This window comes from Methylorubrum thiocyanatum (assembly GCA_014138645.1).
GTDB lineage: Bacteria > Pseudomonadota > Alphaproteobacteria > Rhizobiales > Beijerinckiaceae > Methylobacterium > Methylobacterium thiocyanatum.
This window is the reverse complement of the sequence record JACJIB010000003.1, coordinates 389455-442425: the sequence shown is the minus strand read 5'-3', so window position 1 is coordinate 442425 and position 52971 is coordinate 389455. Positions and strand designations below refer to the sequence as shown.

Annotated in this window: 65 protein-coding genes (2 of these 65 cut by a window edge); 31 read left to right on the top strand and 34 right to left on the bottom strand. The window is 70.1% G+C overall.

Going from position 1 to position 52971, the window contains the following annotated elements; translation table 11 throughout:
• The 4 genes in view from HNR51_RS09655 to fliL are tightly spaced (at most 58 nt apart) and all read right to left on the bottom strand, a layout consistent with a single transcriptional unit that may run on beyond the window.
• Nucleotides 1-32 carry the start of a MotE family protein gene (locus tag HNR51_RS09655; RefSeq protein WP_012455118.1) on the bottom strand. 766 nt of this gene lie to the left of the window's left edge, so 32 of the gene's 798 nt are visible here — the first part of the coding sequence; it begins with the start codon at nucleotides 30-32; its stop codon lies off the left edge, out of view.
• A complete protein-coding gene (locus tag HNR51_RS09650) occupies nucleotides 29-523 on the bottom strand; it encodes a DUF6468 domain-containing protein (RefSeq protein WP_182554795.1) in 495 nt (164 codons plus the stop codon). Before HNR51_RS09650 ends, HNR51_RS09655 begins: the two co-directional genes overlap by 4 nt.
• Nucleotides 524-537: 14 nt before the next feature.
• Nucleotides 538-1755, bottom strand: coding sequence for a flagellar motor switch protein FliM (fliM, locus tag HNR51_RS09645; RefSeq protein ID WP_012455116.1), 1218 nt, complete (start codon nucleotides 1753-1755; stop codon nucleotides 538-540).
• A 58-nt stretch (nucleotides 1756-1813) separates the two neighbouring features.
• A complete protein-coding gene (gene fliL / locus HNR51_RS09640; RefSeq protein ID WP_041372044.1) occupies nucleotides 1814-2332 on the bottom strand; it encodes a flagellar basal body-associated protein FliL in 519 nt (172 codons plus the stop codon).
• 273 nt (nucleotides 2333-2605) lie between these two features.
• On the opposite strand from fliL, the gene flgF reads away from it, so the two are divergent.
• From flgF to flgH, 4 genes are read left to right on the top strand one after another with little or no spacing between them, the layout of a single operon-like run.
• On the top strand, nucleotides 2606-3346 hold the full coding sequence (flgF, locus tag HNR51_RS09635) for a flagellar basal-body rod protein FlgF (RefSeq protein ID WP_012455114.1): 741 nt from the start codon (nucleotides 2606-2608) through the stop codon (nucleotides 3344-3346).
• A 26-nt stretch (nucleotides 3347-3372) separates the two neighbouring features.
• Nucleotides 3373-4164, top strand: a complete 792-nt coding sequence (gene flgG, locus HNR51_RS09630; RefSeq protein ID WP_012455113.1) for a flagellar basal-body rod protein FlgG — start codon at nucleotides 3373-3375, stop codon at nucleotides 4162-4164.
• Between the two features lie 14 nt (nucleotides 4165-4178).
• Nucleotides 4179-5225, top strand: coding sequence for a flagellar basal body P-ring formation chaperone FlgA (gene flgA / locus HNR51_RS09625; protein WP_182554794.1), 1047 nt, complete (start codon nucleotides 4179-4181; stop codon nucleotides 5223-5225).
• 48 nt (nucleotides 5226-5273) lie between these two features.
• Nucleotides 5274-6026, top strand: coding sequence for a flagellar basal body L-ring protein FlgH (flgH, locus tag HNR51_RS09620; protein WP_182554793.1), 753 nt, complete (start codon nucleotides 5274-5276; stop codon nucleotides 6024-6026).
• Nucleotides 6027-6066: 40 nt separating this feature from the next.
• On the opposite strand, the gene HNR51_RS09615 is transcribed toward flgH, so the two are convergent.
• The 5 genes from HNR51_RS09615 to HNR51_RS09595 all read right to left on the bottom strand — a co-directional run bounded on the left by HNR51_RS09615 (nucleotide 6067) and on the right by HNR51_RS09595 (nucleotide 9247).
• A complete protein-coding gene (locus tag HNR51_RS09615) occupies nucleotides 6067-6243 on the bottom strand; it encodes a hypothetical protein (protein ID WP_012455110.1) in 177 nt (58 codons plus the stop codon).
• A gap of 177 nt (nucleotides 6244-6420) precedes the next feature.
• The gene (locus tag HNR51_RS09610; protein ID WP_182554792.1) at nucleotides 6421-7122 is read right to left on the bottom strand and encodes a hypothetical protein; all 702 of its coding nucleotides are present in this window, start codon (nucleotides 7120-7122) and stop codon (nucleotides 6421-6423) included.
• 145 nt (nucleotides 7123-7267) lie between these two features.
• A complete protein-coding gene (locus HNR51_RS09605; RefSeq protein WP_182554791.1) occupies nucleotides 7268-7747 on the bottom strand; it encodes a hypothetical protein in 480 nt (159 codons plus the stop codon).
• A complete protein-coding gene (locus HNR51_RS09600; RefSeq protein WP_182554790.1) occupies nucleotides 7737-8096 on the bottom strand; it encodes a rod-binding protein in 360 nt (119 codons plus the stop codon). Before HNR51_RS09600 ends, HNR51_RS09605 begins: the two co-directional genes overlap by 11 nt.
• Before the next feature lie 26 nt (nucleotides 8097-8122).
• Nucleotides 8123-9247, bottom strand: a complete 1125-nt coding sequence (locus tag HNR51_RS09595; RefSeq protein ID WP_373325229.1) for a flagellar basal body P-ring protein FlgI — start codon at nucleotides 9245-9247, stop codon at nucleotides 8123-8125.
• Nucleotides 9248-9507: 260 nt separating this feature from the next.
• Here HNR51_RS09595 and HNR51_RS09590 point away from each other — a divergent pair, with 260 nt between their 5' ends.
• The gene (locus HNR51_RS09590; protein WP_141951904.1) at nucleotides 9508-9945 is read left to right on the top strand and encodes a flagellar assembly protein FliX; all 438 of its coding nucleotides are present in this window, start codon (nucleotides 9508-9510) and stop codon (nucleotides 9943-9945) included.
• A 59-nt stretch (nucleotides 9946-10004) separates the two neighbouring features.
• Here the strand turns inward: HNR51_RS09590 and HNR51_RS09585 are convergent, their stop codons facing one another.
• Complete coding sequence (locus HNR51_RS09585) at nucleotides 10005-10301, bottom strand: GCG_CRPN prefix-to-repeats domain-containing protein (RefSeq protein ID WP_017486294.1); 297 nt, start codon at nucleotides 10299-10301, stop codon at nucleotides 10005-10007.
• Nucleotides 10302-10628: 327 nt separating this feature from the next.
• Here HNR51_RS09585 and HNR51_RS09580 point away from each other — a divergent pair, with 327 nt between their 5' ends.
• From HNR51_RS09580 to dksA, 3 genes are all read left to right on the top strand, one after another.
• Entirely contained in the window at nucleotides 10629-12002 is a 1374-nt protein-coding gene (locus HNR51_RS09580; protein WP_182554789.1) for an MBOAT family O-acyltransferase, read from the top strand.
• Nucleotides 12003-12036: 34 nt separating this feature from the next.
• The gene (locus HNR51_RS09575; RefSeq protein WP_239681669.1) at nucleotides 12037-13023 is read left to right on the top strand and encodes a hypothetical protein; all 987 of its coding nucleotides are present in this window, start codon (nucleotides 12037-12039) and stop codon (nucleotides 13021-13023) included.
• Nucleotides 13024-13276: 253 nt separating this feature from the next.
• Nucleotides 13277-13696 (top strand): RNA polymerase-binding protein DksA, encoded by a 420-nt coding sequence (gene dksA, locus HNR51_RS09570; RefSeq protein ID WP_012455095.1) that lies wholly within the window; start codon nucleotides 13277-13279, stop codon nucleotides 13694-13696.
• Between the two features lie 402 nt (nucleotides 13697-14098).
• On the opposite strand, the gene HNR51_RS09565 is transcribed toward dksA, so the two are convergent.
• Nucleotides 14099-14317 (bottom strand): SlyX family protein, encoded by a 219-nt coding sequence (locus HNR51_RS09565; protein ID WP_182554787.1) that lies wholly within the window; start codon nucleotides 14315-14317, stop codon nucleotides 14099-14101.
• Nucleotides 14318-14780: 463 nt separating this feature from the next.
• On the opposite strand from HNR51_RS09565, the gene HNR51_RS09560 reads away from it, so the two are divergent.
• From HNR51_RS09560 to HNR51_RS09550, 3 genes are all read left to right on the top strand, one after another.
• Nucleotides 14781-15356, top strand: a complete 576-nt coding sequence (locus HNR51_RS09560) for a PilZ domain-containing protein (RefSeq protein ID WP_012455092.1) — start codon at nucleotides 14781-14783, stop codon at nucleotides 15354-15356.
• Between the two features lie 100 nt (nucleotides 15357-15456).
• A complete protein-coding gene (ilvA, locus tag HNR51_RS09555; protein ID WP_012455091.1) occupies nucleotides 15457-16995 on the top strand; it encodes a threonine ammonia-lyase, biosynthetic in 1539 nt (512 codons plus the stop codon).
• Between the two features lie 106 nt (nucleotides 16996-17101).
• The gene (locus tag HNR51_RS09550) at nucleotides 17102-17419 is read left to right on the top strand and encodes a hypothetical protein (RefSeq protein ID WP_012455090.1); all 318 of its coding nucleotides are present in this window, start codon (nucleotides 17102-17104) and stop codon (nucleotides 17417-17419) included.
• Nucleotides 17420-17444: 25 nt separating this feature from the next.
• On the opposite strand, the gene HNR51_RS09545 is transcribed toward HNR51_RS09550, so the two are convergent.
• Entirely contained in the window at nucleotides 17445-17717 is a 273-nt protein-coding gene (locus HNR51_RS09545; RefSeq protein ID WP_012455089.1) for a hypothetical protein, read from the bottom strand.
• A 177-nt stretch (nucleotides 17718-17894) separates the two neighbouring features.
• Nucleotides 17895-18119, bottom strand: coding sequence for a hypothetical protein (locus tag HNR51_RS09540; protein ID WP_182554786.1), 225 nt, complete (start codon nucleotides 18117-18119; stop codon nucleotides 17895-17897).
• A 324-nt stretch (nucleotides 18120-18443) separates the two neighbouring features.
• On the opposite strand from HNR51_RS09540, the gene HNR51_RS09535 reads away from it, so the two are divergent.
• The gene (locus HNR51_RS09535; RefSeq protein ID WP_182554785.1) at nucleotides 18444-18668 is read left to right on the top strand and encodes a hypothetical protein; all 225 of its coding nucleotides are present in this window, start codon (nucleotides 18444-18446) and stop codon (nucleotides 18666-18668) included.
• A gap of 150 nt (nucleotides 18669-18818) precedes the next feature.
• Nucleotides 18819-19211 (top strand): hypothetical protein, encoded by a 393-nt coding sequence (locus HNR51_RS09530; protein ID WP_182554784.1) that lies wholly within the window; start codon nucleotides 18819-18821, stop codon nucleotides 19209-19211.
• Nucleotide 19212: 1 nt separating this feature from the next.
• Here HNR51_RS09530 and HNR51_RS09525 read toward each other — a convergent pair whose 3' ends face one another.
• Nucleotides 19213-20529 (bottom strand): UDP-glucose dehydrogenase family protein, encoded by a 1317-nt coding sequence (locus HNR51_RS09525; protein WP_182554783.1) that lies wholly within the window; start codon nucleotides 20527-20529, stop codon nucleotides 19213-19215.
• 184 nt (nucleotides 20530-20713) lie between these two features.
• Nucleotides 20714-21727 (bottom strand): NAD-dependent epimerase/dehydratase family protein, encoded by a 1014-nt coding sequence (locus HNR51_RS09520; protein ID WP_152277466.1) that lies wholly within the window; start codon nucleotides 21725-21727, stop codon nucleotides 20714-20716.
• Nucleotides 21728-22179: 452 nt separating this feature from the next.
• On the opposite strand from HNR51_RS09520, the gene HNR51_RS09515 reads away from it, so the two are divergent.
• The gene (locus HNR51_RS09515; protein WP_012455083.1) at nucleotides 22180-22413 is read left to right on the top strand and encodes a hypothetical protein; all 234 of its coding nucleotides are present in this window, start codon (nucleotides 22180-22182) and stop codon (nucleotides 22411-22413) included.
• An 87-nt stretch (nucleotides 22414-22500) separates the two neighbouring features.
• Here HNR51_RS09515 and HNR51_RS09510 read toward each other — a convergent pair whose 3' ends face one another.
• Nucleotides 22501-23163: a hypothetical protein gene (locus HNR51_RS09510; RefSeq protein WP_182554782.1), complete on the bottom strand. Its 663-nt coding sequence runs from the start codon at nucleotides 23161-23163 to the stop codon at nucleotides 22501-22503.
• A gap of 474 nt (nucleotides 23164-23637) precedes the next feature.
• Entirely contained in the window at nucleotides 23638-24522 is an 885-nt protein-coding gene (gene uraD / locus HNR51_RS09505) for a 2-oxo-4-hydroxy-4-carboxy-5-ureidoimidazoline decarboxylase (protein WP_182554781.1), read from the bottom strand.
• A gap of 456 nt (nucleotides 24523-24978) precedes the next feature.
• Between uraD and HNR51_RS09500 the strand changes: the two genes are divergently transcribed.
• A complete protein-coding gene (locus HNR51_RS09500; RefSeq protein ID WP_012455080.1) occupies nucleotides 24979-25218 on the top strand; it encodes a hypothetical protein in 240 nt (79 codons plus the stop codon).
• A 45-nt stretch (nucleotides 25219-25263) separates the two neighbouring features.
• Here the strand turns inward: HNR51_RS09500 and HNR51_RS09495 are convergent, their stop codons facing one another.
• A complete protein-coding gene (locus tag HNR51_RS09495; protein ID WP_041371510.1) occupies nucleotides 25264-25794 on the bottom strand; it encodes a flavin reductase in 531 nt (176 codons plus the stop codon).
• 254 nt (nucleotides 25795-26048) lie between these two features.
• Between HNR51_RS09495 and HNR51_RS09490 the strand changes: the two genes are divergently transcribed.
• The 10 genes from HNR51_RS09490 (at nucleotide 26049) to ureG (ending at nucleotide 33809) form a co-directional block, all read left to right on the top strand.
• Nucleotides 26049-26942: an urease accessory protein UreD gene (locus HNR51_RS09490; protein WP_239681670.1), complete on the top strand. Its 894-nt coding sequence runs from the start codon at nucleotides 26049-26051 to the stop codon at nucleotides 26940-26942.
• Nucleotides 26943-27051: 109 nt separating this feature from the next.
• Nucleotides 27052-27672, top strand: a complete 621-nt coding sequence (locus HNR51_RS09485) for an urease subunit gamma (RefSeq protein ID WP_012455077.1) — start codon at nucleotides 27052-27054, stop codon at nucleotides 27670-27672.
• A gap of 41 nt (nucleotides 27673-27713) precedes the next feature.
• The gene (locus HNR51_RS09480) at nucleotides 27714-28229 is read left to right on the top strand and encodes an HD domain-containing protein (protein ID WP_182554987.1); all 516 of its coding nucleotides are present in this window, start codon (nucleotides 27714-27716) and stop codon (nucleotides 28227-28229) included.
• Between the two features lie 82 nt (nucleotides 28230-28311).
• On the top strand, nucleotides 28312-29214 hold the full coding sequence (locus HNR51_RS09475; RefSeq protein ID WP_182554779.1) for a DUF1003 domain-containing protein: 903 nt from the start codon (nucleotides 28312-28314) through the stop codon (nucleotides 29212-29214).
• Nucleotides 29215-29289: 75 nt separating this feature from the next.
• Nucleotides 29290-31002 carry an urease subunit alpha gene (gene ureC, locus HNR51_RS09470; RefSeq protein ID WP_182554778.1) on the top strand — a complete coding sequence of 571 codons (1713 nt, stop codon included), beginning with the start codon at nucleotides 29290-29292 and terminating at the stop codon, nucleotides 31000-31002.
• Nucleotides 31003-31033: 31 nt separating this feature from the next.
• Entirely contained in the window at nucleotides 31034-31492 is a 459-nt protein-coding gene (locus HNR51_RS09465; RefSeq protein WP_182554777.1) for a DUF29 domain-containing protein, read from the top strand.
• A 24-nt stretch (nucleotides 31493-31516) separates the two neighbouring features.
• Entirely contained in the window at nucleotides 31517-32023 is a 507-nt protein-coding gene (locus HNR51_RS09460; protein WP_182554776.1) for a DUF29 domain-containing protein, read from the top strand.
• Nucleotides 32020-32511 (top strand): urease accessory protein UreE, encoded by a 492-nt coding sequence (locus HNR51_RS09455; RefSeq protein WP_182554775.1) that lies wholly within the window; start codon nucleotides 32020-32022, stop codon nucleotides 32509-32511. Before HNR51_RS09460 ends, HNR51_RS09455 begins: the two co-directional genes overlap by 4 nt.
• Nucleotides 32504-33178 carry an urease accessory protein UreF gene (locus tag HNR51_RS09450; RefSeq protein WP_182554774.1) on the top strand — a complete coding sequence of 225 codons (675 nt, stop codon included), beginning with the start codon at nucleotides 32504-32506 and terminating at the stop codon, nucleotides 33176-33178. Before HNR51_RS09455 ends, HNR51_RS09450 begins: the two co-directional genes overlap by 8 nt.
• Nucleotides 33179-33194: 16 nt before the next feature.
• Complete coding sequence (ureG, locus tag HNR51_RS09445; protein WP_012455071.1) at nucleotides 33195-33809, top strand: urease accessory protein UreG; 615 nt, start codon at nucleotides 33195-33197, stop codon at nucleotides 33807-33809.
• A 27-nt stretch (nucleotides 33810-33836) separates the two neighbouring features.
• Here the strand turns inward: ureG and HNR51_RS09440 are convergent, their stop codons facing one another.
• The 6 genes from HNR51_RS09440 to HNR51_RS09415 all read right to left on the bottom strand — a co-directional run bounded on the left by HNR51_RS09440 (nucleotide 33837) and on the right by HNR51_RS09415 (nucleotide 40380).
• Entirely contained in the window at nucleotides 33837-34910 is a 1074-nt protein-coding gene (locus HNR51_RS09440; RefSeq protein WP_182554773.1) for a phytoene/squalene synthase family protein, read from the bottom strand.
• On the bottom strand, nucleotides 34891-36417 hold the full coding sequence (locus tag HNR51_RS09435; protein ID WP_182554772.1) for a phytoene desaturase: 1527 nt from the start codon (nucleotides 36415-36417) through the stop codon (nucleotides 34891-34893). The genes HNR51_RS09440 and HNR51_RS09435 overlap by 20 nt, the downstream gene beginning before the upstream one ends.
• Before the next feature lie 44 nt (nucleotides 36418-36461).
• On the bottom strand, nucleotides 36462-37391 hold the full coding sequence (gene bchO, locus HNR51_RS09430) for an alpha/beta fold hydrolase BchO (RefSeq protein WP_182554771.1): 930 nt from the start codon (nucleotides 37389-37391) through the stop codon (nucleotides 36462-36464).
• 81 nt (nucleotides 37392-37472) lie between these two features.
• Nucleotides 37473-39320 (bottom strand): magnesium chelatase subunit D, encoded by a 1848-nt coding sequence (locus tag HNR51_RS09425; RefSeq protein ID WP_182554770.1) that lies wholly within the window; start codon nucleotides 39318-39320, stop codon nucleotides 37473-37475.
• A gap of 8 nt (nucleotides 39321-39328) precedes the next feature.
• Nucleotides 39329-39838 (bottom strand): DUF192 domain-containing protein, encoded by a 510-nt coding sequence (locus tag HNR51_RS09420; protein ID WP_141951881.1) that lies wholly within the window; start codon nucleotides 39836-39838, stop codon nucleotides 39329-39331.
• Nucleotides 39835-40380, bottom strand: a complete 546-nt coding sequence (locus HNR51_RS09415) for a cold-shock protein (RefSeq protein ID WP_012455065.1) — start codon at nucleotides 40378-40380, stop codon at nucleotides 39835-39837. The genes HNR51_RS09420 and HNR51_RS09415 overlap by 4 nt, the downstream gene beginning before the upstream one ends.
• 419 nt (nucleotides 40381-40799) lie before the next feature.
• Between HNR51_RS09415 and HNR51_RS09410 the strand changes: the two genes are divergently transcribed.
• On the top strand, nucleotides 40800-41786 hold the full coding sequence (locus HNR51_RS09410; protein WP_182554769.1) for a heparan-alpha-glucosaminide N-acetyltransferase: 987 nt from the start codon (nucleotides 40800-40802) through the stop codon (nucleotides 41784-41786).
• A 2-nt stretch (nucleotides 41787-41788) separates the two neighbouring features.
• On the opposite strand, the gene efp is transcribed toward HNR51_RS09410, so the two are convergent.
• Nucleotides 41789-42355 carry an elongation factor P gene (gene efp, locus HNR51_RS09405; protein ID WP_012455063.1) on the bottom strand — a complete coding sequence of 189 codons (567 nt, stop codon included), beginning with the start codon at nucleotides 42353-42355 and terminating at the stop codon, nucleotides 41789-41791.
• A 123-nt stretch (nucleotides 42356-42478) separates the two neighbouring features.
• Between efp and epmA the strand changes: the two genes are divergently transcribed.
• From epmA to HNR51_RS09385, 4 genes are all read left to right on the top strand, one after another.
• Nucleotides 42479-43537 (top strand): EF-P lysine aminoacylase EpmA, encoded by a 1059-nt coding sequence (epmA, locus tag HNR51_RS09400; RefSeq protein ID WP_182554768.1) that lies wholly within the window; start codon nucleotides 42479-42481, stop codon nucleotides 43535-43537.
• Nucleotides 43534-44583: a lysine-2,3-aminomutase-like protein gene (locus HNR51_RS09395; RefSeq protein WP_182554767.1), complete on the top strand. Its 1050-nt coding sequence runs from the start codon at nucleotides 43534-43536 to the stop codon at nucleotides 44581-44583. Before epmA ends, HNR51_RS09395 begins: the two co-directional genes overlap by 4 nt.
• An 8-nt stretch (nucleotides 44584-44591) precedes the next feature.
• Nucleotides 44592-45215, top strand: coding sequence for a glutathione S-transferase family protein (locus HNR51_RS09390; protein ID WP_182554766.1), 624 nt, complete (start codon nucleotides 44592-44594; stop codon nucleotides 45213-45215).
• A 62-nt stretch (nucleotides 45216-45277) separates the two neighbouring features.
• Nucleotides 45278-46075 (top strand): YdcF family protein, encoded by a 798-nt coding sequence (locus HNR51_RS09385; RefSeq protein ID WP_182554986.1) that lies wholly within the window; start codon nucleotides 45278-45280, stop codon nucleotides 46073-46075.
• A 6-nt stretch (nucleotides 46076-46081) separates the two neighbouring features.
• On the opposite strand, the gene HNR51_RS09380 is transcribed toward HNR51_RS09385, so the two are convergent.
• Entirely contained in the window at nucleotides 46082-46345 is a 264-nt protein-coding gene (locus HNR51_RS09380) for a DUF3253 domain-containing protein (RefSeq protein WP_012455058.1), read from the bottom strand.
• Nucleotides 46335-47048, bottom strand: a complete 714-nt coding sequence (locus tag HNR51_RS09375; RefSeq protein ID WP_012455057.1) for a DUF599 domain-containing protein — start codon at nucleotides 47046-47048, stop codon at nucleotides 46335-46337. Before HNR51_RS09375 ends, HNR51_RS09380 begins: the two co-directional genes overlap by 11 nt.
• Before the next feature lie 366 nt (nucleotides 47049-47414).
• On the opposite strand from HNR51_RS09375, the gene HNR51_RS09370 reads away from it, so the two are divergent.
• Nucleotides 47415-48305: an alpha/beta hydrolase gene (locus HNR51_RS09370; protein ID WP_182554765.1), complete on the top strand. Its 891-nt coding sequence runs from the start codon at nucleotides 47415-47417 to the stop codon at nucleotides 48303-48305.
• Between the two features lie 122 nt (nucleotides 48306-48427).
• On the opposite strand, the gene HNR51_RS09365 is transcribed toward HNR51_RS09370, so the two are convergent.
• The 7 genes from HNR51_RS09365 to HNR51_RS09340 all read right to left on the bottom strand — a co-directional run.
• Entirely contained in the window at nucleotides 48428-48709 is a 282-nt protein-coding gene (locus HNR51_RS09365; protein ID WP_182554764.1) for an acylphosphatase, read from the bottom strand.
• Nucleotides 48710-48759: 50 nt separating this feature from the next.
• Nucleotides 48760-49602 (bottom strand): formate/nitrite transporter family protein, encoded by an 843-nt coding sequence (locus HNR51_RS09360; RefSeq protein WP_152277443.1) that lies wholly within the window; start codon nucleotides 49600-49602, stop codon nucleotides 48760-48762.
• Nucleotides 49603-49694: 92 nt separating this feature from the next.
• Nucleotides 49695-50126, bottom strand: coding sequence for a gamma-glutamylcyclotransferase family protein (locus HNR51_RS09355; protein WP_012455053.1), 432 nt, complete (start codon nucleotides 50124-50126; stop codon nucleotides 49695-49697).
• Between the two features lie 32 nt (nucleotides 50127-50158).
• On the bottom strand, nucleotides 50159-50293 hold the full coding sequence (locus tag HNR51_RS26685) for a hypothetical protein (protein WP_012455052.1): 135 nt from the start codon (nucleotides 50291-50293) through the stop codon (nucleotides 50159-50161).
• The gene (locus HNR51_RS09350; protein WP_012455051.1) at nucleotides 50290-50520 is read right to left on the bottom strand and encodes a hypothetical protein; all 231 of its coding nucleotides are present in this window, start codon (nucleotides 50518-50520) and stop codon (nucleotides 50290-50292) included. Before HNR51_RS09350 ends, HNR51_RS26685 begins: the two co-directional genes overlap by 4 nt.
• A 24-nt stretch (nucleotides 50521-50544) precedes the next feature.
• Nucleotides 50545-52548, bottom strand: coding sequence for an acetyl-CoA carboxylase biotin carboxylase subunit (locus tag HNR51_RS09345; RefSeq protein WP_182554763.1), 2004 nt, complete (start codon nucleotides 52546-52548; stop codon nucleotides 50545-50547).
• Between the two features lie 227 nt (nucleotides 52549-52775).
• Nucleotides 52776-52971: the 3' end of a hypothetical protein gene (locus tag HNR51_RS09340; protein WP_182554762.1), read on the bottom strand. Its footprint extends 287 nt past the window's final position; only the last 196 of its 483 coding nucleotides appear in the window; its start codon lies beyond the right edge, outside the window — the gene reads right to left on this strand; the stop codon is at nucleotides 52776-52778.

Here is a 52971-nt window from a genome sequence, read left to right as displayed (position 1 = left end):
AGTCGTGCGAGGCGGCGCGCGGGCAGGCTCATGCGGCCCTGGCCCGGAGGCGGTCGAGGGCGCGCTCGGACAGGGCCTGGGCGGCGGCGAGGGCCGCACCGACGCGCTCGCCGTTGCCGACGGTGGTCTCGACGGCCGCCGGGCGCGGAACGGCCGGCGCGGCCGCGGGACCGGCCGAGGGAGTCGCCGCATTCCGCGCCTGGCCGACGATGGCGGCGATGCGGTTGATGACGCTCTCACCCGCCTGCACATGCGCGGAGAGGTCGGCGCTGGTACGCTCGGCGGTGGCGAGGCGCTCGGCGAGCGTGCGGTCGCACTCGTCGAGGGTGGCGCGCAGGCCGGCGATGGCGCGCTCGGCGGTGGCGCTCGCCACCACGAGGTCGCCGATGGTGGAGCGCAGGGCCGCCTCGTCCGCCTTGAGCCGGTTGATGCGCGCCGACAGCTTCACCGACGAGGCGATGGTGGCGACCAGGAGGACGGCGACGAGGACGTCGGCGGCCATCGAGATGAAGAAGGTCATCATGGTCTTCCTGCCGCTCAGCCGTCGTTGCGGTTCTGCATCGAGATTTCGTAGGCCTGCAGCGTTGTGCGGGACTGCCGCAGCGGCCGCGCGACCTGCACCGCGATGGCGTCGTCGATCCGGCCGATCCGCCCCTGCGTCAGCGCCCAGTCGCCGCAGCGCACGGTGATGAGGTCGCTGGGCTTGCGGTCGAACATCAGCGTGTCGCCGACCTTGAGGTTGAGCACACGCTTCAGCGGCAGCGTCACCTCGTGCAGCACCGCCTCCATCTCCACGTCCGCCTGCCAGATCTCGGTGGCCAGATGGCTCTCCCAGACCTGATCGCGCCCGAGCCGTTCGCCCATGAAGCTCTGCATCAGCAGGTCGCGGATCGGCTCGACGGTGGCGTAGGGGAACAGGATCTGCATCCCGCCGCCGCGCCCGTCCATGTCGAGCTTGAGCGTGATCAGGATCGCGGCGTTGCCGGGCCGGGTGATGGTGGCGAAGCGCGGGTTGGTCTCGATCCGGTCGATCCCGAACCGCACCGGCGAGAGCGGCTGGAACGACATCTCCAGATCCGTGAGGATGATCTCCACGAGGCGGCGCACGAGGCTCATTTCGATCGTGGTGAAGGGCCGTCCGTCCAGCCGGCTCGACGAGCCGCCGCGCTTGCCCCCGAGCAGCAGGTCCATGGTCGAGTAGGCCAGCGTCTGCTCCACGGTGACGAGGCCCGATCCTTCCCAGGAATCGGCCTTGAACACGCCGAGCAGCGTCGGGAGCGGGATCGCGTTGAGGTAGTCGCCGAACCGGACCGAGGTGATGTTGTCGAGCGTCACCTCGACGTTGTCCTGGAAGAAGTTGCGCAAGGACGTCGACAGCAACCGGATCATCCGGTCGAAGACGATTTCCAGCATCGGCAGGCGTTCGTACTGAACGACGCCCGAATCGACGATGGCGCGCACGCCCCCCGCGCCCGAGGCGGAGAGTTCGCGCAGCGAGAAGCCGAGGACGCCGTCGATCTCGTCCTGGTTCAGGATGCGGTCGTTGCCGGCGAGTTCGGGGAGATTCTCGGTCTCCCCGTCCTCGATCATCGTCGCCCATTCGGCGGCGACGTCGCCCGCGCTCTTGGTCGTGCCCTGCTCGGCGAGCGCCGCGCCCCATTCCTCGGCGAGCGAGGCGTCGCCGCCGCCGTCGGCGCCCTGCTCGGCGAAGGCGGCCGCCCAATCGTCCTCCAGCTCGTCCTCGGGTCCGGTCATGCCTGTCGCGTGCTCGCGATTGTCGTGGAGCGTCGGGGTTTCGCAGGAAGGGCGCCGTTCACTGGACGATCACGTCCTTGAACAGCACCGCCTCGGCCTTGGCCGGATGCAGCGCGATGTTGACCCGCCGCAGCAATTCCTCGCGCAGGCGGTACAGGCCGGCGGATCCGGCCAAGTCGCTTGCCCGGATCTCGCGCAGGTAGGTCTGGAACGCGTCCTCGACCCGCGGCATCAGCGGCTTGACCGTCGATTCGACCTTGGCGTCCTTCAATTCCAGCGCGACGCGCAGCTTGAGCACGTTGGCCTTGGTCGCCCCCGGATCGGGGCTGAGGTTGACCATCATGTCACGCATGTCGAGGAATACGGCCTGCGCCTTCGGATCGACCTTCTCGCCCGCATGCTCGCCGTGAGCGTCGGCATGCGCCGCCCGGCTCTTCATGAACATGAAGCCGCCCCCGCCGCCGCCGAGCAGCAGAACCGCGGCGGCGATGATGATGAGCTTCTTCTTGGACTTCGGCGCTTCCGCGGAGCCTTCTTCGCCCTCGGCAGCGGGTGCCTTCTTCGGCTTCTTGGCCATGAGCAGCTCGTCGGCAATCCGGATCGGACCGATGGGGCGGGGCCGCGCGCGAGGCGCAATCCCCTTCCCTTCCTTCTCCGCCGACGTGGTTAACCCTCGGTTAAGCCGGCAGAACTTGCCGGGTCGGACTTGCCGCCGACCCGCGGCGGCCCGGCGCCCCCTCGCCGGCGAAATTACGGCAAGTAACTGCCTGTTAAGGTAAAAACGAAACGGCGGCGGTTGGCACGTCCCCTGCGGTGGTGAGCACGAACCCGTCGCCACCCGAGGCACACCATGCAGAACGCGCTCTTCGTCGGAGTCTCCGCCCAGGCCGCGCTCGCCCGCGAACTCGACGTCATCGCCAACAACATGGCCAACGTCTCGACCACGGGCTTCAAGGCGCGCTCCGCACGCTTCCAGGAATACCTGATGCCGGTGGCCTCGGCCGACAGCTTCCAGCGCTCGGACCGCCGCCTCTCCTACGTCATCGACCAGGGCACGCCGCTCGACCTCACGCAGGGGCCGGTGGAGCCCGACGGCAACCCGATGCACGTCGCGCTGCGCGGCGACGCCTTCCTCGCCGTCCAGACGCCGCAGGGGGTGCGCTATACCCGAAACGGCGCTTTTGAACTCAACGCGCAGGGCAACCTCGTCACCTCGGACGGATACGCGGTGCAGGGCGACGGCGGCCCGATCACCATCGGCCAGCAGGAGACGGGGCTCTCCATCGCCCCCGACGGCACGGTCTCGACCAATCTCGGCATCCGCGGGCGGCTGCGCCTCGTCACATTCGCCAACCCGCAGGCGCTGAAGTCGGAAGGCGCCAACCTGTTCTCGTCGGATGCGCCGGCCCGGGCGGCCGGCCCCGGCCAGCATCTGGAGCCCGGTGCCCTGGAGCGCTCCAACGTGAAGCCGGTCGTCGAGATGACCCGGCTGATGGACGTGAACCGCACCTACACGATGGTCTCGAGCGTGATCTCGCGCCTCGACGACCTGCGCGGCACGGCGATCCGCCGTCTCGCCGACGTCGCCTGATCTTCCGGCTCTAAGGACCGACGCCGATGCGCGCCCTCTACGCCGCCGCCACGGGCATGGCGGCCCAGGAACTCAACGTCCAGGTCATCTCGAACAACATCGCGAACCTGCGCACCACCGGCTACAAGCGCCAGCAGGTGCATTTCCAGGATCTGCTCTACCAGAACCTGCGCCGCTCCGGCTCCTCGACCTCGGACCAGAACACGATCCTGCCCGCCGGCCTTGCCCTGGGTTCGGGCGTGAAGACCACCTCGACGGCGCGGGCCATGTCGCAGGGGCCGCTGGCCCAGACGGACAAGGACTACGACGTCGCGATCCGCGGCGAGGGCCTGTTCCGCGTCCGCCTGCCCGACGGACGCAACGCCTACACCCGCGACGGCTCGTTCGACCTCGACGCGCAGGGCCAACTCGTGACCCGCGACGGCTACCTGCTCGATCCCGGCGTCACTGTGCCCAACACCGCGACCTCGGTGACGATCTCGGCCACCGGCGCGGTGCAGGCGACGCTGCCGGGCCAGACCGCGCCGCAGGCGCTCGGCCAGTTCCAGCTCGCCCGCTTCGTCAACAAGGTCGGCCTCGAATCGATCGGCGACAACCTCTTCGTCGAGACCGCGGCCTCCGGCCCGGCCATCACCGGCCTGCCGGGATCCGAGGGCTTCGGCAACCTGCAGCAGAACTGGCTCGAAGAGGCCAACGTCAACGCGGTCACCGAGATCTCGTCCCTGATCGCGGCGCAGCGCGCCTACGAGATGAACTCCAAGGTCGTCACCGCCGCCGACCAGATGCTCTCCACCACCTCGCAGATGTTCCGCGGCTGAGGATCGGACCCGTGATGCACGCCCTCAGGCCGATCCGCCCCGCCGCTCCGCTCGCCGTCACCCCGCTCTCCCGCGGCACGATCGGCCGGACGCTGTTCGCGCTCGCCGCCTTCATGGCGATGACCCTGTTCGCCCTGCCGCTGATGGCCGCCGGCACAACACTGCGCCTGCGCGGGGACGTGACCGCGCGCGGCGACACTCTCAGCCTCGGCGACCTCGTCGAGGGCGTGCCGGCCGAACTCGCCGCCCGCCCGCTGTTCCGCGCCCCGGCGCTCGGGTCGATCGGCACGATCCAGGCCCGCCGCATCATCGAGTCCGTCGCCGCCCTCGGCCTCACCGGCATCGAGACCGGCGGTCGGGTGCAGGTGACGGTGCAGCGCGCCGCCCGCCGGGTCGGACCGCCGGAGATCGAGGCCGCCCTGAAGCGGGCTCTGGAGACCGGCTACGGCCTCGACGCCAAGGCGCTGTCCGTGCGGCTCGACGGCGACGCGCCGGTGCTGCTCGCCCCGCTCGACCTCGACGGCCAGGCGGTGGCGGTCGATGTCACCTTCGATCCCCGCACGCGCCGGGTCGCCGGCCTGATCGTGCTGGGCGAGCGCCAAGCCTCGCTCCGGGTTGGCGGCGTCGCGGTCGAGACCCGCGAAGTGGCGGTGCTGACCCGCAGCCTCAACCGCGGCGAGGCGGTCGCCAGCGCCGACCTCACCCTGGAGCGCCGCCCGCGCGATGCCGTACCCGCCGACGTACAGGGCGCGCCGAGCCTCGTCGTCGGCCAAGTGGCGCAGCGGCCCTTGAGCGCCGGCTCGGTCCTGCGCTCAGGCGACGTGGCGCCGCCCGACCTCGTCGCCCGCGGCGACAGCGTCGCCATCGTGTTCGAGACGCCCGGCGTGTCGCTGTCGATGCGCGGCGTCGCCAACGAGAGCGGCCGGCTCGGCGCCAGCGTCTCGGTGACCAACGGCGCCTCGAAGAAGGTGCTCCAGGCCGTGGTGATCGGCCCCGGCCGGGTCTCGGTGAGCCCCGCGCCGCAGCCCCAGCCCGTGCTCCAGGCCAGCGCGGCCCCGTAAGGCCCGCCTCTCACCCTAACCCTTCCCGCCAGCGCCGGACCCCTTCCGATGACCGCTCGCCGTCCCCGCCTTTCCCGCCTCGCCGTGATCCTGGCGCTCGCGCCGCTCGGCGCCTGCAACACCGTGGATCGCCTCTCGCAGGTCGGCGCGACGCCGACGCTCTCGGCGATCGAGGACCCGACCGCCCAGCCCGGATACCGGCCGGTGCGCATGGCGATGCCGGACGTGGCGCCCGTCTCCTATGCGCCGAACTCCCTGTGGCGCACCGGATCGCGCGCCTTCTTCAAGGATCAGCGCGCCGCGCGCATCGGCGACCTGCTCACCGTCAAGGTCAACGTCACCGACCGGGCCAACCTCAACAACGAGACCAAGCGCTCGCGCACCAATGCGGAGGGGTTCGGCCTGCCCAACGCCTTCGGCCTGGAGAACAGTGCGGGCGTGGCGGCGGCCGGCATCAGCCCGGACAAGCTCATCAACGGCTCCTCCACCTCGTCGAGCGACGGGGCGGGCTCGGTGCAGCGCGCCGAGACGGTGACCACCAACGTCGCGGCCGTGGTCACGCAGGTGCTGCCCAACGGCAACCTCGTGGTCGAGGGCAAGCAGGAGATCCGGATCAACTTCGAGGTGCGCGAGCTGATCGTCGCCGGCGTGGTGCGGCCCGAGGACATCGAATCGGACAACACCATCGATTCGACCAAGATCGCCCAGGCCCGTATCGCCTATGGCGGCCGCGGCCAGATCACCGACGTGCAGCAGCCCCGCTACGGCCAGCAGCTCGTCGATATCCTGCTGCCGTTCTGATCGGACGGGGCAAGCGGGCCCCGCCACGCGGTCGGGCGCGTCAGTGCTCGGTGCCGGGCCGGTTCGGCCGCGGCGCGTCGCCGTGGGCCTGGGTGAAGGCGGAGCGGCGCGGATCGTTCTTCGACTGCGCCACCCGGCCGCGCTGCCAGATCGCGAAGCCCGCGACGAGGACAATGGTCACGATTGCCAGCAACGGAATGAGGACGTCGTTCGACATGGGCATTTCCTCCGAACATTGTGTTCGGAGGCAAGTGGCACGCAGGACGGAAGTTCCAGTCGGTCGGATCTTCGGTCGATTTCGCAAGATCATGCGGTCGAATCGGATAGGAACGTCCGTGACGGCATAAGATCGTAGTCTTTCGGGCCGCGCCAAGTGCGGATTATTTGCCGCCCGCTATCGGCCCGCCGCCAGGATTGAATCGTAGCGCTTCAGCACGTCCTTCCGCGGATCGGCGCTCGTGGCAATGCGCTCGCCGGACATCACCGCCATGTAATCCTCGGCCGCCGAGGTGAAGGCGCCGTCCTCGAGCACCATCGTGCCGGAGAGGCGCTGGATGTCGAGCATCCGGGTCGTGTACCGGCCATAGGCCCGATCCTGCTCGTCCTGGCTTCGGGCGCTCTTCTTCTCGTCGTTGTAGAGTTCGAGCGACTTCTGTGCGGCCCGCATGGATTTGAGGGAGGCGATGGCTTCGAACTCCTTCGCAAGCTCCGGATCCTCCTTGAGGACCTTCTCGACCTTCTTGCGATAGGGGCTGTCGGTGACGAGCGTCCCGGATTCGACCCGAAGCGCGATCGGATCGTCGAGGGGAATGCCCTCCCGCTTGAAGGCCGCGCCGAGCTTGGCGGCGAAGGCATCGGAGCGGACCTTGAGGTGCTCGTCGAAGGACCGGGCCGCGATCGCGGCGGCCTCCTGATCGGCCTTGAGCGTATCCGCCGCCGCCTTCGCCTTGTCGGAAAGATGCACGGTCGCGGCGGGATCGGCGGCCGACTTGCCGCCCTGAGATAAGCGATCCGAGATGCCCGCGTTCTTCGCGGGAAGAGCCCCGCGCTGAAACAGGGGGAGGCTCGGCTCGCGGTTCGTGGTGATCCTCGACATCGACGGTTCGCCTCGGTCGCCTGCAGCAAGGCGCCGAGAGGAGGCCGGGGTCGTCCGCCGCGTCGAGGCGCTACAACCACAAGATCGGATCGTCGTTACGAAACCATGAAGGGATGCGGTCCCGATCTCTTTGAACGCCGTCTCTTCAGAGGCTGCGCGAAAACACCAGCGGCCCGCCCTGCGCGCCACGGCCGTAGGGCGAAGGCGAGACCGAGGGGCGGCCGTAGACGGTCGGCGTGCGGGTCTTGGCGACCTCCTCGGCGAGCGTCTTCACCAGCCCTTCGGAGACGGCGCGGGCGGTGGCGAGCACCTGCTGGTTGGTCTCGACCGCGGCGGCGAAGCGGTGCTGGGCCGCCTTCAGCGCCTCCACCCCCTCCGGCGCGAATCGGGCGAGCGCGATGGCGTTGGCCTTGGCCGCCTCCAGGCCGTTCATGTAAGCGGAGGCGAGCTCGGATTTCGGCGCGGCTTCCGCCAGCGCCTGCGCGATCCGCCCGGCCCGCACGCCCTCGCTCTCGCGGGCGAGCACGCCTTCCAGCGCGTCCATGGTGGCGAGCAGATCCTTCACGAAGCCGAGCGCGGCCGCGCGGTCGGCGATGCGGAGGGGAAGGGTCCGATCAGCGGCCACCGCCCGCCTCCTGCATGCGCATCATCTCGGAATAGACCTGGTTGCTGATGCCGACGCCGCCGGTCTTCACGATGGCGTTGGCGTATTCCTTGGTCAGCATCGAGCGCCAGACGCCGCCGCCGGTGCCGTTCTCGCCCAGCGGCCCTTCCGTGCCCGCGCTCTGGGTCAGCCGCTCCAGGCTGTCCTCCAGGAACATCTTCTCGAAGTCGTCCGCCGTCTTGCGGGCTTTCGCCGAGGCGGTGGCCTTGGCCGTGTCCATGGTCTCGGCATCGGTCTTGGCGAGCGAGCCGATCAGGCTCTTGCCGACGCCGACGGCGGCGGAGGCGGCGAAGGTTGCGAGGGGCAGCATGGAGGCGGTCTCCGCTTGGGACGAAATCACATCAGCTCGATATCGGCCTGGAGCGCGCCGGCCGTCTTGATCGCCTGGAGGATCGAGATCAGGTCGCGCGGGCCTACGCCGAGCGCGTTCAGGCCATCGACGAGTTCGCGCAGGCTGACGCCCTCCTTGACCAAGGCGAGCTTGTTGCCGTCGCCGGTATCAACCTTCACGCCGGTGCGCGGCACGATCGCGGTCTGGCCGTTCGACAGCGGCGCGGGCTGGCTCACCATCGGCTGCTCGGTGATCGTCACCGTCAGGTTGCCCTGGGCGATGGCGACCGTGGAGACGCGCACGTCGCGGCCCATCACGATGATGCCGGAGCGCTCGTCGACCACGACCCGCGCGGTCTGGTCGGGCTCGACCTTGAGCTGCTCCACCTCGGTGATGAGGCGGATCATGTTGCCGCGGTACTTGGCCGGGATCTGGAGCGTGATCGTCGCCGGGTCGGTCGGCTCGGCAGTGTCGGCGCCCATGAAGTCGTTGATCGCCGAGGCGATGCGTTTGGCGGTGGTGAAGTCGGGGTTGCGCAGCGAGAGGCGAAGCGAGCGCGCCTCGTTGAGCTTGAACGCCATCTCGCGCTCGATCAGCGCGCCGTTGGAGATGCGCCCGTTGGTCGGCACGCCGCGGGTGATCTTGGCGGCTTCGCCCTCCGCCGCGAAGCCGGCGATCGCCACCGAGCCCTGCGCCAAGGCGTAGATCTCGCCGTCGGCGCCGAGGAGCGAGGTCGCCACCAGGGTGCCGCCCTGGAGCGACTTGGCGTCGCCCAGCGAGGAGACCGTCACGTCGATATGCGTGCCCTGGGTCGCGAAAGGGGGGAGATTGGCCGTCACCATCACCGCCGCGAGGTTCTGGGTGCGCATCGTCGCGCCGCGGGTGTTGATGCCGAGCCGCTCCAGCATCGCTTGCAGCGACTGCTTGGTGAAGGGGATGTTGTTGAGCGTGTCGCCGGTGCCGTTGAGGCCGACCACGATGCCGTAGCCGACGAGCTGGTTGGTGCGCACGCCCTCGACGGCGGCGAGATCCTTGACCCGCGACAGGGCGCTGGCCGGGGCCGGCGGCAGCAGCGCCGCCAGGCAGGCGAACACCGCGACCAGATGGCGGATGGGGTTCAAGCGAGGCAGGGGCATCGGAACTCGGCGACGGGTGACGGCGTCTTCACGCTGCACCGATCCTAGCCAGGGCCGTGCCAACGGCTAAGCATTTGATATAGATGCTGTTTGTCTCGCGAGGCGGGGTCTGGGCGGCGCGGCGGGCCGGCGCGTTTCCTGCCGCCCCGGCAGCTTCTGCCGGGCTGTTTACCCGCGCTTAACCGTAGCGGCCGATTCCTTCACCGTTCAGCGCGCGCCGTATCTCGGCGGGCGCGAAAAGGTCTCGAACCCTCATGCGCGTCGACCCACGCTTTGCCGCCGCCGCCGCAGGTGCGCTCAACGCGACCCGCCGCGCCGCCGCGCCGGGCGCCTTCGCTCCCACCGAAACGGGAGAGACGCCCCGCGCCGCGACCGCGGGCACGAGCCAGACCGGCATGCTGACCGGGCTCGACGCGCTCCTCACGCTGCAGGGGCAGGACGGGGCCGAGGCGCAGAAGGAGCGCCGTCGCCGCTCCGTACAGCGCGGGCACGATCTGCTCGACGGACTCGACCGGCTGAAAGCCGCGCTGATCGGCGGCCGGGTGGCGACGCGCGACCTTCAGGCCATCGCCGGCCGCCTCGCCGAGCGGAAGGCGGAGAGCGGCGACCCGCGCCTCGACGGGCTGGTGGCCGAGATCGAGCTGCGCGCAGCCGTGGAACTGGCCAAGCTCGAAGCGGTGCGAGGCGCTTGACCAATGAAAAAGGCCGGACCCCTGTCGAGGTCCGGCCCGAGCGATCATCCGTCGGTCGATTACCAGTAATAGGGCCGCGGGCGGTAATAGCCGTAGGGCCGGTAGAACGGCCGCGGGCGGTAATAGCCGGGAGGCGGACCGCCCCAGTAGCGCCGCGGTCCCCAGTTCGGGCGGCAGATGCCCCAGGGATTGGGATGGAAGCCCGGCCCGCAGCCGCCGGCGGTGCGCTCCACGAGCGCGTTGTCCGTTGCGGTCGCGAGGGGGGCGGGGCTGAAGGGAGCCGCCTGGGCCGATCCCGCCACACCGAGGCTGCCGGCGATCACCGCAGCCAATGCGAACGCCTTCGCGTGCGTCATCGTACGATTTCTCCGTTCGGGCCGAAGCATACGGCCGATGCTCGAAACTAGGTCCGTCTCGATGAACCGAAGCTGACTGGCTCAGGCCCCTGCGGTCCCGGGCGATCGTCGGGTTGAAGCTTGTGCACATCGGCGTGAGCCGCGCGTAAGCCGCGCGCCTGACCTTGCTCGGCGGCCCGATCTCCTCTCATCGCCGCAGGCGCATGAGCACGCCCGCGCCCGCCGACCCGCCGCGATTGACGGCCCCGCTCCGATCCCCGACAAGGCTGCCCGCGTGAGCGGGCGCGCGCCGGTCTCGCCGGACGCATAGGGATTCGCCGCGCCGCGATGCTGTTCAACTCCTTCGTCTTCCTGCTCGCCTTCCTGCCGGCCGCGCTGGTGCTGCACGCTGCCGCCGAGCGCTACCGGCCGGACTTGCGGCTGCCGCTCCTCGTCGGGCTGTCCTTCGTCTTCTACGCGTGGTGGGACTGGCGCTTCCTGCCGCTGCTCCTCGGCTCCATCGGCGTGAACTGGCTGATCGCGCGCGCCCTGCCGCGGGACCGAACCGGCTGGCTCTTCCCCGCGGCGCTCGCGGCCAATCTCGCGGTGCTGGGGCTCTTCAAGTATCTCGGCTTTCTCACCGACCTCGCCGACCTGATCCCGGGTCTCGATCTGCCGCGGATCGACCTCGCCCTGCCGCTCGGGATCTCGTTCTTCACCTTCCACCACATCATGTACCTGACGGACCTGAGGGCGGGACGTGCCCCGTCCTTCGGGCTGACCCGCTACGCCCTCTACATCGCCTTCTTCCCGCAGGTTCTCGCCGGCCCGCTCGTGCGCTGGAGCGAGATCATGCACCAGTTCGAGGAGCGGCCCTACGCGCGCCCCGACGCCGCCGAGCGGATCGGGCGCGGGGTGATGCTGCTCACCGTGGGGCTCGCCAAGAAGGTGTTCCTCGGCGATCCGCTCTCGGTCTACGTCAATCCGGTGTTCCAGGCGGCGGCCGCGGGCAAGGCGGTGACGGTCGCCGAGGCGTGGCAGGCGACGCTCGGTTTCACCTTCCAGATCTATTTCGACTTCTCCGGCTACACCGATATGGCGCTCGGCCTCGCGCTGCTGTTCGGCATCGTGCTGCCGCAGAACTTCGACGTGCCCTATCGCGCCACTTCCCTGCGCGACTTCTGGCGGCGCTGGCACATGACGCTGTCGCGCTTCCTGCGCGACTACCTCTACATCGCCATGGGCGGAAACCGCCGCGGGCTCGCCATCCAAGTGGGTGCGCTGTTCGCCACCATGACGCTCGGCGGCCTGTGGCACGGAGCCGGGCTGACCTTCGTCGCCTGGGGCGCCGCCCACGGGCTCGGCCTCGGTGCCGGCGTCCTGTGGCGCCGGGTGGGCGGGCGGATGCCGCACCTGCTCGGCTGGGCGCTGACCGCCGGGTTCGTGATCCTGACCTGGGTTCTGTTCCGCGCCGCCTCCTTCGATGCGGCGCTGACGATCTACAAGGGGCTGTTCGGGCTGGCGCCGACGGGCTCGGGCTTCAAGTGGCGGACGATTCTCATCGCCGCCGCGGTCGCGATGATCGGCCCGACCGCCTGGGCGGCGGTCCACCGCCTGCCCCCGAGCCGCTGGCTCGCGGCCGCCTTCGCCGTGCTGTTCGTCGTCGTGCTCCTCAAGATCGGGGACGATGCGAACTACGAGTTCATCTATTTCCAGTTCTGAGATGGCATCGAGTCCCACCAGGGCCGGAGAACGGATGTGGGCGGGGTTCGCGCGCCTGTTCGTCCGCATGGCGATCGGCCTGCTCGCCGGCTATCTCGCGCTGGCCTACCTCGTCGATCCCTACGACAGCGGCCGCTCGACGCTGTTCTCGGCCGGCGCCGTGCGCCCGCAGGGCCCGCGCACCGCCGCGGCCTCGCGCGGGCGCGACCCGGCCTTTACAGGCGCGATCTTCGGCAATTCCCACATCCAGCTCGTCGAGCCCGCGCGGCTGACGGCGGCGACCGGCATCCCCTTCGTCCAGCTCTCCGTGCCCGCGACCGGACCGGGCGAGCAGCTCGCCCTGCTGGCGTGGTTCCTGCGCCATCATCCGGAGCCGAAGGCCGTCGTCCTGTCGGTGGACGAGTTCTGGTGCACGAGCGATCCGGCTCTGCCGAACGAAAAGCCGTTCCCGTTCTGGCTCTACGGCGACGAAACGCTGGCCTATCTGCGCGGGCTGCTGCGCTTCTCCGTGGCCCAGGAAGTCGTCGGCCGGATCGGCTGGCTCCTCGGCCCGCGCCGCAAGCGCGCGGCGGCGGACGGCTGGTGGGATTACGAGCCGGATTACCTCCGGCTCGGCGATCTCGACGGCGAGCGCTTCCGCGCCGCGCGGGAGGCCCCGGTCCCCGACGCGGCCGCACCGGGACAGGCGGGTCCGGACTTCCCCGCTTCCGGACGCCTCGGCGACGCCCTGGCGGCGCTGCCGGCCGGGACCGCCGTCGTCATGGTCTTCCCGCCGGTCTACGCCGCCGGAATCCCGCGCCCCGGGACGCCGCGGGCCCGCGCCGAGGCGGCCTGTCGCGCGGCGATGGCCGCTGCGCTCGCGCGGCACGACCGCAGCGCCCTCGTCGATGGGCGGCGGGAGCGGCCGGCCCTGCACGACCCGGCGCTGTTCTTCGACCAGACCCATTACCGGCACGCCCTGGCGCGCCCGCTGACGGACGAGATCGCCGCTGCCATCGACCGGCTGCGGCGCGCGCCCTGAGGCGGATGCATCGAGCCCTGGGGACTCGCGCGAGGCGAGATCGAGGGGGGCGCTGTCGCATGTGCGTTCGCCGGTCCGCCCTCAACCTGATGTCGGATCGAGAGGGACTTGAGCGTGTCGTGTTTGCCGCAGCGCGGGAGCTTTTTGCGCGAGACGGTGCGAGGCGGCATCCGCGCGTTGTGGAGCTTGCCCGGCTCGATTATAGCCTCGCCCAAGATCGCCGCTGACCGGCAGGGAGCGCGAGGAAAAGACGATGGCGAAGGTCACGATCGAGGACGGCTACAGGCCCTCCGACGACGAGCCCTTCATGAATGAGCGGCAGCGCGAGTACTTCCGGCGCAAGCTGCTCACGTGGAAGAGCGAGATTCTGCGCGAGGCGCAGGATACGCTCACGGCGCTCCAGAGCGAGAACGAGAACCATCCGGATCTCGCCGACCGCGCCTCGTCCGAGACCGACCGGGCCATCGAACTGCGCGCCCGCGACCGCCAGCGCAAGCTGACGAGCAAGATCGACGCGGCCCTCGCCCGGCTGGAGGACGGGTCCTACGGCTTCTGCGAGGAGACCGGCGAGCCGATCTCGCTCAAGCGGCTCGACGCGCGACCGATCGCGACCCTGTCCCTGGAAGCCCAGGAGCGGCACGAGCGCCGCGAGCGGGTCTACCGCGACGACTGATCCGGCTCGCGCCGCTCAATGTGCCCCGGCCTCGATCCGGACGAAGCTGCGCACGGGCCCCAGGGCTGAATTGCCGCGGGCATCGACGGAGACACGACCCTGCACCGGGGCGGCGGTGCGGCCCGGGCCGGCATCGATTCCGGCCCTGACCCGGCCTGACAGGCGCAGTCAGGTCGTCGTGCCGGGAATGCGGAAGAAGTTCGCACCCTGGCTCGGGCACGGCTCCATCGGCGCCTCCGAGGGAAGCGGTGCGCGTTCGAACGCAGCCGCCGGCAGGATGCCAGCGGACAGGAGTAGCGCTGCGAGGCACGAGCCGAGAGGCCGCAATCGCTCCTGCCCCTTGAAAGCCGTCCTACGCATCAGACCCTCCGCCCCGTCGGCCCCATCATCCGCGATCCGCCGTCAATAATGCGGCGGCGGCGGCTCCGGCGCACCGCTGGCGGCTCGGAAGGCGCTCTCCTCGACCTGTTCCTGCAACCGCCCGAGCTGCCGGGTGAGTCGGTCGATCACCGTCCACTGCGCGGTGAGGGCTGCGTTCAGATCCTCGATCACCGCTTCCTGCTCCGTCAGCCGGATCTCGAGGCGCGCGATTCGCTCGCTGTCGGGCGGCCTGTCGCTCATGATGTCGCTCATGGACCGACCATGCCTGCAGCCGGTGGCCGCTGACAACCAGCCATTCCGCGAAGGCCCGCTGGTCCGATCCGTGCGTGTTATGGCGTCGATGCATGACGGCTCTGACGAGACCGCATGAATTGCAGATCCGATAGCTTTGATCGCCTTTCGGACCGCGGTTGCGCGCCAAGCGGCTTTACAGTCGCAAGGGTTCGCTCCGACCTCAGCATGCGGCGAGATCTGACATTTCGTCTGTTGCCGTCTCGATTGTGGGCAAAGTTTCTGGATCGACGCCGTGCCCGCGTTGTCATCGTGCGAGACTGCGTGAAACCAAGGTCAGGAAGCCGCGCATTCGCCGCTCTGCTTGCGTCGCAACGAATTGCCGGAAAAATCCTGGAAAAATCGAAGCGTTTCTTCCGTCTTCCCTTCAGGGCTGTGCCGGCAGTGTTGCGAAACGACGACACGTGAGACCATGACCGAGCGCCCCGCCTCTGACCTTCGCACGGTGTTCCTTCCGGCGCTCTGCTGGAGCCGTCGGCAGGCCGACTTCTACGCAGTGACGCAGGACCTCTCCCCCGACGGCATCACCTTCCGCTCGGCGTTCGAGCCGGCGGTCGACGAGTCGCTCACCTGCAGCATCCGCTATATCGGCCAGGTGGAAACCCGCGTCGTCAGCGTCGACGACAACCTTTTCGTTGTTCGCCTGATGACCTCGCGGCAGCGGGCGGCCGAGGTCGCCCGCACCATGCTGGCGCTGTCCCGCGAGCAGGGGCGCAGCTTCGAATCGGCCCGCGCGCATCCGCGGATCAACCCGGCGCGTAAGGACGTGCTCGTGACCCTTGAGGACGGACGGGTGCTGCCGGGCCGTCTCATCAACGTCTCGGCCTCCGGCGCGGCGCTCGCCCTCGACCATACGCTCGCCAGCGGGGCCCGCATCACCATCGGCGCCACGGCGGCGCAGGTGGTGCGCATCTTCCGCGACGGCATCGGCGCCGCCTTCGCCTTCCCCCTCGATCCGGCGCAGGTCCATGCCGAGATCCGGCTCTGAGCCGGGACGGTCCCTGACGGCCCCGCCCCTCGCATCCCGGCTGCGGAAGGTCTAAGTCCCCGGGTAAGCCCTGCCCGATGACGCGGCCGAAAGCCTGCCCGTGACCGACTACATCAAGAAGATCCTCTCCGCCCGCGTCTACGACGTGGCCATCGAGAGCCCGCTCGACCCCATGCCGCGTCTGACGAAGCGGCTCGGCCGACCCGTTCTGCTCAAGCGCGAGGACCTGCAGCCGGTCTTCTCGTTCAAGCTGCGCGGCGCCTACAACAAGATGGCCTCGCTGCCGCGCGAGCAGTTGGAGCGCGGCGTGATCTGCGCCTCGGCCGGCAACCATGCGCAGGGCGTGGCGCTCGGCGCGGCCCGGCTCGGGGTGCGGGCGGTCATCGTGATGCCGCGCACCACGCCGGCCATCAAGGTCGATGCCTGCCGGGCGCGGGGCGCCGAGGTGGTGCTGCACGGCGACGCCTTCGACGAGGCCCTGGCCGAGGCGCGCCGCCTGGAGGCGCAGTGGGGCCTGACCTTCCTGCACCCGTTCGACGATCCCGAGGTGATCGCGGGCCAGGGCACGATCGGCATGGAGATCCTGCACCAGCACACGGGGCCGATCGAGGCGATCTTCGTCCCCATCGGCGGCGGCGGCTTGGCGGCCGGCATCGCAACCTTCGTGAAGTATCTGCGCCCCGAGACCAAGGTCATCGGCGTCGAGCCGGACGACGCCGCCTCCATGGCCGAGGCGATCCGGGCCAGCGAGCGGGTGACCCTGCCCACCGTCGGCCTGTTCGCCGACGGCGTCGCCGTGCGGCAGGCGGGCGAGGAAACCTTCCGCCTCTGCCGCGAGCATCTCGACGCGGTCATCACCGTCGACACCGACGCGATGTGCGCGGCGGTCAAGGACATCTTCGACGACACCCGCGCGATCTCCGAGCCGTCGGGGGCGCTGAGTCTCGCCGGAGCCAAGGCCTGGGCGGCGCAGAACCCCGGCACGGGGCCGCTGGTGGCGATCTCGTCGGGCGCCAACCTCAATTTCGACCGCCTGCGCCACATCGCCGAGCGGGCGGAAATCGGCGAGGAGCGCGAGGTGCTGCTCGGCGTCACCATCCCCGAGCGGCCCGGCGCCTACCGCGCCTTCATCGCCGCCCTCGGTCCCCGCGCGATCACCGAATTCAATTATCGCTATGCCCAGGGCAGCGACGCGCGCATCTTCGTCGGCATCAACCTGCCGGGCGGCAAGCCCGAGAAGCGCGACCTGATCGCGGCCCTGGAAAGCGCCGGCTACCGCGTCGCCGACATGAGCGACAACGAGATGGCCAAGGTGCATGTCCGCTACATGGTGGGGGGGCGCGCCCAGGGTCTCGCCGACGAGCGGCTCTACCGCTTCCAATTCCCCGAGCGGCCGGGCGCGCTGATGAAGTTCTTGGAGGCGTTGGGCGACGGCTTCAACATCAGCCTGTTCCACTACCGCAACCACGGCGCCGATTATGGCCGGGTGCTTGCCGGGATCGAGGTGCCGGCGGCGGAGCGACCCCGGTTCGAGGCCGCCCTCGAAGCCCTCGCCTACCCCTACGTCGACGAGACCGACAACCCGGCCTACCGCCTCTTCCTCGACAATGGCCTGAGTCAGGAGGCGGTGCGCCGCTGAAGGCCGTCGTTCGCGACGCGTCAGGCCACCTTTGCGGTGTCGGCCGATCTGCCTATCATCGGATCGGCCGGCATCGCGTGCCGGCCGGAGAACGGAGCCACGGCCGATGCGCGCTGCCCCTTTCGCCCTGCTCGCACTCGTGACCCCGGCCCTGGCCGGTCCTCTGGAGGGTGACGGACCTGCTCGGCCGTCGCAGGCGATGGACGCCTCGATCCTCACGCAGCGCAGCGCCGAGGAATCCATGGCGCGTCAGGCCGCGTTCGACCAGCGGATCGCCGAGCGCAGCCATCGCGCCGCCCGCTCGATCTGCTCCGGCTGCGGCGCCGGCTCAGGCGCACGCGGGGCCTCCGTCACGCCGGGCCTGCGCAACCCTGGGCTCGACGAGGCGCGGCCCGCCGACCCGGCCGCGGCACCGCTCGACTGATCGGGCGGCGACCTTTCCGATCGCGTCAGGCCGGCACGGAAGCGGGCTGGCTGCGGAACAGGGCGGTGCAGCCGGCATCGCGGTGCATGCTCAGGATCGAGGCGCGGTCGATTTCAGGGTGCTCGGCCAGCACGCGCCGCACGTCCTCGACGACCCGCTCGTAGCGATGGGCGTCGAAGTTCTTCTCGAGAGGACTGACGGCGATATAGGCCTCGACCACAAGCACCCGTTCGGTGCGCTCCTTGGTGATATCGACGGCGATCCAGGCCGATTTGACCAAGCGGTTGGCGGCGAGCATGGGACGATCCTCCGATGCCGCCGCGTGATCCGGCGGCTTTCGTGGGGAAAGCATGAACCGCGCCGGGGAGCTTGCCAAGGGATTCACCGGCCGAGCCGGGCAAATCATCACCGATTCCCATCGAGGCCGGAGCGGCGCGCCTTCGAACGCCGCAGCGATTCCTCGCGATTCCCCGGGTCAGGTGTCGGAGACGATCCGCAGGGCGGGGTAGCCGTTGGGGCGGGACGGGGCCGCGAAGCCGGCCGCACCGTCCTCCGCTCCCGCCACGGCCGATTTCGAGCGCCCCTTCATCAGCGTCGGCCGCGCGATCCAGCGCACCACCTTGTTGCCGTCGTAGCGCCCGGCCCGCCGCTCGTCCCTGCGTAAGACCCAGCGCGGATGAACCGCCCCATTCCTGATCATGATCCGTTCCCCCTCGGGGCCCCGAGTCCGCCCTCGGCACGCGCCATCGCGTCGTCCAGCCTCACGTCGGATCGGGCGCCCACGGCCGAAGCAGGCAACGAATTCGGGACAATTGCATCCTCCAAATTAGGGATATCCGGCATGTTTTGCACTTAAGTAGTCTCGCGCATCCTTAAAGAAAATTTTCAATCCCTCGCCGTATCGAGGTTGCCGGGCGGCCGCGGCCGGTGGCGAGGAAGACGACGCAACACTCGGCGCAACATGCCTGCAAACAGCCGAGGCTAATCCGCCTCTTGCGAGACGTGAGACGTCGCGAGGGGAAAGATGTCGAAGATCGCTGCTGCCGCCGGACGGGCCGTCTCGATCCTGCTGGTCGTGTCCTGCGCCGCTCCCGGTCCCGCTGTGGCTGCGACCGTGTCGAAGGACCGCTCCGACATTCTGCGCGCCGCTCCCGGTCCGACGGGCGGCGCCGCGCCCTCGGCACGCGGGACGACGCGTGCGTCGTGCCCGCCGCGCTGGCCCTACATCGTCCTGACCTGCACGGCGTGAGGCGAGCGTGACCCTGTTCGTGATCCTGCTCGCCTGCAACCTGGCTCTCGGGCTGGTCTTCTCGTTGATCGCGGCGTCGGTGGAGTGAGGCCACCTCGCGGTGTATGCCGCCCGCTTGACCTCGGCCCCGGCTTGCGCACACGAGACTCCATGCTGACGCTTGTTCGCCTGATGGCGTGGACCGTGGCCATCGGCCTCGTCGTCGTGACGCTCTCGCCGCTGGAGGCGCGCCCGGTCGTGGCCTCGGCGAACCTGGAGCGGGCCGGCGCCTACGCTCTGTTCGGCTTCCTCCTCGCCCTCTCCTATCCCCGACGCTGGGTGCTGGCGCTTCTCGCCGCCGTCGTCCTCGCCGGAACCCTCGAAGCGGCGCAGGGCCTGACCGCGAGCCGGCACGGCCGGGTGGTCGATTTCCTGGTGAAGGGGGGCGCAGCCCTGATCGGCGGCCTCGCCGCGCAGACGCTGCACCTCCTGCTCGCCCGCCGCGCTAAATCGGCGGAGTCGAGCGGCGGAGTCGAGCGGCGGGTTCGACCGAACGGGGGCTAAGTCAGTCGCGGCTGGCCAGAGCCCCGACGCCGACATGGCGCAGGCCGTGGCGGCGGGCCTCGTCGGGCGCGTAGACGTTGCGCAGGTCGACGAGGACGGGGGCGGCCATCATCGCCTTCAGCCGCGCCAGATCCAGAGCCCGGAACGCGTTCCACTCCGTCACGATCACCAGCGCATCCGCCCCTTCGGCGCAGGCATAGGCATCCTCGGCATAGTCCACGCCCTGAAGAAGCGGCCGCGCCTGCTCCATCCCCTCCGGATCGTAGGCCACGATCCGGGCGCCGGCATCCTGCAAGCCGGCGATGATCGACAGCGACGGCGCGTCGCGCATGTCGTCGGTGTTCGGCTTGAACGTCAGGCCCAAGAGCGCCACCCGCTTGCCCCGCACCGACCCGCCGCAGGCCGCGATCACCTTGCGCGCCATCGCGCGCTTGCGCTGGTCGTTGACCGCCACCACCGTCTCGACGATCCGCACCGGCGTGCCGTAATCCTGCGCCGTCTTCACCAGCGCCAGCGTGTCCTTGGGAAAGCACGAGCCGCCATAGCCCGGACCCGCATGCAGGAACTTCGACCCGATGCGGTTGTCGAGCCCGATGCCGCGGGCGACCTCCTGCACATTGGCGCCGACCTGCTCGCACAGATCGGCGATCTCGTTGATGAAGGTGATCTTGGTGGCCAGAAACGCGTTGGCGGCGTACTTGGTCAGCTCCGCCGTGCGGCGGCCGGTGAACAGGATCGGCGCCTGGTTGAGGTAGAGCGGGCGGTAGACCTCCTGCATCACGGCCGCCGCGCGGGCGTCCTCGGCGCCGATGACGATGCGGTCGGGGCGCTTGAAGTCGCCGATGGCGGCGCCCTCGCGCAGGAATTCGGGATTGGAGGCGACGCCGATATCGAGGTCGGGGCGGGCCTCGCGCAGGATGCGCTCGACCTCGTCGCCGGTGCCGACGGGCACGGTCGATTTGGTGACGACGACGGCGTAGCCGGTCAGCGCCTCGGCGATCGCGCGGGCCGCGGCGTAGACGTAGGAGAGGTCGGCGAAGCCGTCGCCGCGGCGCGACGGCGTGCCGACGGCGATGAAGACGGCCTGAGCCCCTGCGACGGCGGGCTTGAGATCGGTGGAGAAGGCGAGGCGCTTCTGGCGGACGTTCTCGGCCACCAGCGCGTCGAGGCCGGGCTCGTAGATCGGCATGCGGCCCTCATTGAGGGCGGCGATCTTTTCGGGATCCTTGTCGATGCAGACGACCTCGTGGCCGAAATCGGCGAGGCAGGCGCCCGACACCAGGCCTACATAGCCCGACCCAATCATCGCGATGCGCATCGGCGATCCGTCTCCCCTGCCCTGGCGGCCCTCGATCCTCGGGAACCGCGGAGGAGGCCGGCCGTCACAAGGGTCGGCATATTTTCCGAAGTGGGCAATGCGCGCAGCGTGGCCGGCCCGGGCGCATCCGGGTGAGCGTTGCGCCCCGAAAGGCTGTGATCCGTCTTTGAACGGGGGCCGCGCTCTACGGTGTCCCGTAGTAGCCGAGGTACCACTTCACGAAGGCCGGAATGCCGATCTCCAGCGGCGTCTCGGGCAGGCGGCCGACGAGGTCGGCCAGCAGATCGGTGCTGGCATGGGTGCGGATCACGTCCCCGGGCGGGAGCGGCTTGAGCACACGCTCGGCCTTTCGCCCCAGAGCGGTTTCGAGGGCACCGATCATGGCGTCGAGCCGGACCGGGCGACCGCCACCGATATTGACGAGACGATAGGGCGCCACCGCGCTCAGGGTATCGGCCGGCGAGACCGGGCCGCCCGCGGATGGAAGCGGCGGCGGGCGCTCGGACAGGGCCAGGATCGCGTCGACGAGATCGTCGATGAAGGTGAAGTCGCGCTCCGCCGCGCCCTCGCCGAACACCTCGATCGGTTCGCCGGCCAGGATCTTCCGGGTGAACAGGAACAGCGCCATGTCCGGCCGGCCCCAGGGGCCGTAGACCGTGAAGAAGCGGAAGGCGGTCGTCGGCACACCGAACAGGTGGGCGTAGGAATGCGCCATCGCCTCGTTGGCGAGCTTCGAGGCGGCGTAGAGGGTGAGCGGGGAGACCGCGCGGTCGGTCTCGCGGAACGGCACACTCGTGTTGCCGCCATAAGCCGAACTGGTCGAGGCCGTCAGCAGGTGCCGCACCGGATGGGCGCGCACGGCCTCCAGCAGGTTGGCGAAGCCGACGAGGTTGGCTTCGACATAGGCGCCGGGGTCGATGAGGCTGTAGCGGACGCCGGCCTGGGCCGCGAGGTGGAAGACGAGGTCGGGTTTGACGCGCGCCATCACGTCGAGGAGCGCACCGGGCGTCTCCAGCCGCGCCTCCACAGCCTCGAAGCCGGGATGCCGGGCCAGATCCGCGTGCCGCGCCCGCTTCAGCGCGACGTCGTAATAGGGCGAGAGGGCATCGAAGCCTGTCACGCCGTGGCCCGCCGCCAGCAGGCGGCGGCTCAGCGCATGGCCGATGAACCCGGCCGAGCCCGTGACGAGAGCGTGCATGCGAGGCCTGGTCCATCGTTCGTGCGCGGATCAGGCCGGATACTCTCGACGCGCCCTCCTCGCAAGGAACGGCCTCGGAAGCGCGGCGGCGCTGCGGTGGGAACGTCCCGCCACCCATCCGATTATCGTTTTCACAGGGTTTTTCGGCCAAGTCGTCGCTGTCTGCGTCGGTGGCCGTCTGCCCGGTTCATGGATCAAGCCTGCTTCCAGCGCGCACCTGTCGCGCCGGCTCAGGGCTTGTTTCTTGGGGAATCAGGTATACTTACGCCAGACTATCAGCCGACCTATGCCTCGCGCCCGCCCGCGACGCCGGTCCCGCCTTCTGCCGGGGCCGAGCGTCTTCGCACGGAACGGGTGAGAGCGCGAGGCCGGCCGAGACATCCATCCAGGCCCAGGGCGCCGTGTCGCCCCTCGCTTGGGTCCAGCGAGTTCGAACACCGAGTGTCCGCCCGATGAACCAGCTTTTCCGCCTGCCGCAAGTCGGCGAGGCCGATGCGATTGCGGAGCCTTCCGCCGATCTCCGTGTCCCTTTCGCGCAATCCGGCACCTTCGTCTGCAAGTTCATCATCGGTGAGCCGAGCGACCAGGCCGTGTGTTGCGGGGCTCCGGTCGCCGACGGCAAGAGCTGGTGCGCCTATCACCGCCGTATCGTGTTCGAGCCGGCGCGTCCCGGCCGGGTTCGCTGAGAACGGCCGCCTCTCGGCTGGCTCGAGCGCCGTGTCCTTCACGGTGCCCGCTGCCCCCTCCCCTCTCGGGAGGGCGGTGACGGTGCGCTACTCCGCACCGAACGGATTGAGCGGCGACGGTGGATCGACCACCACGCCCGCCGGACCTCCCGTCCCGCGCCAGCGCATGACGAGACGACCGCCCTCGCGCATCCCGACGGTGCGATAGGCCGGATCGTACGACGGCAGGCCGAGATCGCTCGGTCTGTTGCCCGCCGTGCCGAACCGGCGCTGCTCGTAATAGGCCTCGGCCGGAGCATCGGGCGGGATGAAGCCGTAGACGGGGCGCAGGTTGCGCGCCACCGGACCTCTCACGAACCGCGGCGGCACCGAGATCCGCGCTGCGACCCGCCGGCTTGGCCGGTCAACCTCCCGCACCACTGCGACCCGTGCCGGCCGTGTCCGGCTCGCAACGGTCCGGATCTGGGCCCGGCGGAGCTTGGCCATGCGCCGTGGCGCCCGGGCTTCGGGGCGGCGTGCCACTGCCGGCTCGTCGATCTTGGCGGGCGTTGCCATCGGCTTCGGCGCGGCGGCGTTCGTTGCCGGCTTCTCCGCCTTGGCGGGCGGATCCGTCCACTGGCCTGCGGCCTTGGACTCGGCGGGGCGTGAGCCGGACGTGGCGCCCGGCGTATCCTGGGCAGCGGCGGGGAAGGCTGCCAGAATCGTGCCGATAAGGATGAGAACGGCGCGGGATCGGCTGCTCCGCGACATGGTGAATCCCTTCAGGATCGGAGAAGGAGAATGTCGGCCGTCAGCTCCGAAATCGGGTGCAAGGGCACCCGCCTGCGGAAGCTCGCTGCTACGGTAGTGCTGCCATGGCGTGGCGTCCATAGATCAATGTATCAAAACGCGAAGTTCTGACGCTGTTCCACCGTAAGTCTCAAGAACGACGCTTCCTCAACGATCGATACGGTCCGATCTTCGCTATCCGAAACGGCCGGAGCCGTGACGGATCCGGACTCTTCTTCGAACGGTCTCGCGATGAGCGACGGAGGCGCTGGGCGCGACGACATCGGACGGCTCGTACCCCGCTGCGAGATGGATTGGGCGCTGTTCACCCTCGGCGAACGCCGCTCCTCCCGCGCCCACGATCCGTTCGCGGCGCTGGTGCTGTGCCCCTCGGTAGCGAGACCGGGCGCCTGTGCGAGGCGCAGTCACGGCTCGTGCGGCATCCCTTCGGGTGACTCAGCTCCCGCGATAGGTCTGGTAGCTCCACGGGCTCGCAACGAGGGGGACGTGATAGTGCCCCTCCGGCTCGGCCACGCCGAAGCGGATCGGCACCATGTCGAGGAAGGCGGGCTCCGGCAGGGCGAGCCCGCCGCGGCGAAAATGCTCGCCGATGTGGAAACGCAGCTCGTAGGCCGCGATCGGCACCGGCCGTCCGCCGATCAGCGGCGCATCGGTGCGCCCGTCCGCATTGGTGACGGCACGGGCGACGATCACGGATTCATCCGGGCCGACGAGTTCGGCGAGTTCGACCGCCACGCCCGCCGCCGGACGGCCCGTGACGGTGTCGAGCACGTGGGTCGAGAGACGTCCGGTCACCCGCAATCCCCCCTCGCCCGCCACCAGGGCATCGAGGCGGATCGCGGCGATGCGGAAGACTTCCGTCTCCGCCGTCTGCCGCTCGCGCGCGGCATCGCTCGTTAGCCGGGCCTCGAACTGCCACAGCAGGGAGGCGCGGCCGTGCCGCTTGATACAGAGGATGAAGGGGAAGCCGAATTTCTTGACATAGGCGGCGTTCAGCGTCGCGAACCGTGCGTATTCGCCCTCGCTGAGCCGGTCGAGGCCGGCGGCGGCCTGTTCGGCGATCGAGGCGGCGGCGATGGTGCCGTCCCGGGCCGAGCGCCCGGCAAGTTCGGGGTGTCCCTGCAACAGGGCGAGCCGCCGCGCCTCGGGCGCCGCGACCACCGCTTCGCGCATCGCCTCGAAAAGCGCCTCGACGCTGCCGAACGGCCGACGGTCCGCGGCAGCCTCGGCGACCCAGGGCGCATGCTCGAAGATCGCGCCGAGCGACGCGACGAACGCCTCCGTGGGGGCGGTGTTGAGCGCGTCGAGGGTCAGAGGCATGGGCGGGTCTCCGCGTAGGCGAAAGCGGCGGCGCACCGGTGGCCAGGACGATTATGGACTGGCTTGGCCGCGCCGCATTCCCTTCTCCCTCGCCCTGTGCCGCGCCTCAAACAAGACCATGAGGCGGCCGGGGCTGCGGATGGACGTCCGAAGTCGGGCATGTATTCCCATCGAAAGCGGGACTCGTGACATCACGCACATGCTGGGAAAGGTTCGTGCCAGTTGCCGAAAGGGCGGGCAGAAATTTTTACATGTCCATAAATCATTGATATCGCTTGGCAATTCCTATTATTTCTTAGCGTGGTGTTCACGTGCCAGCCGAGGCTCCGAGTCTTATATGCTCGCATTCTATGCAAAGCATGATCATCCGAGAGGCGTACTGCACAAATTCTAGAAGCAAAACGCCGCGTTCGTGTCTAACTACCCAACGGAACCCACCTGTTCGGGAGACAAGACATGTCCACACGCCTCCTCTCGAGCGCAGTCCTGGCGCTCGCCCTCTCGGCTGGAGCCGCCGCGGCCGGTGATCAGGACCGGGCCGGACGCCGCGCCCCCGAGACCACCGGCAGCGTTCGCGGCGAGACCGAAGCTCCGTTCTTGTTCGGAGTTCCGCAGCAGAATCCGGGCGCCCTTCTGCCCAGGGGCCGCAGCAGCTTCAACGCCGACACCGCCCGCGCCCGACACTACGAGCGCTGAGGCGGATCGGGGCGCCACCGCCCGCTGGCGCCGGCCCCGCTCGCGTCACTCCGCGGCCGGGGCCTCGCGCCGCAGGACCCGGTAGCGCCGCCCGGCGTAGAGCAGGCCTTCGGCGCCGCCGATCCCGCCGAGCGCCTCGACCGCGCAGATCAGGACGTCGTGGGTGCCGACGGCGTGGCGATCGACGATGCGACAATCGAAGGCGACGAGGGCCCCCGGCAGAACCGGGGCTCCGGTCCGTAGCGTCGTCCAGTCCCGTCCGTCGAAGCGCTCGGCCTGCTTCACGCGGCCGGCAAAGTCGGCGGCGAGGCGATCCTGCGTGGCTCCCAGCGTGTTGATGCAGAGCACGCCGTTGCGCAGGAAGACGGGATAAGCGGAGGAATTCCGGTTGAGGCAGACCAGCAGCGTCGGCGGGCCGTCGCTGACGCTGCACACCGACGTGGCCGTGAGGCCCGCCCGGCCGCCCGTACCGTCCGTGGTGACGAGATGCACCGCGCTCGCGAGCTGAGCCATCGCCTCGCGGTAGGCCGAGGCGGACACGGGCTCGTGGTCGGGGGAAGGGGTGCCGGCGGTCATGGCGGGACTCGTGGCGGAGTTCATGGCGGTCGCCTCTCGGGGCCGATGAGGTCCCGACGGTTGAGCGGGACGGGGCAAGGCTCGGCTGAGCGCCCGCGAAAGCATGACGCGGTGGGCGTTCCGGCCGTTCCGGTCAAGTGTCGGAGTGGCCGACGGGTGCCCTCGGCGGCCTCATCCTGCGCCGCCGCTGCCCAAGATCGGTGCGGGATGGCATCGAAACGACCGGGATCGCGATCTTGCGGAGCGGGCCGCCCTTGTCCGAAGAAGCGCGGGCCCGATCCGCCGGAGGCCGCGCCATCCTCGCCGAATCGCCCCGATCTGTCCCGTCCCGCCAGCGCTCGCACGGTGTGGTGCGCCTGCGCGTCGCCCGGGCCGGGACCGCCGCGGACGCCCCGACACGGATCGTCGATCTTGCCGAGGGCGGGCCCCTGCGCCTTCGCTTCCCCCGCCAGGGCGCCGAGCGGATGCTGGAGGGCGTGCTGGTCAATACCGGTGGCGGCGTCGCCTGCGGCGACGTCTTCGAGGTGTCCGTCATGGTCGAGGCGGGCGCGGCCTGCCTGCTGACGACGACGGCGGCCGAGAAGATCTACCGGTCGGACGGCGCGAACGCGACGATCCTCAACCGGATCGAGGTCGGCCCGGCCGGGCGGCTCGACTGGCTGCCGCAGGAGACGATCCTGTTCGACCGCGCCCGGCTGGTGCGCCGCTTCGAGGCGGATCTCGCCCCCGACGCATCCCTGCTGGTGGCCGAGATCGCGGTGCTCGGCCGGGCCGCCCGCGGCGAGCGGCTGGAGCAGGCCCTGTTCGAAGATCGCTGGCGCATCCGCCGCGACGGCCGCCTCGTCTATGCCGACAGCCTGCGTCTCGACGGCGCGGTGAGCGATCTCATGGCCCGCGCGGCGACCGGCGGCGGCGCCCGCGCCCTCGCGACGCTCCTCGATCTCGCCCCCGGTGCCGAGGCGCGGCTCGACGAGGCCCGTACCCTTCTCGACGCGCTGCCCGCGGGGGTCGAGGCCGGCGCCAGCGCCTGGAACGGGCATCTCGCCGTGCGGATGCTGGCGCCCGCGATCGCGCCGCTGCGCGAGGGGGCCGCCCGCTTCCTCGCAGCCTGGCGGGACCGGCCGATGCCGCGGGTCTGGCAGAGCTGAGCCTTCTCGATCGGCCGGCTTGGCCGACCGACTTGGCGAACCGGCTTGACCTCGGCCCGAGCATGATCCTTGCTCGCGCCGATCCTACACCGACCCCAGGATACGTGCCTTGCTCCTCACGCCCCGCGAGAAAGACAAGCTCCTCATCGCCATGGCCGCGCAGGTCGCCCGCAACCGGCTGGCGCGGGGGGTGAAGCTCAACCATCCGGAGGCGGTCGCCCTCATCACCGATTTCGTGGTGGAGGGCGCCCGCGACGGGCGTTCCGTCGCCGAACTGATGCAGGCGGGCGCCACGGTGCTCGACGCCTCGCAGGTGATGGAAGGGGTGGCCGAGATGATCCACGACATCCAGGTCGAGGCGACCTTTCCCGACGGCACCAAGCTCGTCACCGTCCACCACCCGATCCGCGGCGCGCCCTCCGCGGACGTGCCCGGCACGGTGACGACGAAGCCCGGCGAGATCGTCTTCAACGAGGGGGCGCCGCGCACGGTGCTCGAAGTCGCCAATACCGGCGACCGGCCGATCCAGGTCGGCTCGCATTACCACTTCTTCGAGGTCAATCCGGGCCTCGTCTTCGACCGCGAGCGGGCCCGCGGCCAGCGCCTCGACATCGCGCCGGGCACGGCAGTGCGGTTCGAGCCGGGCTCGACCCGGGAGGTGACGCTGGTGCCGCTGTCGGGCACGCGCACGGTCTACGGGTTCCGCGGCGACGTGATGGGGGCGCTGTGACCGCGTCCCAACAGGGCCGGCGGGAGGATGTGGTCCTCGTGATGCGGGCGGCCGATTTCGCGTCGCGACGGCACGCGGCCCAGCACCGCAAGGGGAGCGCGCGCGAGCCCTACGTGAACCATCTCGCCGAAGTCGCCTCGCTCCTCGCCGAAGCGGCGCGCGAGCCCGACGCCGCCCTCGTCGCCGCCGGCTGGCTCCACGACACGCTCGAGGACACCCCGACCGATCACGCGGAGCTGGAGCGGCTGTTCGGCCCGGCCGTGGCCGATCTCGTCGCCGAGGTGACGGACGACAAGTCCCTCCCGAAGGCCGAGCGCAAGCGCCGGCAGGTCGAGACCGCCCCGCGGAAATCGGCGGGGGCGCGGGCGATCAAGATCGCCGACAAGACCAGCAATCTCCGCTCGCTCGCCGCCAGCCCGCCGGAGGGTTGGGAGCGGCAGCGCATCGCCGACTACGTCGCCTGGGCGGAAGAGGTCGTGGCCGGCTGCCGCGGCACCAATGCCGCCTTGGAAAGCCTCTTCGACCGCGCCGCCGCCGAGGTGCGAGGGACGCTTTGATGCCGCGCCGGGGCGTGACGCCGCCCGCGCTCTCGGGTAGGCGCACGGGCAACCGCTTCCGCAGCGATGGCGTGGGTAGCCTGTGAGCCTGACCGACGAGGGGCACGAGCCTGATCCGGCGCCGATGGCGCTCGACGCGCCGGCGCAGCCCGTGCCCGCGAAGAAGCGGGCGGTCTGCGCCATCACCGGTGTCGAGATGAACCGCCGGAACCTCGTTCCGGTGGCGAGCCTGCGGCCGGCGCTCGCGGAGCATATCCGGGTCGATTACCCCGAGCTGAGCGAGGACGCGCTCATCAGCAGCAAGGCGCTCGCCGGCTACCGGACGCGCTTCGTCGCCGAGTTGCTGGCGGAGGAGCACGGCGAGTATTCCGATCTCGACCGGCAGGTGGCCGAGAGCATCGCCGCGCAGGACACGATCGCCGAGAACATCGAGGAGGATTACGACGAGCACCGCAGCTTCGGCGAACAGGTCTCGGACGGGCTCGCCGCCTTCGGCGGATCCTGGGCCTTCCTGATCAGCTTCGCTCTGGTGCTGGTCGCCTGGATGGCGGTGAACGTCATCATGGGGGAACTGAAGGCGTTCGATCCCTACCCGTTCATCCTGCTCAACCTCGTCCTGTCCTGCCTCGCGGCGATCCAGGCACCGATCATCATGATGAGCCAGAGCCGGCAGGACAAGAAGGACCGGCTGCGCTCGAACAACGACTACCGGGTCAACCTGAAGGCGGAGCTCGAGATCCGGCATCTGCACGAGAAGATGGATCACCTCGTCACCAAGCAGTGGCAGCGGCTCGCCGAGATCCAGCAGATTCAGCTCGAGATGCTCCAGGACATGCGCACCCGCGTGGCGCGCAAGCCCGTCGTCAAGGTGAAGAAGGTGGTGCGCAAGAAGCGCCCGAAGGCGCCGCCGCCGGGTCCGGACAAGCCTCCCCCCGCGGAGGCCGCGCCGGCCGCCGGTGCACCGCCGCCCGGACCGGCGGGCTGACCGGAGCGGCCGCTCGCCGCTTCCGGCACCAACCCTGCTTCCCCCATCGACCGACCCACGATTCGAGCCTCTGCCATGTCCGCCCGCCTGCCCCGCGCCGCCTATGCCGACATGTTCGGGCCGACGACCGGCGACCGCATCCGCCTCGCCGATACCAGCCTCGAGATCGAAGTCGAGCGCGATTTCACGGTCTACGGCGAGGAGGTGAAGTTCGGCGGCGGCAAGGTGATCCGCGACGGCATGGGCCAGTCGCAGGTCACCAACGCAGAGGGCGCGGTCGATACCGTCATCACCAACGCGGTGGTGCTCGACCATTGGGGCGTCGTGAAATGCGATGTCGGCATCCGCGCCGGGCGAATCGTCCGGCTCGGCAAGGCCGGCAACCCCGACATCCAGGGAAGCGTCGACATCGTCGTCGGTCCCGGCACCGAGGTGATCGCGGGCGAGGGCAAGATCCTCACGGCCGGCGGCTTCGACAGCCACATCCATTTCATCTGCCCGCAGCAGATCGAGGAGGCGCTCTGCTCCGGCGTCACCACGATGCTGGGCGGCGGCACCGGGCCGGCGCACGGCACCTTCGCCACCACCTGCACCCCGGGGCCCTGGCACATCGCCCGGATGATCGAGGCGGCCGACGCCTTCCCGATGAACCTCGCCTTCGCCGGCAAGGGCAATGCCTCGGTGCCGGGTGCGCTGGAGGAGATGATCCGTGCCGGCGCCTGCGCGATGAAGCTGCACGAGGATTGGGGCACGACGCCCGCCGCGATCGACACCTGCCTGTCGGTGGCCGACGCCTTCGACGTACAGGTCATGATCCACACCGACACGCTCAACGAATCGGGCTTCGTCGAGGACACGATCGCCGCCTTCAAAGGCCGCACCATCCACGCCTTCCATACCGAGGGCGCGGGCGGGGGCCACGCGCCGGACATCATGCGCGTGGCGGGGCTGGCCAACGTGCTCCCGTCGTCGACGAACCCGACGCGGCCCTTCACGAAGAACACCATCGACGAGCATCTCGACATGCTGATGGTGTGCCACCATCTCGACCCGTCGATCCCGGAAGACCTCGCCTTTGCCGAGAGCCGCATCCGCAAGGAGACCATCGCGGCCGAGGACATCCTGCACGACATCGGCGCGCTCTCGATGATGTCCTCCGACAGCCAGGCCATGGGCCGCGTCGGCGAGGTCGTGATCCGCACGTGGCAGACGGCGGACAAGATGAAGCGCCAGCGCGGCGCCCTGCCGGGCGACGCCTCGGGCAACGACAACCTGCGCGCCCGGCGCTACGTGGCGAAGTACACGATCAACCCGGCCATCGCCCACGGCGTGTCGCGCCATATCGGTTCGGTGGAGCCGGGCAAGCTCGCCGACCTCGTGCTGTGGACGCCCGCCTTCTTCGGCGTGAAGCCCGATCTCGTGCTCAAGGGCGGCATGATCGCCACCGCGCCGATGGGCGACCCCAACGCCTCGATCCCGACGCCGCAGCCGGTGCATTACCGCCCGATGTTCGGTGCCTATGGCCGCGCGCCGTTCGCCACCGCGCTCACCTTCGTCTCGCAGGCGGCGGTCGAGGACGGACTGAAGGAGCGGCTGCGGATCTCGAAGGAGCTCGTCGCGGTGGAGAACGTGCGCGGCGGCATCTCGAAGAAGAGCATGATCCTCAACGACGCGACCCCGGTGATCGAGATCGACCCCGAGACCTACGACGTGCGCGCCGACGGTGAGTTGCTGGTCTGCGAGCCGGCAGAAGTTCTGCCGATGGCGCAGCGGTATTTCCTGTTCTGAGCTATCATCGGCCGGGTAGAGGAGATCCCCGATGACCAAGGCCGCGCTGAAGCCGCCCCCGGCGGCCGATCTCTACGAGACGGATTTTTACGCCTGGGCCCGCGGGCAGGCCCAGGCAATGGCAACGCGCGAGCGGAGCGCGCTCGACATCGAGAATCTGATCGACGAGGTCGAATTTTTGGGACGGAGCCAGCGAGCGGCGATCGAGTCGCATCTGAGCGTGCTGATCGTCCACCTGCTCAAGTTCAAGGTTCAGCCGGAGCGGGCGACCGTGAGTTGGCGCATCACCCTTCGAAATCAGCGGCGGGATATCGAGCGGTTGACCCAGCGAAGCCCGAGCCTTCGCGGCTATCCGGCAGAGATCCTAGCGGAGACGTATCGCGACGCGGTGCGTCGCGCCGCTCAGGAGACCGGGATCGACGAGGCCGCCTTTCCAGACGAGCTGTCCTTCACCCTGGCGCAGATCCTCGATCCCGATTTCCTACCCTGATCCGTTCCCTGAATCCTCGCCCCGATGCCCAGCCCCATATCCATGCCATCGAGCGAACTTTACGGTGCCGACCTCGCGGCCTGGGCTGATGCCCAGGCGCGCGCGCTCCGCGAAGAGCGGATCGACGCCCTCGATTTCGACCATCTGTCGGCGGTCGTCAGCGAACTGGCGGCCGAGCAGGGGCGGGAGTTGCAGGCGCGGCTTGAGGTCATTCTCACCGGGTTGCTGCGCTGGGCAGAACAGGTTGACCTGCGCGGTCATTCTTGGGCGGCGACGATCGACATCCAGCGGCATTGTGTCGAGCGCCTCTTGAGGCAGAATCCGAGTCTTCGCCCTGCCGTGCCGGTCATGGTTGCCGCTGCCTATCCAGCCGCCAAGGCACGCGCCGTCTTGGAGAGTGCCCTGTTCGACGACAGCTTTTCCGGTTCTTGCCCGTTCACCGAGGACGAGGTGTTGCGCGGCGGGTTCTTCCCCGACCCCTACGGTGACGACGTGATCCGCGGCGAGGGCTGGTGGAAGCACCGGGCATGATCCGCGCCACCCGCGTCATCCGCCGCGACCGTCTCGGCTCCGGCGAGATCGTCGACCGCATCGTGCTCGACTCGAACGATCGCCACCGCCGCCGCATGGCGATGCGCGGCGTCGGCGGCACCGCCTTCCTGCTCGACCTCGGCGAGGCGACCGTGCTGGATGACGGCGACGCCCTGGCGCTGGAGGATGGGCGGCTCATCTGGGTCGAGGCGGCCCCCGAGGCGTTGCTCGAGATCCGCGCGCCCTCCCCGCTCGCCCTCAAGCGGCTGATCTGGCACATCGGCAACCGGCACATCCCCGCCGAAATCGGCGAGGATGCGGTCTGGATCGCCCACGACCACGTGCTTGCCGAGATGGTGCGGGGCTTGGGCGGCCGCGCCGAGCCGGTGACGCGGCCGTTCCGGCCGGAAGGCGGCGCCTATGCCGGCGGACATGCCCAGGGCCACGGGCACGGCCATGCGCACGCGCATCACCACGTCCATGACTGACGCCCTCAGGCTGATGGCGTGGCTCTCGCCGACCTATCCGGTCGGCGCCTTTGCCTATTCGCACGGGCTCGAATGGGCGGTGGAGTGCGGCGACGTGCGCGACGCCGCCACGCTCGCCGACTGGCTCTCCGACGTGCTGGAACGGGGCGCCGGCCGCAACGACATGATCCTCTGTGCCTGCGCCCACCGCGCGGTCACCGCCCGCGACGATGCGGACCTCGTCGCGATCAACGATCTCGCCCTGGCGCTCGCACCCTCCCGCGAGCTTCATCTCGAAACCAGCCAGCAGGGCCGCAGCTTCCTCGACGCGACGCTTCAGGCCTGGCCCTGCCCCGCCCTCGCCGAGGTCTCGGCCCGGCTCGAAGGCCGGCTCGCCTATCCGGTCGCCGTCGGCGCGGCGGCGGGCGCGCACGGTGTCGCGCGCGAGGCGACGGTGGCGGCCTATGGCCTCGCCTTCGTCCAGAACCTCGTCTCGGCCGCCCTGCGGGTCGCCCCCGTCGGCCAGAGTGCCGGCACGGCCGTGCTCGCGTCGCTCACGCCCCGCGTCGCCGCGCTCGCCGAGACCCTGCACGCGGCCGATCGCGACGCGCTCGGCAGCGCCACCCTGCGGCTCGATCTCGGTTCCTTCCGGCACGAGACGCAGTACTCCCGCATCTTCCGCTCCTGAGGAATCGTCTGGCCCAATGGCATCCCTGAACGGACCCCTGCGCGTCGGCATCGGCGGACCTGTCGGTTCCGGCAAGACGGCGCTGATGGAGCAGCTCTGCCGCCGCTTCCGCGACCGTTACGAGATCTGCGCGATCACCAACGACATCTACACCAAGGAGGATGCCCGCATCCTCACCGTGGCCGGGGCGCTGCCCGAGGAGCGCATCCTCGGCGTCGAGACCGGCGGCTGCCCGCACACGGCGATCCGTGAGGATGCCTCGATCAACCTTGCGGCGGTGGCCGAGATGCGCCGTCGTTTCCCGAAGCTCGACCTCGTTCTGATCGAGTCCGGCGGCGACAACCTCGCGGCGACCTTCTCGCCGGAACTGGCCGACATCACCCTCTACGTCATCGACGTGGCGGGCGGGGAGAAGATCCCGCGCAAGGGCGGCCCCGGCATCACCCGCTCGGACCTGCTCATCGTCAACAAGACCGACCTCGCTCCGCTCGTCGGCGCCGACCTCTCGGTGATGGAATCCGACACGCAGCGGATGCGCGGCACGCGGCCCTACGTTTTCGCCTCGCTGCGCGAGGGGCACGGCGCGGACCGAGTGGCCACGTTCATCGTCGAGGCCGGCGGCTTGAGGTAAGGACGCCCCGGAACGACCGGCCTCCCCTCAGGACGGTGCCGAGCGGCGGAAGGCGTCGCGCTCCTCCAGCGCCTCGATGAGATCGAGCACGCGCACGACTTGTCCGGAGAAATCCCACCAGGGCGGCGGGCGATGCGCGGCCGGGAGCGGGTGGCTCAGCACCGCCTCCACGAGGAAGGCCGTCTCGGGGAGCGGCGGCGCGGAGAGGCCCCGCCGCCGGCCCGTGGGCAGGAGCGCACCGGTGAGGAGGCCGGCCTTGCGGGCGCCGCTCACGCGGGCGCGGCGGGTCACCGAATCGAGCCCGTTCGCCTCCACCGCGCGGCCGATCTCCGCGTAGATCGTGCCGGCGGCCCGGATCGCCGGGCGGCACCGCAGCGGGAGCGCGGCGATGCCGGGCTCCGCGCGGGCGTAGAGCCCGTTGGCGGCGGCGAGCAGGCCGGCGACCACCCGTTGCAGGCCGGGGCTGAGACGGGGATCGGCAAGGAAGGTGCGCTCATCGACGCCCGCTTCGTCGAGCCACGCCCGCGGCAGGTAGAGGCGCCCGGCACGGGCATCCTCGCCGACATCGCGGGCGATGTTGGTGAACTGCATGGCGACGCCGAGATCGCAGGCGCGGGCGAGCGCAGGCCCGTCACGCACCCCCATCACCAGGGTCATCATCGCCCCCACCGCCCCCGCGACGCGGGCGGCATAGGCCGCCAGATCCGACAGGGTGTCGTAGCGCCGGCCCTGCGCATCCCAGGCGAGCCCTTCGAGAAGCGCCCGCGGCAGCGCCTCGGGGATGGCGTGGCGTGCGATGACCTCGGCGAGCGCCCGGTCGGCGGGGTGGTTGTCGGGGCGGCCGGCGAGCGCCGCCGTCAGGCGCCGCTCCAGCCGGGCCACGGCCGCGCCGCGGTGGCCCCCCGCCTCGTCCACCGCATCGTCGGAGAGGCGGCAGAAGGCGTAGAGGCCGTAGGCCGACACCCGCACCGAGGGCGGCAGCAGCATCGAGGCCGCGTAGAAGCTCTTCGAGCCGGCGCGGATCGCCGTGCGGCAGGCGGCCAGATCGTCGGCGAGGGTCGCCCTGATGGCGGCGGAGGGGTCAAGCGCGAACACGGGCATCCGGCACCACGGTATCGAGGACACGGGCCGAGGACAGCACCCCCGGCAGACCGGCGCCGGGATGCGTCCCCGCGCCGACGAGGAAGAGGTTGGCCACGTCCTCGGAGCGGTTGTGCGGGCGGAACCACGCCGATTGCGTCAGCACCGGCTCCAGCCCGAAGCCCGAGCCGCGGAAGCTCAGGAAGTCGTCGGAAAAGTCCTGCGGCGTCGTCACCCGCGAGGTGACGAGAGCGGCGGAGAGCCCCGGCAGCACCGCGTCTTCGAGGAAGCGGGCGATCCTCTGCCGGTACGGTTCGGCGAGCCGCGCCCAGTCCTGGCCGCCGGCGAGGTTCGGCACCGGAGCGAGGACGTAGAAGGCGTCGTGCCCGGGCGGGGCGAGCAGCGGGTCGGTCGCGGTCGGGCGGTGGAGGTAGAGGCTGAAATCGTCCGCCAAGTGCTTGCGGTCGAAGATGTCCTGAAGCAGGCCGCGGTAGCGCGGGCCCATCAGGATCATGTGGTGATCGACCTCCGGGTACTTTCTCCGGGTGCCGAAGTACCAGACGAACAGGCCCATGGAGGACGCGGCCCGTGCGAGCCGTCGCGCGCTCCAGCGCCGGGTCGTGCCGCCCAGCAGCGTGCCGTAGGTGAAGGCGGAATCGGCGTTCGAGACGACGACGTTTGCGGGGATGGCCTCGCCGCCCGCCAGCACGACACCGGTCGCGGCCTTGCCCTCGACGCGGATGCGCGACACCTCCGCGCCGCAGCGGATCGTCCCGCCCTGCCCCCGGATCAGCCCGCAGAGCCCGTCCACCAGCCGCCCGGTGCCGCCCATGGCGAAATGAACGCCCCATTGCCGTTCCAAATGGGCGATGAGGCAGTAGATCCCGCTGGCGCGAAACGGGTTGCCGCCGATGAGCAGCGGATGGAAGCTGAAGATGGTGCGCAGCCGCTCGTCGCGGATGAATCGGGCGACCACGTCGTAGACGCTGCGATGGCCGGAGAGTCGCAGGAGGTCGGGCGCGATGCGCAGCATCGAGCCGAGGCTGCCGAACGGGACATGGCCGAGTTCCTCGAAGCCCAGCCGGCACACCGCCTCGCTGTGGGCCATGAAGCGCTCGTAGCCGGCCACGTCGTCCGGCGAGAAGCGGGCGACCTCCGCCCGCATGGCCGCGCGGTCGCCGCTATAGGCGAAGCTCTCGCCGTCCTCGAAGCGGATGCGGTAGAACGGCTGCATCGGCACGAGGGTGACGTCCTCGTGCATCTCCCGTTCGCACAGGCGCCACAGTTCCTCGAACAGGAACGGCGCGGTGACGATGGTCGGCCCGGCATCGAACGTGAAGCCGTCCTGCCGGTGGACGCGGGCGCGGCCGCCCGGCTGGTCGAGCCGTTCCAGAACGGTGACGCGGTAGCCGCGCGCGCCGAGGCGAACCGCCGCCGCCAGCCCGCCGAAGCCGGAGCCGATCACCACCGCGTGCGGCCGGGCATCGGGGCCGTGCGCGTCCATCGGCTTGACGGCGAGTGTCAACATACGTTGACACTATGGCTGGGATTTCCAGCAACGCAAGAGGTGTCTCAGGCCGGCGACGCCTGCGCCGTCGCGGCTTCGGCGAGAACGATCTCCGCCACCCGCTCCGGCGCCTCTTCGTGGGCGAGGTGGCCGAGCCCACGCAGCAGTTCGACGCGGGCGCTCGGCAGACGCGCGCGGAGCGCGAAGGCGTCCTCCGGCTTGATCGCCTTGTCGTCGCCGCCGACGACCAGCAGCGTGCGGGTGTCGAGCCGCGGCAGGTCGCGGGCGAGCGCCGGGAGATCCCAGTTCGCCATCATGCCGAGCGCCCCCGAAACATGGCCGGCGCGGGTGAAGAGTCGCCGGTAGAGGTCCAGTCCCTGCGGGTCGAGGCGCGAGCCGGTGCCGTCGATGAGCCGGCGCACCGCCGCCCGGTCGGCGCTCCAGGCAAAGAGTTTCGGGGTGACAGGGTTCAGGAACAGCATCCGGGCGATGCCGGGGAAGAGGAAGCTGGCAAAGCCCGGAAACGGCGTCAGAGCGCCGTTGATCGCCACGAGAAGGTCCGGGGCGATGCGCCGGTCGAGGCACATCCGGGCCAGCACGGCGGCGCCGGCCGAATGGCCGATGGCGAGGCGCGGCGTCAGGCCGAGAGCCGCGGTGAGGCCGCCCACCGCCTCGGCCATGCCCGGCAGGGACAGGCGGCGGGGCGGCAGCGGATCGGTGAAGCCGTGGCCCGGCAGATCGGGTGCGACCACCCTGAACCTCTGTGCAAAGAGCGGCGCCAGCCCGCGCCAGGAATGGGTCGCGGCCCCGGTGCCGTGCAGGAGCAGGAGGCTGGGCGCTTGCCGATCGCCGAATTCCTGCACGTGCCAGCGCAGGCCCGCGGCCTCGACGAAGCGGCTCGCGGCGCGGTGCGGCCAATCGCGGCCGTCGCGTTCCCAATCCGGCCGGTCGTCGTAGGGCAAGGGCAAGGTCCGCTTTCCTTGTTGCAGCGACATCGGCCGGACTCGTCATCGATGCGCCCGGCGACGATCCGAGTCGCGTCCCGAATGTCGCCCCGAATGTCGTCGCCGGCTGCCTCAGGCCGTGGCGGCGCGCACCGCCGCGCTGACGCTGCCCGCATCGGCGTGGGGCAACGGACAGTAGCGCGCCTGCGCCGCCTCGGCGAGGCGGCGCGCGCCGTCGGGCCGAGCACCGGTATCGATCACGAGGGTGGGCAAGGCCTGCGCCCGCAGCAGGCGGGCGGCCGAGAGCGCCTCCTCGCCGGCCAGCGCCCTTCCGCCGAGGCCGGAGCGAGCGACGTTGGCCCGCCCATCGGTGAGCAGGACGATCACGGGACTTCCGCCGGAGCGCCGGACGCCGAGCGCCAGGATTGCGGCGGCGTCGAGTCCGGCAGCGAGCGGCGTGCCGCCCCCGCCCGGAAGGCCGGCCAGCACGCGCTTGGCCCGCACCAGGGAGCGGGTCGGCGGCAGCACGGTCTCGGCGCCCGTCCCGCGGAAGGCGACGAGGGCGATGCGGTCGCGCCGGACATAGGCCTCGGCCAGCAGCAGTTCGACGGCGCCCTTCGCCTCGGCCAGCCGCTCCAGCGCCGCCGAGCCGGAGGCATCGACGCAGAAGATCGTCGTGGTCTCGCTGCGCCGCTTGAGCCGGCGGATCCGGAAATCCTCGGGGGTGACGGCGATGCACCGCGGATCCGTTCCGGCTCGGCGCAGGCGCTGCCAGGGGGCGGCGGCGCGCAGGGTCGCGATCAGGTCGAGCCGCCCGCGGCGCGGATCGCCGGGCCAGCTGCCGACCGGACGGCCGGAGAGCGGCGAGGCGGAGGCGGCGCCCATCCGCCCGGCCGGAGCGGCGCGCAGCGGCGGACCGCCGGCGAGGAGCCGCACCAGCAGGTCTTTCGGGAGGGCGGCGCGGACGGCGTCGAGCACGACCTCGTCGGGCGCCTGCGCCGCGCTGTCCGCTTCTTCGGCCGCGTCCTCGGGCGGCCGATCCGCATCCGGCGGCGGGGGCGGCGGCGGCTCTGCCGCTTCCTCCGTCTCCGGCTGCGCTGGGGCCGGCAGGCGCGTCGCCCGGGGCGCCAGGACGAGGCGGGCGGCCTCCATCAGGTCCGCCCCCTCCGGCCCTTCGCGGCCGGATGCCGCCGCGATCCGCCGGGCGGTCCGCAGGGCGAGGAGCGGCGCCCGCAGCGAGGCGATGCCGAACGCCTCCGCGACGGCGCAGAGGGTGGCGATCGGATCGCCCGTCGGCTGCGCCCTTCTCCCGGTGGGGTCGGGCTCAGGCTCGGGGTGGTTCAGGAACGAACGGGAGGGTGCCGCCGAGGCGGCATCGGTCTCCGGAGCAAGCGGATCGCCGCCCCCGTCTCCACGAACGTGGAAGAGAAGCGGCACTTCTTCCAAAGGGAACCTCGCCTCCCGCAGGCTCACGCCGCTCAGGTCGATGCGCAGGGCGAGGCGGTCGGCGAGCGCCTCGGCGACCGTTTCGTCCTCCTGGCCCTCGTCGAGCAGCACGAGGCCGAAGCGGGCGGGCAGCCGCGCGGCGAGGCCGTCGCGCTCCAGCGCCAGCGTTCCGGTATCGAGGGCCGCCGCGAGCCGGGCGACGGTGCCGCGCTCCAGGCGCTCGGCCATCGGCACGACGACGACCCCGCCATCGGCCTCCGCCAGCAGCCCGCGCTGGATCACCGGACGGCCGGCGCGGAGGGTGGCGGGCAGGTCGAGCCCGCCGATCAGCCGGTCGTCGGCGATTCCCGGCGGCATCCGCCGGACCGGGCCGGCGAGCATCCCGCGCAGGTGATCGAGCCAGCGGTCGCGCACGGGGCCCGCTCCGGCTCGCAAGATGACGCCGCCGAGGCCGTGCGGATCGGCGGCGAAGAGAGCGGCGGCGCGCAGCGAAGCGTCCCAGACCCCGGCCGGATCCTCGGTCTCCGGGGCCATGGCGGGGATCAGCGCTTGAACATCGCGTGCTCGACCCGGTCGCCCGCGCGGATGCCGAGCTTGGCCGCGGTTCCGGCGTTGAGTTCGAGCACTGCGAGCACCGGCTCGCCCGAGGAGATGACCTTGGTCGAGAGCGGCTCGGTGTCGGCGGCGATCCGTGCGATCGAGCCGTCGGAGCGGATGAACACCATGTCGAGCGACAGGTAGGTGTTCTTCATCCACATGGTGGCCGGCGCCGGCCGCTCGAAGTCGAACAGCATGCCGTGGTCGGCGGCCATGGAGCGGCGGAACATCAGCCCCTTGGCGCGCTGCGCATCGGTCCGCATCACCTCCACCTGGAAGGCGTGGCGGCCGCTCTTGCCGACGATGCCGAGCGGCTCGGTCGCCGCCTGCGCGGCGGGGGCCGCATCCTGCGCGAACGAGGGCGGCGCCGGCAGGGCCGCCAGCGCGGCGAGGCAGGCGGCGAGGCGCAGGAACTTGGAGGCGGAGGGAAGCACGGGCACGCGGGTCACCGTCAATGGGAAGCCGGAAGCGCCCCGTCGACGAGGCGGACTTCCGCCGCCATAGCACCCTTCGAGCCGTCGCCGTAGCGCACCAGCACCTGCTCGCCCGGCTTCAGCTCGGCGATGCCGTAGCGGCGCAGGGTCTCCATGTGGACGAAGATGTCCGGCGTCCCGTCGCCCCGGCTGAGGAAGCCGAAGCCGCGCAGGCGGTTGAACCACTTCACCACCGCGACCTCCAGGCCGCTCGTCGGCGTCACGGTGACGTGGGTGCGGGCCATCGGCAGTTCGGAAGGGTGAAGCGCGGTGGACTGATCCAGCGAGACTACGCGGAACGCCTGCCAGCCGCGCTCCCGCCGCGTCGCCTCGACCACGATCCGCGCGCCCTCGCTCGCGGCCTGATGCCCGTCCCGGCGAAGGCAGGTGATGTGCAGGAGAACGTCCGCCGAACCGTCATCCGGCACGATGAAGCCGAACCCCTTCGAGACGTCGAACCACTTGATGCGCCCGGCGATCTCCACGAGTTCGGCCGGCCGCTCGTCCTCGCTCTCCCGCTCCATCGCCCGGCCTCGCGTATCCGGCATGCGGAGTTGGACGGCACTCAGTTCGTGATCGTTCGACATGTAAGCAACCCGTGCCGAATCGCGCGGCGCAATTCCGAAGCTACGTTAACAAAGTCAGATTACGCGGAAAGCCCGTTTGGCCGGCAACGGGACACCTCAAATGATCATTTTTCGGATGCATGGCGACAATGCCGCATCCGATTGACGGCGGGCCGGCGCCCCGCCGGATCGCGCCGACGGCCGATGCCGCGCGAGAGAGCGTGGCCATGCAAGGGGTTACGCCTGCGCGGGCTGTCGCAGGAGAAAAATGCGACGCTTCCACGCCTGATTCGAATGGCTGCAAGGCTGCCCGATCGGCAGGCACCGGCCGCCTCGCGTCCTTCGCGCGAAACGGCGAACGGTGATAGGGCGCGGCCATGCCTGCCTCCTCCCCGTCCTCTCCGCCCCCGCCGGGCCGGCGGATCGATGCCCTCGACCTCGCCCGAGGCGCGGCGCTCGCCGCGATGGCGACCTATCACGGGCTGTGGGATCTCGGCTTCCTGCAGCTCACGCCGCAGAACCTCGCGCTGACACCGCCGGGGCGGGTGGCGGCCCATCTCATCGCCGGTTCATTCCTGCTGCTGGTGGGCATCGGCCTCGTGCTCGCCAATGGCGGCGGCGTGCGCTGGCGGCCCTTCCTGTGGCGGCTCGCGCGGATCGGCGGAGCGGCGCTCCTCATCACGGCGGCGACGCGGATCGCCTTCCCGCAGAGCTACATCTTCTTCGGCATCCTGCACTGCATCGCCGCCTCCAGCCTGCTCGGACTGCCCTTCGTGTTCCTGCCGGTCCCGGTCACGGCGCTCGCCGCCGCCGCGGTGATGCTGGCGCCGCAGGTCGTGGCGCATCCGCTGCTCGACGCACCGGCGCTCTACTTTCTCGGCCTCGGCCGGGGCCTGCCGGACACCAACGACTGGGTGCCGCTGTTTCCCTGGTTCGGAGTGGTGCTGGCGGGGATCGCGCTGGCCCGGATCGCGCGGCCGCGATTGGCCGGATCCGCGATCGTGCGATGGCGCGCCCGGAACGGCGCGGCGCGCGGGGCGGTGCTGGCCGGGCGGCACAGCCTTGCGGTTTATCTCGTGCACCAGCCGGTGCTACTCGCCCTGTTCACCGGCCTCGTGACACTGACGGGGCCGCACCCGAAGGCGGGACTCGCAGGCTTCCGCAAGGATTACGCGGCGAACTGCACCCGCACCGGCGGCGAGCCGCAGGCCTGCCGGATCGCCGCCCGCTGCACCGCGGACGCCCTGCGGCGGGAGGGCCTGTGGGGTTCGGGCAAGCCCTACTCGGCCGAGCAGCGCGCGAGGGCGCAGAGCCTGTCCCAGCTCTGCTACGAGGCCGCGGAAGGCACCGCGGCCCCGCCGTAGGATCAGTCCTTGGCGCGTTCCACGTAGGCGCCGTCCGCCGTCATGATGACGACGCGGGTGCCGGTGGTGATGTGCGGCGGGACGCTGGTCTTCACGCCGTTGGAAAGGATCGCCGGCTTGTAGGACGAGGAGGCGGTCTGACCCTTGGTCACCGGCTCGGTCTCGACAATCTCGAGCGTCACGCGCTGCGGCAGCTCGATCGCCAGCGGCACGCCGTTATGGGTCGAGAGCGTCACCACCATGCCCTCCTGCAGGTAGGGAGCGGCATCGCCGACCACGTCCTCGGGAACCGCGAGCTGCTCGTAGTTCTCGGGGTTCATGAAGTGGTAGCCCTCACCGTCCTGGTAGAGGAAGGTGTGGTCGCGATCCTCGACGAAGGCGCGCTCCACCTGCTCGGTGGTGCGGTAGCGCTCGGAGATCTTCACGCCGTCGGTGATGCGGCGCATGTCGAGCTGCGTCACCGGCGTACCCTTGCCGGGGTGGATGTTCTCAGCCGTCAGGATGACGTAGAGCTTGCCGTCCTTGTCGACGACGTTGCCCTTGCGAAGGGTACTGGCAATCACTTTCACGAGCGTGGACCTTGGCTTGACGAGAACGGCGGCTCTTCACCGGCGTCTCGGCCGGGCGAGCGGAATCATCCGCGAGGCCCTACCCTATCCGCGGCTCGGTTGCCAGCCGGAGGCTGTTTTCGCGTGAGTCACGACTCCTCGCCCTGGTGGCATCCCGGCCTCCATGCGGATCGCCGGCCGCTGCTGCTGACCCGCAACCGCATCCTCGCGGCGTTCCGCGCCTGGTTTTCCGACGCGGATTTCGTGGAGGTGGAGGCGGCGGCGCTCCAGGTCTCGCCGGGCAACGAGGCGCATCTCTCCGCCTTCGCAACGGAGGCGATCCTGCCCGATGGCGGCCGCGAGCCGCTCTACCTGCACACCTCGCCGGAATTCGCCTGCAAGAAGCTGCTCGCGGCGGGCGAGCCGCGCCTGTTCAGCCTCGCCCACGTCTTCCGCAACCGCGAGCGCGGCGCCCTGCACCATCCCGAATTCACGATGCTCGAATGGTATCGTGCCGGAACGGACTACGACGCGCTGATGCAGGATGGCGCGGCGTTGCTGGCGCTCGCCGCCGAGACGGCAGGGGTGAAGCGCCTGACGTTCCGCGGGCGCGAGGCGGATCCGTTCGCAGCCTTCGAGCGGCTGACCCTGGCCGAGGCGTTCCACCGCTACGCCGCGATCGATCTCCTCGCCACGGTCTCTGCCGACGGGGCGACCGACCGTGATACGCTGGCCGACGCGGCGATGACCCGCGGGCTTCGCGTCGCGCCGGACGACACCTGGGCCGACCTGTTCAGCCGCGTCCTCGTCGGGCTGATCGAGCCGCATCTCGGGCAAGGGCGCCCGACCATCCTGTGCGAGTATCCGGTGAGCGAGGCGGCGCTGGCGCGACCGAGCCCGCGCGATCCGCGCGTGGCCGAGCGGTTCGAACTCTATGCCTGCGGCGTCGAACTCGCCAACGCCTTCGGCGAACTCACCGACCCGGCCGAGCAGCGTCGCCGCTTCGAGGCGGAGATGGCGGAGAAGGCCCGCGTCTACGGCGAGCGCTACCCCATCGACGAGGAGTTTCTGGAGGCGCTGGCCATGATGCCGGCGGCGAGCGGCATCGCGCTAGGCTTCGACCGGCTGGTGATGCTGGCCACCGGCGCGCCGCGCATCGACGACGTGATCTGGACGCCGGTCGCGCGGGGCCGGTCGCGGTGAGCGCTGCCTTGAAGAGCACGACGGCGCTGGCTCGCGCCGGGCTGTTGCCGGCCGAGGCGCTCCCGGCCCTGGAGCGGGTCGCGGCGCGCTACGCCGTCTCGGTGACGGCGGACATGGCCGAGCTGATCGACCGGGACGATCCCCATGACCCGATCGCCCGCCAGTTCGTACCGCGTGCCGAGGAGATCGAGACGCGGGTCGAAGAGCGCGCCGACCCGATCGGCGACGACGCGCATGCGCCCGTCCCGGGCATCGTCCACCGCTATCCCGACCGGGTGCTGCTCAAGCCGCTTCATGTCTGCCCGGTCTATTGCCGGTTCTGCTTCCGCCGAGAGCGCGTCGGACCCGCCGGCCACGGCTCGCTGAGCGAGGCGGAGCTGGCGGCGGCCTTCGGCTACATCGCCGACCATCCCGAGATCTGGGAGGTGGTGGTCACGGGGGGCGATCCCTTCGCCCTCTCGCCCCGGCGGCTTGCAGACATCGCCGCGGAACTCGGTGCGATCCCGCATGTGCGGGTCTTACGCTTCCACACCCGCGTGCCGGTGGTGGAGCCGGCCCGCGTGGATGCGGATGTGGTCGCTGCTCTCAAAAAATTTCCCGGCGCGGTGTTCGTGGCGCTCCACGCCAACCACCCGCGGGAATTCACGCCGGCCGCGCGGGCGGCCATTGCCCGGCTCGTCGATGCCGGCTTGCCGATGGTGAGCCAGAGCGTGCTCCTGCGCGGGGTCAACGACGATGCGGCCACGCTGGAAGCCCTGATGCGGTGCTTCGTCGAGAACCGCATCAAGCCCTACTACCTCCACCACGGCGACCTCGCGCCGGGTACCGGCCATCTGCGCACGGAGCTTTCCGAGGGGCAGGCGCTGATGCGGCACCTGCGCGGGCGCCTGTCAGGCTTGGCCCAACCGCTCTACGTCCTCGACATCCCCGGTGGCCACGGCAAGGTGCCGGCGGGGCCGGGCTATCTGGAGGAATCGGACGGCGCGTGGCAGGTGACCGATCCAAGCGGGGGCGTTCACCCCTATCCCCCGGGATGCGACGACTAGGACGAGCGATGACGCTGAAGCTGTGGGGGCGCGCAAGCTCCGGAAACGTCCAGAAGGCGCTCTGGGCGCTCGACGAACTGGGGCTGGCCTACGAGCATATCGAGGCGGGCGGCGCCCACGGCATCGTCGGTGATGCGTCCTACCGCGCGCTCAACCCCAACGGCCTCGTGCCGACGCTCGAGGAGGACGGCTTCGTCCTGTGGGAGTCGAACGCGATCCTGCGCTACCTCGCCCACGCCCATGGTGGGCCGCTGGCGCTGCCGGAGGCGCCGCACGCCCGCGCGCTCATCGATCAGTGGCTCGACTGGCAGGCCACCGCCTTCACCCCGGCGATGCGCGACGCCTTCCTCCAACTCGTGCGCGTCGCCCCCGAGAAGCGCGACCCGCGGGTGGTCGAGGCGTCGCGGGCCAATTCCGAGCGCTGCGCCGCTCTGCTCGACCGGCATCTCGCGGACACGCCCTTCGTGGCGGGCGAGACCTTCAGCATCGCCGACATCGCCGTGGGGCTCGCAGCCCATCGCTGGTTCCAGCTGCCCCTGGAGCGGGAGGAGCGGCCGAACATCCGCCGCTGGCTCGAAGGGCTCGCGCAACGCCCCGCCTCCTCGGCGGTTCTGTCGCTGCCGCTCACCTGACGCGTGGCGGCGGAGGCCAGACCGTGACGCGTGCCGCAGCCCATTCCGGACGAAAGAAGGCGATGTTCTTCCCGCTCTCGAAGCTGATCTTCTTCGTCCTGACGCCGTCGAACTTCCTGATCCTGCTCGGCCTCCTCGGCTGCCTGTTGCTCTTCACCGAGTTCGGCCGCGGGGTCGGGCGGATCCTCGCATGCGCCGGCTTCCTCGGGCTGCTCGCCGCCGGGCTGTCGCCGCTCTCGGCCTGGGTCCTGGGTCCGCTGGAGAACCGCTTCCCCGCCTTCGCCGATGACGAGCGGCCGGTTGCCGGCATCGTCGTGCTCGGCGGGGCGGTCGAGGCGGACACCTCCATCGGCCGCAATCAGATCACCGTGAACGATGCGGGCGAACGGGAGATCGCGCTCGCCGACCTCGCCCGACGCTTTCCCCAGGCGCGGCTCGTCTTTTCGGGGGGCGCCGGCAGCCTGCGCGAGGATGCGGTCTCGGAGGCCGAGATCGTCAGCCGCTACGCCGACACCCTCGGCGTGCCGCGCAACCGCCTGATCCTGGAGCAGCAATCGCGCAACACCCACGAGAACGCGGTGTTTTCCGCACGGATGGTGCAGCCGAAGCCGGGGGAGCGCTGGCTCCTCGTCACCTCGGCCTGGCACATGCCGCGCGCGGTCGGCTGCTTCCGCAAGGCCGGTTTCGACGTCACCGCCTATCCGGTCGATTACCGCACCAACTGGCCCCGCGACGCCACCCGCTTCGCCAGCTTCGCCTCCGATGGCCTGGGCGAACTCGACATCGGCGTGAAGGAGTGGATCGGCCTGATCGCCTACAAGCTCGCCGGCTATACCGAGGCGGTAATACCGTCGCCGTAGCCGACGCTACGGGCGCGGCAGGCTCAACCGATAGATCCCGCGGAAATCGTCCGGGTCGGCGACGGGCTTGCCCTTGCGGAGAATCTGCACCCGGCCGGCCTTGGTCAGCCGCACGGCGACGCGCCGCACCGGTTGCATCAGCGGGCTCCAGCCATCGGGATGGGGGCCGCCGAGCGCGCGGGCGACCTCGGAGGGGCAGCAGGTCTTGTCCGCCCCGCGCTCGCTCACGAGGCGCAGCATCGTCTCTTCGATCGCGGCCTCATCGACCATGAAAATCCTCCTCGGCGAGCAGAGCGGCGCGGATCGGCGAGGCGAACTGGCGCCGCCACATCACCCAGACCACGCTGGCGGTGGCGAGCATCAGCACCGGCGCGCTCACGAACCAGCCGAGATAGGCCAGTGCGAACAGGAAGGCACGCTGTCCTTTCGCGAAATGCGAGCCCGCCGCGACGTTCATGGCGCCGGCCCGCTCGGCCGCGCGACGCATCACCTCCTCGGAAGCGCCCGAGCCCTTGGGCGGCACCGCGCCGATCAGGATCGCGCCGTAGTTGAACAGCCGGTAGGCCCAGGCGAACTTGAAGAAGGCGTAGACGAACACCATCGCCAGCCCGGCCACCTTGATCTCCCAGGTCTGGCGGGTGGTGCCGGTCCCGAAGGGCAGCGCCGAGAACAAGTTCAGCACGTCGTCGCCCGAGCGCGACAGCGTCAGCACCGAGCCCAGGGCGATCAACGAGGTCGAGGCGAAGAAGGCGGTGCCGTTCTGCAGCGAGGCGTTGATCGTGGTGTCCACGACGCGGTTGTCGCGGGCGATCATCTGGACCGCCCAGTTGCGCCGCTGCCGGTTCATGATCTGGCTGAGGCTGAGCCGGTCGCCGCGCCGCCGCGCCACGGCGAAGCTGTAGCCGACCCAGGACGCCACGAAGAAGACGAGCGCCGCGAAATCGAGCGGAGAGAAGGCGTGGATGTCCCACATGGTCAGGGCGTCGTCTCGCCGGTCGGGGTCGGAAATCTGTCCCGGCGGCTACAGTCCGGCGGCCCGGGGGGCAAGCCCTCGCGGCGATGAGAGCGGCATCCGATCAGGGCGCATCGTCTCCGGCTGCGGCGAGACAGGCTCGCCACGCAGCGAGCGCCTCGTCCTGAAAGCCGGCAACCACCGTACGGGACGATGCTCTCGTCGGGCAACAGGGCAGCTTTCGAGTTAGACCGCATGAGTTCCGACGGCATCCTCCAGCGGGGGTGCGTTGCGCGCCGGCGCCCGTCTACTAGCCTGGCGGTGCAACCGTCATCGTCGCCTATCCGGCGTTGAAGCAACACCCCGTTATCAGACCGGGAGCGACACGTGCCGCCGAGCGACATCGACGAAATTCGGGCTCGCCTCGCCGCGCATCCGCGACCTGCCGAACTCGCTGAGCGGCGCGCCCGGATCGAAAGCCTTGGGGCGAGTTACAGCCTGCCTCCGGATGTCCTGGTCGAACCTGTCGACGCTCAGGGTGTGCCGGCGGAGTGGACAAGCACGCCCGCGGCCGATGGCGCGCGCGTCGTTCTGTTCCTGCACGGGGGCGGCTACGTGTCCGGATCGCTGAAGAGCCATCGCCACATGGTTGCGCAGGCCGGTCGCGAAGCGCGGGCACGCACCCTGGCGATCGATTACCGCCTCGCGCCGGAGCACCCGTTCCCGGCCGCGCTCGACGACGCGCTCACCGGCTACCGCTTCCTCCTCGCCTCGGGCATCGCACCGGCACGGATCGCGCTCGCGGGCGAGAGCGCGGGTGGCGGTCTCGCTCTCGCGACGGCCCTGTCGTTGCGCGAAGCAGGCTTGCCGCTGCCGGGCTGCCTCTGGCTGAGTTCGCCCTGGGTCGATCTCGCCCTCACCGGCGCAAGCCTTGAATCCAAGGCCTCGGTCGATCCCCTGCTCAGCCGGGCCTACCTCGCCGAGTTGGCGAGCCTCTACCTGAACGGCGCCGATGCGCGGGGTCCGCTCGTCTCGCCGATCAACGCCGATCTCGCGGGCCTGCCGCCGATGCTGATCCAGGTTGGATCCGCTGAAACGCTTCTCGATGATTCCGTGCGGCTCGCGGAGGTTGCGGGTGCCGCCGACGTCGCCGTGCACCTCGAGATCTGGCCTCGCATGATCCACGCTTGGCATCTCTTCTACCAAGACGTCGCCGACGGGCGGCGCTCCCTCGCGAGCGCGGGGACCTTCATCCGGAGCCATCTCGACGCTCCCTGAACGGCGGGGACGAAACAGGCCGCGCCTCTCGACCCGCGCCCCCTCACGGGCCTGCGGGTTGAGAGCGTTCGGCCGTTCGACCCGATCCTCTGTTGGCCGTTTCACCGCACGCGGATGGCGCTCTAGCTTCGGATCTCGAAGCCCTGACCTTTGAACGCGTCAGTCTCGCTCACCTCGATCCCGTCGACGCGGGCGGCGAAGGGCCCGCGCCGGCAGGCGGCGAGCAACGTCTCGACCGCCTCGGCCGGACCGGAGAACAAGGCCTCCACGGTCCGGTCGGGCCGATTACGCACCCAGCCCGCGACGCCGTGCCGGTCCGCCTGCTTCTTGGTCCAGGCGCGGTAGGACACGCCCTGCACGCGGCCGCGGATCACCGCGCGGATCGTCTTGCTGTCGATGCTCAAGGTGGAGGCGACTCCCGGTTCCTGTCGGAGCCGGGAGCACTCGCTTCCGGCTAGCGGGTGGCCATGGCGGCGGAGGCCGCCGTGGCCTCCGAGCGGCGCGCGGCCTGCGGACGATAGGTGAGATACCACGCCAGCGAGATGAAGAGCACGCCGCCGACGAAGTTGCCGAGCGTGACCGGGATCTGGTTCCACGCCCACCATTGCTCGAACGAGACCGGCGCGCCGAGCATCATGCCCGCCGGGATCATGAACATGTTCACCACCGCGTGCTCGAAGCCCTGCGCGAAGAACAGGAAGATCGGCAGCCACGCCCCGAAGATCTTGCCGAAGGTCGAGGTCGACATCATCGACATCGTCACGCCGAGGCAGACCATCCAATTGCACAGCATCGCTTTGACGAAGCAGGTGATCATGCCCGCCGTACCGAGATTCTCGTAGGCCAGCGTCTTGGCTTGGGTGATGTCGATGATCTTTTTGGCCACCGGGTTCGCATCCGCGCCGGTGTGCCAGAAGTTCGTCAGCGCGATCACGAGCAGCACGGCGTAGAGCAGGCTGCCGATCAGGTTGCCGAGGAAGCTCCAGCCGAAATTGCGCATCATCGGTCCGAAGCCGACGCGGCCCTCCATGAAGGACAGGCCGAGGATGCCGAAATTGCCGGTGCAGAGTTCGAGCCCGAGGCAGACGATCATCACGAAGCCGACCGGGAAAATGATCGCGCCCGCAAACGGCACACCGGTCTGCACCGCCCCGGTGATGGCGAGGCTGGTGGCGATGCCGAGGATCGCGCCGGCCATCATGCCGCGCACGAGCATGTCGCGCACCGACAGCTCGGCGCGCACGACGCCGGAATCGCTCATCGCCTTGGCCATCTCGGCCGGTTTCACGAAATCCATGGATACCTACCTGACTCACGGACCTTTTGGTCTGCGAGCCGCGAGGCAGGTTCAGTGCCAGGAGGGCCTTTCAGCCTTGCGCGTCGCGCGGGTCAGGCCGGAGTCCGGCGCTGCCAGCCGCGGATCTCCTGAAGGTAGGGGCCGGGCAACTGCGCGGCCTGCCCTGCTCCGAGCACCGCTTCGAGATAGCCCGGCCGCGGCAGGCCGCCGGCTTGGCTGCGGCCGAGATAGATCAGGGCGCGCTTCGTGCCGCTCTCGGTGACGATCGGCTGATAGGCCTTCACGTAGAGGCCGCCCGCCACGCCCTCGTAGCGGTCGAGGGCGGGCACATCGGAGAGTGCCAGCTCCCACAAGACGCCCCAGACGGTCGAACCGGGGGCGCGCACCACGGAGGCCCAGCCCTCGCGCATGATGATGAAGCGGTGCCGCGGCAGCCGCCCACGCCCGATCAGCCGCGAGGCCGGGCAGCGCAGAGCCATGGCGGCGGCGTCCATATTGGCGCCGTAGGCGAAGTAAAGGGGCATGGTTTTTCGCGGCAGGGATGCGAGCGGCGTGCCTACTCGCCGGGCGTCCGATGCTCGCGCTCGACAGCGCGCTTCACCGCGCGCTCATTGGCCAGCATCGCAACGTAGGCCATCGTTAGAACGACGGCCGGGATCACGAAGGTGACGAAGATCTCGCCGGAACTCACGGCAGAAGGCTCCTGAGGATCCGCCTTGCAATCCAATGTAAGCCTGCCGCTGTCGAAATCCAAATCGCCGCGAATGCGATGGTTCCGACGCTGAGCTTCGGCGCATTCGCGACGCCAAAACTCAGGGCGGTGACCGGCGTGACACCGCCGATCACCACGAAGGCCACGGCGACGTTGTTCAGGCCCGTCGCCAGGAGCTTTGTCTGCTCGTTGTGGATCTGGCTCACGTCGACCGACGGCCGCCGCGCCGATCAGGCGAATTCTAGGATCACCGCGTCGACCGCGAGGCTGTCGCCTTCCTTGGCGGCGATCTTGGAGACGGTGCCGTCGCGCTCGGCGCGCAGCACGTTCTCCATCTTCATCGCCTCGACGATGGCCAGCGGCTCGCCGTTCTTCACCTCCTGGCCTTCCGTGACCATGATCTGCTTGACGAGACCGGGCATCGGGCAAAGGAGCTGCTTGCCGGAGCCGGCATTCTCCTTGACCGGCATCAGATCGGCGAGTTCGGCCTCGCGGCGGGTGAAGACCCGCGCCTCCGCGGCCGCGCCCGCATGCTGTAGGAACACGCCGTTGAGGAGCGGCCGCACCTGGATCGCCACCGGCTCGTTGCCGACGCTGCCGCTCCAGACCGGCGCGCCGGGGCGCCAGTCGCTGCGCACCGCAGCCACCGTGCCGTCGTCGAAGGTGACGAGGAGATCATCGTCCTGCGTATCGACGGTGACGTTGAAGCGCTGGCCGGACAGCACCACCACGCGCTCGCGCTGGAAGCTCAGCAGGCTCGGATCGCGCATCTGGCCGGAGATGCCACGCTTGCGGATGTTGAGCTTGTGGTCGATCGCCGCCGCCACCGCCGCGAGCCGCCGGGCGACCTGCCCCTCGGGCGCGGGGGCGGCGAAGCCCTCCGGGAATTCCTCCTTGATGAAGCCCGTGGAAAGCTGGCCCTCGCGCCAGCGCGGATGGGCCATCAGGGTGGCGAGGAAGGGGATGTTGTGGCGGATCCCGTCGATGGCGAAGGCGTCGAGCGCGGTCGCCTGCGCCTCGATCGCCTCCAGCCGGGTCGGTGCCCAGGTGACGAGCTTGGCGATCATCGGATCGTAGTGGATCGCGATCTCGCCGCCCTCCTCCACACCGGTATCGTTACGCACGATCGCGTCGCCGAGCGGGCCCTCCTCCGGCGGCTGGTAGACCGTGAGCCGGCCGATCGAGGGCAGGAAGTTGCGGGTCGGATCCTCGGCGTAGACGCGGCTCTCGACTGCCCAGCCGTTGAGCTTCACTTGGTCCTGCGTCAGCGGCAGCTTTTCGCCCGCGGCGACCCGAATCATCAGCTCGACGAGGTCGAGCCCGGTGATCATCTCGGTGACCGGGTGCTCCACCTGCAGGCGGGTGTTCATTTCGAGGAAGTAGAACGACTTGTCCTGACCGGCGACGAACTCGACCGTACCGGCGGAATCGTAGTTCACGGCCTTGGCGAGAGCGACCGCCTGCTCGCCCATCTTGCGGCGGGTCTCCTCGTCGAGGAGCGGCGACGGCGCCTCCTCGATGACCTTCTGGTTGCGGCGCTGGATCGAGCACTCGCGTTCGCCGAGATAGATCACGTTGCCGTGCTTGTCGCCGATCACCTGGATCTCGATGTGGCGCGGATCGGTGATGAACTTCTCGACGAACACCCGGTCGTCGCCGAAGGAGGACGAGGCCTCGGACTTGGCGCGGGCAAAACCCTCGGCGACCTCGTCGGCCGATTCGGCGATGCGCATGCCCTTGCCGCCGCCGCCGGCCGACGCCTTGATCATCACCGGATAGCCGATCTCGTCGGCGATCTTCACGGCGTGCTCAGGGCTCTCGATCACGCCGAGGAAGCCCGGCACCGTCGAGACCTTGGCCTCGGCCGCGGCCTTCTTCGACTCGATCTTGTCGCCCATGGCGGCGATGGCGCCGGGGTTCGGGCCGATGAAGACGATGCCGGCTTCGGCCAGCGCCTTCGGGAAGGCCTCGCGCTCGGAGAGGAAGCCGTAGCCTGGATGGACCGCCTGCGCGCCGGTCTGCTTACAGGCGTCGATGATCTTGTCGATCAGGAGATAGGACTGCGCGGCGGGCGCCGGGCCGATATGCACGGCCTCGTCGGCCATGGCGACGTGGACCGCGTCGCGGTCGGCGTCGGAATAGACGGCCACCGTCTTGATGCCCATCTTCTGGGCAGTCTTGATGATGCGGCAGGCGATTTCGCCCCGGTTGGCAATCAGGATCTTATCGAACATCGCAGCCGCTTCTTGAGGGAGACTGTCTCGGCCCACCCCTCCCGAAGGCGAGCCCGAACGCATCCCGATAAAGCAGTTGCGCGGGAGACGGAAGCTGTGCCGCACTCCCCAAAAGGCTGAGGTCGGTGAAATTCGATTGAGTGCCCTTCAATTCGAATTTCGGGGGCGCCCGGATGCTGGGCGCGGCACCGGTGTCGAAGACGCAGCCGGTGCTTAAACTGAATTCATCATGCAGCGCACGGCAGACGGCCGGGGCTGCAGGCGGCGGCCTTGTCCGCCGTGTTCTCGGTCAGGCTCTTGGCCAGGCTCTTGGCCAGCGCGCTCTTGGCCTTCAGGGCAAAGGCGATCAGCGTCTCGTCGCTGGTCTCGGCCTCGCGCACGATCTCCATGGCGATCCGGCTGCCGAGCGCCGTCGGGCCCTTG

Coding starts and splice junctions, on each gene's coding strand:
- HNR51_RS09545 (WP_012455089.1), bottom strand. CDS start 17,717: ATGCTCGCCGCCAACCGCTTGGTCAAATCGGCCTGGATCGCCGTCGAT.
- ureG (WP_012455071.1), top strand. CDS start 33,195: ATGGCATCCCTGAACGGACCCCTGCGCGTCGGCATCGGCGGACCTGTC.
- HNR51_RS09355 (WP_012455053.1), bottom strand. CDS start 50,126: ATGCCCCTTTACTTCGCCTACGGCGCCAATATGGACGCCGCCGCCATG.
- HNR51_RS09390 (WP_182554766.1), top strand. CDS start 44,592: ATGACGCTGAAGCTGTGGGGGCGCGCAAGCTCCGGAAACGTCCAGAAG.
- HNR51_RS09435 (WP_182554772.1), bottom strand. CDS start 36,417: ATGTTGACACTCGCCGTCAAGCCGATGGACGCGCACGGCCCCGATGCC.
- HNR51_RS09480 (WP_182554987.1), top strand. CDS start 27,714: ATGCGGGCGGCCGATTTCGCGTCGCGACGGCACGCGGCCCAGCACCGC.
- flgH (WP_182554793.1), top strand. CDS start 5,274: ATGACCGCTCGCCGTCCCCGCCTTTCCCGCCTCGCCGTGATCCTGGCG.
- HNR51_RS09590 (WP_141951904.1), top strand. CDS start 9,508: ATGCGCGTCGACCCACGCTTTGCCGCCGCCGCCGCAGGTGCGCTCAAC.
- HNR51_RS09460 (WP_182554776.1), top strand. CDS start 31,517: ATGCCCAGCCCCATATCCATGCCATCGAGCGAACTTTACGGTGCCGAC.
- HNR51_RS09525 (WP_182554783.1), bottom strand. CDS start 20,529: ATGCGCATCGCGATGATTGGGTCGGGCTATGTAGGCCTGGTGTCGGGC.
- HNR51_RS09345 (WP_182554763.1), bottom strand. CDS start 52,548: ATGTTCGATAAGATCCTGATTGCCAACCGGGGCGAAATCGCCTGCCGC.
- fliL (WP_041372044.1), bottom strand. CDS start 2,332: ATGGCCAAGAAGCCGAAGAAGGCACCCGCTGCCGAGGGCGAAGAAGGC.
- HNR51_RS09580 (WP_182554789.1), top strand. CDS start 10,629: ATGCTGTTCAACTCCTTCGTCTTCCTGCTCGCCTTCCTGCCGGCCGCG.
- HNR51_RS09455 (WP_182554775.1), top strand. CDS start 32,020: ATGATCCGCGCCACCCGCGTCATCCGCCGCGACCGTCTCGGCTCCGGC.
- flgA (WP_182554794.1), top strand. CDS start 4,179: ATGCACGCCCTCAGGCCGATCCGCCCCGCCGCTCCGCTCGCCGTCACC.
- dksA (WP_012455095.1), top strand. CDS start 13,277: ATGGCGAAGGTCACGATCGAGGACGGCTACAGGCCCTCCGACGACGAG.
- HNR51_RS09450 (WP_182554774.1), top strand. CDS start 32,504: ATGACTGACGCCCTCAGGCTGATGGCGTGGCTCTCGCCGACCTATCCG.
- HNR51_RS09375 (WP_012455057.1), bottom strand. CDS start 47,048: ATGTGGGACATCCACGCCTTCTCTCCGCTCGATTTCGCGGCGCTCGTC.
- HNR51_RS09510 (WP_182554782.1), bottom strand. CDS start 23,163: ATGTCGCGGAGCAGCCGATCCCGCGCCGTTCTCATCCTTATCGGCACG.
- HNR51_RS09535 (WP_182554785.1), top strand. CDS start 18,444: ATGTCGAAGATCGCTGCTGCCGCCGGACGGGCCGTCTCGATCCTGCTG.
- flgF (WP_012455114.1), top strand. CDS start 2,606: ATGCAGAACGCGCTCTTCGTCGGAGTCTCCGCCCAGGCCGCGCTCGCC.
- HNR51_RS09385 (WP_182554986.1), top strand. CDS start 45,278: ATGTTCTTCCCGCTCTCGAAGCTGATCTTCTTCGTCCTGACGCCGTCG.
- bchO (WP_182554771.1), bottom strand. CDS start 37,391: ATGTCGCTGCAACAAGGAAAGCGGACCTTGCCCTTGCCCTACGACGAC.
- uraD (WP_182554781.1), bottom strand. CDS start 24,522: ATGCCTCTGACCCTCGACGCGCTCAACACCGCCCCCACGGAGGCGTTC.
- HNR51_RS09415 (WP_012455065.1), bottom strand. CDS start 40,380: ATGGAGCGGGAGAGCGAGGACGAGCGGCCGGCCGAACTCGTGGAGATC.
- HNR51_RS09425 (WP_182554770.1), bottom strand. CDS start 39,320: ATGGCCCCGGAGACCGAGGATCCGGCCGGGGTCTGGGACGCTTCGCTG.
- HNR51_RS09530 (WP_182554784.1), top strand. CDS start 18,819: ATGCTGACGCTTGTTCGCCTGATGGCGTGGACCGTGGCCATCGGCCTC.
- flgG (WP_012455113.1), top strand. CDS start 3,373: ATGCGCGCCCTCTACGCCGCCGCCACGGGCATGGCGGCCCAGGAACTC.
- HNR51_RS09560 (WP_012455092.1), top strand. CDS start 14,781: ATGACCGAGCGCCCCGCCTCTGACCTTCGCACGGTGTTCCTTCCGGCG.
- HNR51_RS09520 (WP_152277466.1), bottom strand. CDS start 21,727: ATGCACGCTCTCGTCACGGGCTCGGCCGGGTTCATCGGCCATGCGCTG.
- HNR51_RS09540 (WP_182554786.1), bottom strand. CDS start 18,119: ATGATCAGGAATGGGGCGGTTCATCCGCGCTGGGTCTTACGCAGGGAC.
- fliM (WP_012455116.1), bottom strand. CDS start 1,755: ATGACCGGACCCGAGGACGAGCTGGAGGACGATTGGGCGGCCGCCTTC.
- HNR51_RS09380 (WP_012455058.1), bottom strand. CDS start 46,345: ATGGTCGATGAGGCCGCGATCGAAGAGACGATGCTGCGCCTCGTGAGC.
- HNR51_RS09600 (WP_182554790.1), bottom strand. CDS start 8,096: ATGCTGCCCCTCGCAACCTTCGCCGCCTCCGCCGCCGTCGGCGTCGGC.
- HNR51_RS09650 (WP_182554795.1), bottom strand. CDS start 523: ATGATGACCTTCTTCATCTCGATGGCCGCCGACGTCCTCGTCGCCGTC.
- HNR51_RS09410 (WP_182554769.1), top strand. CDS start 40,800: ATGCCTGCCTCCTCCCCGTCCTCTCCGCCCCCGCCGGGCCGGCGGATC.
- HNR51_RS09500 (WP_012455080.1), top strand. CDS start 24,979: ATGTCCACACGCCTCCTCTCGAGCGCAGTCCTGGCGCTCGCCCTCTCG.
- HNR51_RS09465 (WP_182554777.1), top strand. CDS start 31,034: ATGACCAAGGCCGCGCTGAAGCCGCCCCCGGCGGCCGATCTCTACGAG.
- HNR51_RS09495 (WP_041371510.1), bottom strand. CDS start 25,794: ATGACCGCCGGCACCCCTTCCCCCGACCACGAGCCCGTGTCCGCCTCG.
- ureC (WP_182554778.1), top strand. CDS start 29,290: ATGTCCGCCCGCCTGCCCCGCGCCGCCTATGCCGACATGTTCGGGCCG.
- HNR51_RS09515 (WP_012455083.1), top strand. CDS start 22,180: ATGAACCAGCTTTTCCGCCTGCCGCAAGTCGGCGAGGCCGATGCGATT.
- HNR51_RS09550 (WP_012455090.1), top strand. CDS start 17,102: ATGCGCGCTGCCCCTTTCGCCCTGCTCGCACTCGTGACCCCGGCCCTG.
- HNR51_RS09615 (WP_012455110.1), bottom strand. CDS start 6,243: ATGTCGAACGACGTCCTCATTCCGTTGCTGGCAATCGTGACCATTGTC.
- HNR51_RS09575 (WP_239681669.1), top strand. CDS start 12,037: ATGTGGGCGGGGTTCGCGCGCCTGTTCGTCCGCATGGCGATCGGCCTG.
- HNR51_RS09610 (WP_182554792.1), bottom strand. CDS start 7,122: ATGTCGAGGATCACCACGAACCGCGAGCCGAGCCTCCCCCTGTTTCAG.
- HNR51_RS09585 (WP_017486294.1), bottom strand. CDS start 10,301: ATGACGCACGCGAAGGCGTTCGCATTGGCTGCGGTGATCGCCGGCAGC.
- HNR51_RS09440 (WP_182554773.1), bottom strand. CDS start 34,910: ATGCCCGTGTTCGCGCTTGACCCCTCCGCCGCCATCAGGGCGACCCTC.
- HNR51_RS09360 (WP_152277443.1), bottom strand. CDS start 49,602: ATGGATTTCGTGAAACCGGCCGAGATGGCCAAGGCGATGAGCGATTCC.
- HNR51_RS09565 (WP_182554787.1), bottom strand. CDS start 14,317: ATGAGCGACAGGCCGCCCGACAGCGAGCGAATCGCGCGCCTCGAGATC.